43 protein-coding genes and 1 riboswitch (1 of these 44 running past the window's edge) are annotated in these 57,671 nt (G+C 71.0%); of the genes, 19 read left to right on the forward strand and 24 right to left on the reverse strand.

What is annotated here, in order from left to right:
• Window positions 1-90: 90 nt before the first annotated feature.
• The 6 genes from BCD48_RS42055 to BCD48_RS42080 all read right to left on the reverse strand — a co-directional run bounded on the left by BCD48_RS42055 (window position 91) and on the right by BCD48_RS42080 (window position 8,817).
• Complete coding sequence (locus BCD48_RS42055) at window positions 91-834, reverse strand: DUF6339 family protein (RefSeq protein WP_071053997.1); 744 nt, start codon at window positions 832-834, stop codon at window positions 91-93.
• Window positions 831-1,730, reverse strand: coding sequence for a hypothetical protein (locus tag BCD48_RS42060; RefSeq protein WP_071053998.1), 900 nt, complete (start codon window positions 1,728-1,730; stop codon window positions 831-833). The genes BCD48_RS42055 and BCD48_RS42060 overlap by 4 nt, the downstream gene beginning before the upstream one ends.
• Window positions 1,727-3,739, reverse strand: coding sequence for a hypothetical protein (locus BCD48_RS42065; protein WP_131804227.1), 2,013 nt, complete (start codon window positions 3,737-3,739; stop codon window positions 1,727-1,729). The genes BCD48_RS42060 and BCD48_RS42065 overlap by 4 nt, the downstream gene beginning before the upstream one ends.
• A gap of 78 nt (window positions 3,740-3,817) precedes the next feature.
• A complete protein-coding gene (locus BCD48_RS42070; RefSeq protein WP_083420035.1) occupies window positions 3,818-6,463 on the reverse strand; it encodes a Z1 domain-containing protein in 2,646 nt (881 codons plus the stop codon).
• Between the two features lie 348 nt (window positions 6,464-6,811).
• Window positions 6,812-7,273 (reverse strand): RCC1 domain-containing protein, encoded by a 462-nt coding sequence (locus tag BCD48_RS57095; protein ID WP_198543620.1) that lies wholly within the window; start codon window positions 7,271-7,273, stop codon window positions 6,812-6,814.
• 800 nt (window positions 7,274-8,073) lie between these two features.
• Window positions 8,074-8,817, reverse strand: a complete 744-nt coding sequence (locus BCD48_RS42080) for a dTMP kinase (protein WP_241842399.1) — start codon at window positions 8,815-8,817, stop codon at window positions 8,074-8,076.
• Window positions 8,818-9,305: 488 nt separating this feature from the next.
• Here BCD48_RS42080 and BCD48_RS42085 point away from each other — a divergent pair, with 488 nt between their 5' ends.
• Window positions 9,306-10,229, forward strand: coding sequence for a thermonuclease family protein (locus BCD48_RS42085; RefSeq protein WP_071054001.1), 924 nt, complete (start codon window positions 9,306-9,308; stop codon window positions 10,227-10,229).
• 209 nt (window positions 10,230-10,438) lie between these two features.
• Here the strand turns inward: BCD48_RS42085 and BCD48_RS55235 are convergent, their stop codons facing one another.
• The gene (locus BCD48_RS55235) at window positions 10,439-11,308 is read right to left on the reverse strand and encodes a YdcF family protein (RefSeq protein ID WP_071054002.1); all 870 of its coding nucleotides are present in this window, start codon (window positions 11,306-11,308) and stop codon (window positions 10,439-10,441) included.
• Between the two features lie 241 nt (window positions 11,309-11,549).
• Here BCD48_RS55235 and BCD48_RS42095 point away from each other — a divergent pair, with 241 nt between their 5' ends.
• The 6 genes from BCD48_RS42095 to BCD48_RS42120 all read left to right on the forward strand — a co-directional run bounded on the left by BCD48_RS42095 (window position 11,550) and on the right by BCD48_RS42120 (window position 19,646).
• Window positions 11,550-14,123, forward strand: a complete 2,574-nt coding sequence (locus BCD48_RS42095) for a DEAD/DEAH box helicase (protein ID WP_116271847.1) — start codon at window positions 11,550-11,552, stop codon at window positions 14,121-14,123.
• A 173-nt stretch (window positions 14,124-14,296) separates the two neighbouring features.
• Window positions 14,297-15,865, forward strand: coding sequence for a sensor histidine kinase (locus BCD48_RS42100; protein WP_071054003.1), 1,569 nt, complete (start codon window positions 14,297-14,299; stop codon window positions 15,863-15,865).
• Window positions 15,862-16,641: a response regulator gene (locus tag BCD48_RS42105; RefSeq protein WP_083420039.1), complete on the forward strand. Its 780-nt coding sequence runs from the start codon at window positions 15,862-15,864 to the stop codon at window positions 16,639-16,641. Before BCD48_RS42100 ends, BCD48_RS42105 begins: the two co-directional genes overlap by 4 nt.
• A 300-nt stretch (window positions 16,642-16,941) precedes the next feature.
• Window positions 16,942-18,012, forward strand: a complete 1,071-nt coding sequence (locus BCD48_RS42110; RefSeq protein ID WP_116271842.1) for an ATP-binding cassette domain-containing protein — start codon at window positions 16,942-16,944, stop codon at window positions 18,010-18,012.
• A complete protein-coding gene (locus BCD48_RS42115) occupies window positions 18,009-18,821 on the forward strand; it encodes a hypothetical protein (RefSeq protein WP_071054006.1) in 813 nt (270 codons plus the stop codon). Before BCD48_RS42110 ends, BCD48_RS42115 begins: the two co-directional genes overlap by 4 nt.
• A 105-nt stretch (window positions 18,822-18,926) precedes the next feature.
• Window positions 18,927-19,646, forward strand: a complete 720-nt coding sequence (locus BCD48_RS42120; RefSeq protein WP_071054007.1) for a hypothetical protein — start codon at window positions 18,927-18,929, stop codon at window positions 19,644-19,646.
• Between the two features lie 193 nt (window positions 19,647-19,839).
• Here BCD48_RS42120 and BCD48_RS42125 read toward each other — a convergent pair whose 3' ends face one another.
• Entirely contained in the window at window positions 19,840-20,586 is a 747-nt protein-coding gene (locus BCD48_RS42125; RefSeq protein WP_071054008.1) for a peptidoglycan-binding protein, read from the reverse strand.
• A 7-nt stretch (window positions 20,587-20,593) separates the two neighbouring features.
• Window positions 20,594-20,775, reverse strand: a riboswitch (cyclic di-AMP (ydaO/yuaA leader).
• A gap of 802 nt (window positions 20,776-21,577) precedes the next feature.
• Between BCD48_RS42125 and BCD48_RS42130 the strand changes: the two genes are divergently transcribed.
• Window positions 21,578-23,116: a substrate-binding domain-containing protein gene (locus BCD48_RS42130; protein ID WP_071054009.1), complete on the forward strand. Its 1,539-nt coding sequence runs from the start codon at window positions 21,578-21,580 to the stop codon at window positions 23,114-23,116.
• A 13-nt stretch (window positions 23,117-23,129) separates the two neighbouring features.
• Here the strand turns inward: BCD48_RS42130 and BCD48_RS42135 are convergent, their stop codons facing one another.
• The 10 genes from BCD48_RS42135 to BCD48_RS42180 all read right to left on the reverse strand — a co-directional run bounded on the left by BCD48_RS42135 (window position 23,130) and on the right by BCD48_RS42180 (window position 38,498).
• The gene (locus BCD48_RS42135; RefSeq protein WP_071054010.1) at window positions 23,130-23,987 is read right to left on the reverse strand and encodes a response regulator; all 858 of its coding nucleotides are present in this window, start codon (window positions 23,985-23,987) and stop codon (window positions 23,130-23,132) included.
• On the reverse strand, window positions 23,984-26,824 hold the full coding sequence (locus BCD48_RS42140) for a sensor histidine kinase (protein WP_083420040.1): 2,841 nt from the start codon (window positions 26,822-26,824) through the stop codon (window positions 23,984-23,986). The genes BCD48_RS42135 and BCD48_RS42140 overlap by 4 nt, the downstream gene beginning before the upstream one ends.
• 173 nt (window positions 26,825-26,997) lie before the next feature.
• Window positions 26,998-29,043 carry an amino acid permease gene (locus BCD48_RS42145; protein ID WP_241842400.1) on the reverse strand — a complete coding sequence of 682 codons (2,046 nt, stop codon included), beginning with the start codon at window positions 29,041-29,043 and terminating at the stop codon, window positions 26,998-27,000.
• A gap of 712 nt (window positions 29,044-29,755) precedes the next feature.
• Complete coding sequence (locus tag BCD48_RS42150) at window positions 29,756-30,667, reverse strand: potassium-transporting ATPase subunit C (RefSeq protein ID WP_071054011.1); 912 nt, start codon at window positions 30,665-30,667, stop codon at window positions 29,756-29,758.
• Between the two features lies 1 nt (window position 30,668).
• On the reverse strand, window positions 30,669-32,879 hold the full coding sequence (gene kdpB / locus BCD48_RS42155; protein ID WP_241842410.1) for a potassium-transporting ATPase subunit KdpB: 2,211 nt from the start codon (window positions 32,877-32,879) through the stop codon (window positions 30,669-30,671).
• 299 nt (window positions 32,880-33,178) lie between these two features.
• Entirely contained in the window at window positions 33,179-34,906 is a 1,728-nt protein-coding gene (kdpA, locus tag BCD48_RS42160) for a potassium-transporting ATPase subunit KdpA (protein ID WP_071054012.1), read from the reverse strand.
• Window positions 34,907-34,996, reverse strand: coding sequence for a K(+)-transporting ATPase subunit F (gene kdpF / locus BCD48_RS42165; protein ID WP_071054013.1), 90 nt, complete (start codon window positions 34,994-34,996; stop codon window positions 34,907-34,909).
• Between the two features lie 278 nt (window positions 34,997-35,274).
• Entirely contained in the window at window positions 35,275-35,862 is a 588-nt protein-coding gene (locus BCD48_RS42170) for a hypothetical protein (protein WP_131804228.1), read from the reverse strand.
• A gap of 333 nt (window positions 35,863-36,195) precedes the next feature.
• Window positions 36,196-36,726 (reverse strand): CorA family divalent cation transporter, encoded by a 531-nt coding sequence (locus BCD48_RS42175; protein WP_071054015.1) that lies wholly within the window; start codon window positions 36,724-36,726, stop codon window positions 36,196-36,198.
• Window positions 36,727-36,797: 71 nt separating this feature from the next.
• Window positions 36,798-38,498, reverse strand: a complete 1,701-nt coding sequence (locus BCD48_RS42180) for a sensor histidine kinase (protein WP_241842401.1) — start codon at window positions 38,496-38,498, stop codon at window positions 36,798-36,800.
• A gap of 193 nt (window positions 38,499-38,691) precedes the next feature.
• On the opposite strand from BCD48_RS42180, the gene BCD48_RS42185 reads away from it, so the two are divergent.
• The 4 genes from BCD48_RS42185 to BCD48_RS42200 all read left to right on the forward strand — a co-directional run bounded on the left by BCD48_RS42185 (window position 38,692) and on the right by BCD48_RS42200 (window position 44,260).
• Window positions 38,692-39,132 (forward strand): DUF3052 family protein, encoded by a 441-nt coding sequence (locus BCD48_RS42185; RefSeq protein ID WP_071054016.1) that lies wholly within the window; start codon window positions 38,692-38,694, stop codon window positions 39,130-39,132.
• A gap of 183 nt (window positions 39,133-39,315) precedes the next feature.
• Window positions 39,316-39,825, forward strand: a complete 510-nt coding sequence (locus BCD48_RS42190) for an SRPBCC family protein (RefSeq protein ID WP_241842402.1) — start codon at window positions 39,316-39,318, stop codon at window positions 39,823-39,825.
• Window positions 39,826-40,096: 271 nt separating this feature from the next.
• Entirely contained in the window at window positions 40,097-41,578 is a 1,482-nt protein-coding gene (locus BCD48_RS42195; protein WP_071054018.1) for an amidohydrolase family protein, read from the forward strand.
• A gap of 267 nt (window positions 41,579-41,845) precedes the next feature.
• Window positions 41,846-44,260 (forward strand): hypothetical protein, encoded by a 2,415-nt coding sequence (locus BCD48_RS42200; RefSeq protein WP_131804229.1) that lies wholly within the window; start codon window positions 41,846-41,848, stop codon window positions 44,258-44,260.
• 94 nt (window positions 44,261-44,354) lie between these two features.
• Here BCD48_RS42200 and BCD48_RS42205 read toward each other — a convergent pair whose 3' ends face one another.
• Both BCD48_RS42205 and trxA read right to left on the reverse strand, forming a co-directional pair.
• Window positions 44,355-44,792, reverse strand: a complete 438-nt coding sequence (locus BCD48_RS42205; protein ID WP_071054020.1) for an NUDIX hydrolase — start codon at window positions 44,790-44,792, stop codon at window positions 44,355-44,357.
• Window positions 44,793-44,954: 162 nt separating this feature from the next.
• On the reverse strand, window positions 44,955-45,338 hold the full coding sequence (gene trxA, locus BCD48_RS42210) for a thioredoxin (protein WP_071054022.1): 384 nt from the start codon (window positions 45,336-45,338) through the stop codon (window positions 44,955-44,957).
• A 300-nt stretch (window positions 45,339-45,638) separates the two neighbouring features.
• Between trxA and BCD48_RS42215 the strand changes: the two genes are divergently transcribed.
• From BCD48_RS42215 to BCD48_RS42225, 3 genes are all read left to right on the forward strand, one after another.
• Complete coding sequence (locus BCD48_RS42215) at window positions 45,639-47,414, forward strand: MFS transporter (protein ID WP_083420042.1); 1,776 nt, start codon at window positions 45,639-45,641, stop codon at window positions 47,412-47,414.
• Window positions 47,415-47,661: 247 nt separating this feature from the next.
• The gene (locus tag BCD48_RS42220) at window positions 47,662-48,528 is read left to right on the forward strand and encodes a helix-turn-helix domain-containing protein (protein ID WP_491677207.1); all 867 of its coding nucleotides are present in this window, start codon (window positions 47,662-47,664) and stop codon (window positions 48,526-48,528) included.
• 165 nt (window positions 48,529-48,693) lie between these two features.
• Window positions 48,694-49,494 carry a VOC family protein gene (locus BCD48_RS42225; RefSeq protein WP_071054025.1) on the forward strand — a complete coding sequence of 267 codons (801 nt, stop codon included), beginning with the start codon at window positions 48,694-48,696 and terminating at the stop codon, window positions 49,492-49,494.
• A gap of 115 nt (window positions 49,495-49,609) precedes the next feature.
• Here the strand turns inward: BCD48_RS42225 and BCD48_RS42230 are convergent, their stop codons facing one another.
• The 3 genes from BCD48_RS42230 to BCD48_RS42240 all read right to left on the reverse strand — a co-directional run bounded on the left by BCD48_RS42230 (window position 49,610) and on the right by BCD48_RS42240 (window position 52,126).
• Window positions 49,610-50,398, reverse strand: a complete 789-nt coding sequence (locus tag BCD48_RS42230; RefSeq protein ID WP_071054027.1) for a methyltransferase domain-containing protein — start codon at window positions 50,396-50,398, stop codon at window positions 49,610-49,612.
• A 150-nt stretch (window positions 50,399-50,548) separates the two neighbouring features.
• Window positions 50,549-51,163, reverse strand: a complete 615-nt coding sequence (locus tag BCD48_RS42235; RefSeq protein WP_071054028.1) for a GNAT family N-acetyltransferase — start codon at window positions 51,161-51,163, stop codon at window positions 50,549-50,551.
• 117 nt (window positions 51,164-51,280) lie between these two features.
• Window positions 51,281-52,126 carry a class I SAM-dependent methyltransferase gene (locus tag BCD48_RS42240; protein ID WP_071054030.1) on the reverse strand — a complete coding sequence of 282 codons (846 nt, stop codon included), beginning with the start codon at window positions 52,124-52,126 and terminating at the stop codon, window positions 51,281-51,283.
• Between the two features lie 235 nt (window positions 52,127-52,361).
• On the opposite strand from BCD48_RS42240, the gene BCD48_RS42245 reads away from it, so the two are divergent.
• A complete protein-coding gene (locus BCD48_RS42245; RefSeq protein ID WP_083420043.1) occupies window positions 52,362-53,147 on the forward strand; it encodes a winged helix-turn-helix transcriptional regulator in 786 nt (261 codons plus the stop codon).
• Between the two features lie 144 nt (window positions 53,148-53,291).
• Window positions 53,292-54,437, forward strand: a complete 1,146-nt coding sequence (locus tag BCD48_RS42250) for an SRPBCC family protein (RefSeq protein WP_071054032.1) — start codon at window positions 53,292-53,294, stop codon at window positions 54,435-54,437.
• Between the two features lie 204 nt (window positions 54,438-54,641).
• On the opposite strand, the gene BCD48_RS42255 is transcribed toward BCD48_RS42250, so the two are convergent.
• Entirely contained in the window at window positions 54,642-55,193 is a 552-nt protein-coding gene (locus tag BCD48_RS42255) for a VOC family protein (protein WP_071054034.1), read from the reverse strand.
• A 180-nt stretch (window positions 55,194-55,373) separates the two neighbouring features.
• On the opposite strand from BCD48_RS42255, the gene BCD48_RS42260 reads away from it, so the two are divergent.
• Window positions 55,374-56,333 (forward strand): DUF6597 domain-containing transcriptional factor, encoded by a 960-nt coding sequence (locus tag BCD48_RS42260; RefSeq protein WP_241842404.1) that lies wholly within the window; start codon window positions 55,374-55,376, stop codon window positions 56,331-56,333.
• Between the two features lie 310 nt (window positions 56,334-56,643).
• A protein-coding gene (locus BCD48_RS42265) for a ferredoxin reductase family protein (RefSeq protein WP_083420056.1) crosses the window boundary here: on the forward strand, window positions 56,644-57,671 show its 5' portion. Its footprint extends 469 nt past the window's final position; only the first 1,028 of its 1,497 coding nucleotides appear in the window; its start codon is at window positions 56,644-56,646; its stop codon lies beyond the right edge, outside the window.

Below are 57,671 nucleotides of genomic sequence, written 5' to 3' on the forward strand. Positions count from 1 at the left end.
GACCGCACCGCCAAGCCCTACCGCTGGACCTACACCGGCGAACCCCTCAAAGCCGCCTGACAACCCCAGCAAGACTTACGCGGGGCAGCACTAGATGTCCTGTCCAAGCGCGAAGGCCGTTTCCAGGAAGACCTCTTGCACTACTTCGTGGAGGTCAGCCTGGTCCATGGCGTGCAGCGTCAGGATCGTGGTCAGCCGGCGGAGCCGCTTGGTGGCTTCCCTCATCAGTGTGGTCCGCGGCAGCGAGCCCTTCTCCCTGACCAGGCCGAGGTGCGTTTCGGCGATGGCGCGGGCAACCATCGGGGAGCCACCGAGCGTCGGGCGCTCCATGATGGCCACCGCCTCATCCTCGAGCAGCTGGCCCGCGAGGTCCGTCCCGAGCACGTAGGCCCGCCACCACAGCCGCCGGAAGACATTGCGTGGCCTGCCGATGAGCCGTTCGTAGCTCCCGCTGCGTTGGGTGTTCGGGAAGCGCCAGAACGCGACGTCGGGAAGCAGGACGAGGGTGAGGAAGGACCAGACGCCCTCGTCGGCGGCGTCGGCCGGCAGGATTTCCAAGGTGCCGAGCAGGACGTCGTAGAGGCGGTGCTCGAACTCGGTGAAGCCGCCGGTCGGCGCCGAGGGCCAGCCGTACTCGGCCGACAGCGCGCAGACCTTGTCGCGGATGACCATCAGCCGGTCCTGCGAGACCCGCGACCCCCCAGTGGGGTACCAGTCGATGTTCGGATGCTCGGTGGCGGCGAGGGAACGTAGCCGATCCAGCGGCAGGTCGGTGCGCTCCACGAGCAGCACGCGAGACGCACCGGGGTCGAGCCTTGGGAAGACATGGTTCACGGCTGGTGCTCCAGCAGCCGAAGGGACGCTTGGATCTCCGTCGCGAACTCGCCCGGGGACTCTCGGAGCAGCCCGCGCATGCCTGCGACTCCCCTTTCCGGGAAACATACGCGCGCGAGACCGACGAGCAGGTCGCCCAAGGTGCCGGCGCTGTGCTCCGACTCGTCGTCGAGATCCTCGTGCTCGGCCGCGAAGGCGAGCAGGGTTCTCGCCGTGTCGTAGAAGATGATCTCGCGTAGCTCCGTGTCACCGGATGGATCGACGGCGTCGAGTATCTGGCGGATCCGCGGATGTGCGCTGTTGAGGTAGAGCCGAACGGCGCCGGTCGCGGAAGCAGCCAGGTCCGTGTCCTCGATGTACAGCGCCCAGGCACCGCCCCGGCCGTCGGCGATGCCCGCATGGGCGAAGTCGACGGCGACGACCGGGAATCGCTGCGCGTCGTTTCCGAGATCAACGACGGTGCTGTCTGCCCACAGCGTCGTGCCGGGTCGGGAGGGCGCCAGTGGGTGCTGGGAAACGCCCGGGCGGCGAAGCAGCACACGGGTATCCAGGGTGAGACGCCCGCCCAACTGCTTACCTGGCAGTTTCAGCTCCAGCTCGGTGGTGCGACTGGTGATCGGAATGCCCGGCAGAGCACCACGGAGGTTCGTCCAGGACGAGTGCCAGCTGATCGTCGCCTCGAGACGTGCGTCGGCCGGCAGCCGGCAGGCGGCGAGCACCTTGGGAAGGTCCACCTCCAGCGTTCGATGAATCGCGACGTCCTTGAAGTAGTCCCACTCGGGAAGTTGGCTCGGGTCATCGGCCGCGGGATGGCCAACCGCTGTCAGGTGCCAGCCCGCGCCGTGAATGTCGCCCGCCTCCGGCGTCAGGAAACCAAGACTCACTGGCGCCTTCATCCGACCGCCTCCGCCGCCATCTCCACGTCCAGGACGACCGTGACCGCCGTGTCGCGCGGCTGGAGGATTCGTACGGTCCAGGCGGGCGGATCGTGGGGACGGACGACGAGGCGTCCGCCGGCGACGAAGGCGTGATCGTCATCGGCCGGCCGCCAGCCCAGCACCGACGGGACCGCCGCGCCCGCCGGAGTCCCGTCGGCCGGCTCGGTCTGGTTGCCGTCGAGGACCGCCCGAGGCTCCGCGGTGACGTATACCGCCCGTGACCTCTTCTCGCTGCTCAGCCGGAAACCGAACTCGACCTCCGCCCCCGAGGAGTCCGCCGCTACGAGTCGATGGCGCTGGTTCAGGACCGCCGACACCCGGGCGGGGGAGCCGCCGCCGCGCCGGCCCGTTGGACCGCTGCCCGGTGCCCCGGTCCCGTTCCCACCGACGGGGTTCTTCCCGCTCGGTGTGCCCGCCTTGCCTGACGCTCCACCTGGCGACGAGCCTGGATCGGTGGCGCTGGCGTCACCGAGGAAGCGTCCGAGCAGCTCGGAGATGCCAACGATGCCGGCGTGCATGCCTTCCGAACCTGGAAGGGGTGGCGGTGTCGAGGTCTTCTTGGCCTCGTCCCGCAGCTTGCGCAGCGCCACGCGAACAGGGTTGGCCTTGTGCTTCGCCGTCTGCGCGTTGTCGGGTATCCAGTCGTCGTGAGTCACCGGTTCCGAGCGGGCGAAGTCGTCGTTGAGGTCAGGGTCCACTACGAAGACACCCGCCGCTCCCGCGGTGCTGTTGGGAACCCCGATCTCCAGGTACTTGACGACGAACCGCGGGTTTCTCATGAGGGCGATGCTGTTCTCGAGATCAGCCGGCGGAGCCTCGAGCAGGTTGGAGGGAGACTTCGGAGCTCGTTCGAAGCCGCGGCTCACTAGGACGCCGAGCCTCCTCGCCGGTCGCTCGGAACAGATCTCCGTCACTGTGTGCGGGCCGTGCTCGCCCTTCTCGATGTCACCCCGGTAGTAGGCCTGCGCCAGCCGGTAGGCGCTCGTGTAGTGCCGGAGCACTCCTTGGTCCCTGGGCGGGAGGGGGACTGGATCGCCGTCGCAGCTCAACCCGAAATCGATCGAGGGGCCGCCAGTAAGCACGCCCATGTCGTGCGGCCACGCGTGCCAGGAGGCCGCCGCCGCGACACGGGCGACGATGTCGCGGAGGTCTTGGCCGGCATCCAGCTTCGGAGCCAGCACCATCAGCGCTGTGCCCGTGCGGTCGCTGGGAATCCGGGTCATCCCAAGGCTCGCCGCGAGGTCCTCGGCGGCCTTGCCCACCACAGGCTCGGCGCCTGTCGTCGCGTTGGGCTCGCCCCAAAAATGACGACCCGTGAAACGCTGCCCGTCCTCCGGCCGGGCGTACGCGGACCCGAGCGCCAACGCCATGAACCGGCTCACCGGCTCGCCGTCGTCCGTCGATCTGGTGAAGAGGACGATCGTCGAGCAGGAGCTGGCCTCGTAGAGGATTCCCTTGCCGAAGCCGTAGGTGCCGGCGCCGAGGTGCCTGGTCTCGTCGCGACCGATGTTTCGCACGAAGTTCACGAAGTCGGTCGGGCCGTCAGCCGAGACGTCGGCGCGGGTGGGCCCGTGGAGCCCGTGCGTGCCCGAGTCCGTGACCATGAGGACGGACAGGTCGTCGGCGCGGAGCCGATCGCCGATTGCGGGGTCGTCATGCTGCGGCAGGTCCTTGAACACCGCCGTGCTGAGGATGCGACGCTGCTCGTCGCTTACCCGCCAGGCATCGACGTGATAGGAGATCGAGCCGCCCAGAATCCGCGCGTCCCAACTGTTCTGCAGCGTCTCGCGGAGAAAGACAGTCCACGGACCGAGGGCGGAACGTCCCAGTGCGCGCCGGGCGGCGCGTGCGTCAATGTTGCCGCGTGCGTGGAATGGCTCCGAAAAGATCTTGATAATCGTAGCTCCCGACGGCTGAGCTTTTGTACCGGTGGGGCCGGGGCTTCGGACGCTGTCTTCCGTCGCCACAGTTGCACTACGTGTCCTTGTCGTTGCTACCGGCTCGCCGTCGTGGCGAGCCGGTAGCAACGACGGGCGGGCAGCCCGTCAGGACTGCGCGTCCAGCTCGTCGATGGCGTCGAGATCGATGATCTCGGTTTCGAGCTGGCGGTTCGAGAGGTCGGCGGACTTGTAGGCGATCTCGCTCCTGACGCCGCCGGCCTTGGGGAAGAAGACTCCGAGTCCGATCACGTGCTCCACCGCGTCCAGCCTGACGCGCGGGGAGGAACCCTCCCGGCGCCGCGGCTCGGAGTCCTTGTCGATCGGGTAGACGCACAGAAGACCCACGTCGCCGAGGACATCCTCGCGGTGAACGCGGAGCTTGTCGTCGTCTGGCCTACCACCGTGGAGCTCGCCGAGCTCCCTGCTGTCGAGCTGGAGATCGGCCACTCGGTCGGTCGTCGAGATCAGAGCCTTGATGTTCGCGTGTGGGATGCTCGGCATCTGGAGGCGGCTCCGCTGGAAGAGCCCCACCGGCTGGCCGAGCCCGAGGCCGATGGTGCCGCCGGAGCCTGCGCCGGTCCGGTTCATGACGACGACGTTCCAGGTGCGCAGGAAGCCCTGCCGGTTCTCACCCGCGATGTACTCGCGAAGGAGGCCTCCCTTCATGCGGAAGGCATCCTCGTGGAACCGGTAATCGCTGAGGAATACGTCGATTATCGCCGAGGGCACGCCCCGGAACAGGAGGTGCCCGCTCGGCATCGGGACCGGGTTGGCCCCGATCTGGTGGACCAGCCGGCGCGTCGCGTCCTGGTTGTGCAGCAGCCAGTCTTGGTCGCGGTGGTTGAAGAGGATCGTCTGCTCGCGACGCCGGCTGAAGCTGATCTCCGCGTCAACCGAGTCGCGCATCTTGGCCGCCGAGGTGATCGCCATCGCGGGGTGGGTGCGGATCCTGACCGGAACCTCGAGAGGGCTCAGCCCTTCGACCTCGTACCTGCGGATGTCCCGCCGGATCTCCTCCTCGACGGTCGCCAGTGCGAAGAACCACTCCTTCAGCTCGTCGGTCATCCAGATTCGAGGCAGGTCACTGTAGCCGCGGCGGTAGCCGAACCAGCGGCCCATCTGGAGCTGGGTGTCGTAGGCGGAGGCGGCGCGCACGAAGTAGCTGCAGGTAAGTCCCTCGAGCGTGAGCCCGCGCGAGAGCGTGTTGCCGCCGATCACGACAGCCGTGACTCCGCCTGCGCTGTCGTAGCTGAGCCGGTCCTTCGACAGATAGTTGTCGACGATGACCCGCACATCACCGAGCACGGCGGGCAGGCACTTCTCGATCTCGCCCCAGACGACCGGGCCGAGGCCCTGGGAGGCGGACGGCAGCTTGGCGGACTCCTCTTCCCACTGGCCTCGGAGGCTGTCGAGCACGGCGGTACGGCTGTTCGCCACGGCCTTGCGCAACTGGTCGAGGACCTTCTCCACTGGCTCCTTGGTCGCGAAGTGCGCTCGGGTGTTCATCGAGGTATGGATCAACATCGAGTTGTGGAGCCCACCGTCGGGACGTGCACGGCGAGCGGCCGTCGCGAGCAGGAACCACTGCAGAGCCTCGACTAGCGACGGCGTGATCTCGGGTTCCCAGAAGTCGAGCTCGTCCTTGGCCCGTGGCGGCCTGATCGCGTCGGCCTCGTCACCCGGGATCTGGCGGATGATGTCCAGACCCTCGTCGAAGGCGTCCTCCTCGTCGGTGGTCAGAGGATCGCGGCCGAACAGCTTCTCCGGCCCGAAGTACCCGTCCGGACGTGGCAGGTCCACGACGAAGTCGCGAGGGTAGAGGTCATCATCCTTCGCCGGGTCGATGAGGAGGTTGGCGAACGGCGTGGCGGTGTAGGCGACGTAGGCGGTCTTCGGCTGCCTGAGGATCTGGGCGATCAGCCCGTTGATCGATGAACGGTCCTTCAGGCTCACGTTGATGCTTGCCTGGTCAGCCTCGTCATCGATCACGAGGATCGGGCAGCCCGCGACAACCTCCTCGCCGGCCTTGCGCAGCCAGCTCACGAGACGCCGTAGCCGGTGCGGGTTCTTCTTGACCACGGCGAGCAGGCGATGATCCGGGTTCGAGAGGAGATTGCGGGCGTTGCCCTTCGCGGTGAAGTCGGACCCCGGGTATGTCAGCAGGTGCCAGTGGGCCTCCAGATCCTCGACGAGCATGCTCTGCAGGCGGCCCTGGGTCTGGGCGCGGAGGTTCTCCGTGAGGCCTGACAGCACGATGACGAACCGGTAGCCCACGTCGGCGGCCTTGGCGATCACGCTCATGAAGTTGGTGGTCTTGCCGCTCTGGACGTAGCCCAGGACCAGACCGCGGACGTTGATCTCGGTCGTGCCGGGTGGCCGGAGGAGGCTCACGACTCGATCGGATGTTCGGTTGAGAGAGTTCATGGACTCATCGAGGAGGCCGCTGGAACGAAGCCGCTTCTCGAGCGCTGGCCAGAACCGGTCGTCCGGGCGTGGCCCGGGGTACCACGTACCGGTCTCCCTTTCACGGTTGAGGAGCACGCGCGCGTCGTCGAAGCTGCGGACCCGTTGCGTCCGCTTCTCGTAGAGCTCCCGCGCGTTCGCTAGGACTTCGTCGGGCGTGTACCTGCTGAGACGTCGGATGGCCCCGTCGACGGAGGCACCGCCGGCCACCATCATCGCGATCGTGTCGGCCGTCTCGTCCACGAACTCGTCACCCGAAGACAGCACGTTCGATGGTTCGGTACCCACGGTCCTGACCCCCGTCTGTTCCTGCTTCCGCCCTTGCCGTCGATTGCAGGCCACATGCTGGCATATGGGTGCGACAACACGTGGACCCGCTGTGAGCCAGTGTGATGGTGCTCCGCCGGTCATTTGCGGCGGTAACGCTCGGCAGTCCGGCATGACAGCTCCAGCCACGGAACAGCGCGATCGCCGTCTCGGTGGAGTGGGGCCGTAGTTCCGTCGGGGCGGACGCGGAGAACCATCGCTGTTCACCTGGCCGTCCGCGCGAGCGTCGGAAGGTCGCGCGTACGGCCGTTGAGCGGACGGCCGTTGACTGGATAGCGGTGGCGGAGATGGCGCCCGGCCTTCGGCGGGTCAGCCCTTGCCGGACGTGCCCTCGAGCGGCTGTGGCGGGGCGATGGCGAGCGTGAACAGGGGGCCGGCGGCGACGCCGCGGACGCCCGTCAGCGGGAGCGGGTGCGGATAGGTCGAGATGCCGCCGGACTTCCCGTAGCCCAGCTGGCCGAAGTAGTTCTCCCCCAGGTCCAGACCGTCCCGTCCTTGCGCAGCGCTGCGTTGTGCCAGAAACCGGCCGACACCTGGACGATGTCGGTGGGCAGCGTAGCCCGCCGGGCTCGGGACCCCGTTCCCGGTCGTGTAACCGTCCCCGAGCTGGCCGTCCTCATTGCAGCCCCAGGCGAGCACCCGGCCCTGGTAGGAGGCGGCGGTCGAGATGGCGAGCGCGTGCCCCCAGCCTGCCGTTAGCGCTGGCCTCGCCGGCGTCGCCGTCACGACGGTGGCGCCCATTGCCGCGGCGGTCGCCAGTGTCGTGGCCAACGCGGCTGGGCGGCAAGGCGGCCGGCGCTCGATATTAGACCGGCGACGGGGCGCTTGTTCCCCCGCGATGCCCGGAACGGAGACCGCCCCGGGGGGCATGCGATCGCATCCTCATCACTTGCCTCCTTGCGAGTCGTTCCTTGAGGAAGCCGGCTGTCTCGTCCACGCGTGCTCCGCATACCGCGGACGACGTCGTCACGCGGTCGGGCCCGCACCTGGACACGGCTGACGCAGCGGAAGTCGCCTCCGGCCCGGCTGATGCCGAGACGGAGACGACCATAGGAACCCGATCGTCCGGGAAGCTTCCACCCGGTTGTCGCGGTACGGACAGACCGCGGTGACGCCAGCGCAGGAGCTGCAGTCGGTCCTGCCGTTCACGGTCGTGGCGCAGAGACTCAGGGTCGAAAACCGGTGCCATGGAAGGCGGCGCCGTCTGCCCCCAGGTACACCCGCCGCGACACCGAAGCCGGACCGGGTACTGCAGCTCGTCTGGCGGCAGCCCAGCATCCGTAAGAATCAGCCGCACCCAAGATTCCAACGCCGACTCGGCACGCCCCTCGACCTGGAGGAGCCACGGGCAACGGCTGGCCGTGCCGCGTCGGCTGAAGAGTTCCGCACGTGTGTCGTCCGATTGAGGATTCAGCGAGCATGCAGCGGGGCTTCCAGCAACGCGACCGCTTTGGGTTGCTCCCAGGCGAGCATCAGATCGGCGGCGTCCGGGGGATGATTGTCGGCTCTGTACTCGGATCAGAACAGTGGCCGGAGCCGTTACTCGGATCTCGGTACAGAACTGGCGATCATCAGTGGGCCGCCAGGTGATCCCGAAGTGTCGTGGCAACTGGCCCGGCCGTGACGGAGGCGTCGATCACGGCGAAGGCGGCGAACTCGGGGAGGGAGCGGTAGGCGGCGTCGAAGGCGGCCAGGTAGGCGGGGTCTTCGAGGTCGCGGCCGCGGGCTTCGACGCGGCGGGCGGCGGCGTCTGGGGGGACGGCCAGGTAGAAGGTCGCGTCCGGGTGGGGGAACGCGGCATACAGGCGGCGGACCCACTGTTCGGCGCGTCCACCGGGGTGACCCGTCTCCAGACCTGTCCACTTCTGCGGATCGGTCCTCGTTTTCGGGCCGGCGCTCGGACCGCAGTGGGTGCTCGTCTCGCCGTTGCTTTCATGGGCGCGGTCGTCGCGTGTGCCGGGCTCGCTCGTGGCGCGGTCGTGCGCGTCGTCGGCCTGGTATGTGCTGTCGCCGCGGGCTCGCATGATGGCGTACTGGCAGTAGGAGTAGCGGTCCATCACGGCGACCCGGCGGGTGAGGGTCGAGATCGTGAGCGCTCGGGCGATCGCGACCCAGCGGATCGACGCCTCGACCGCAAGGTAGCCGCGCCGGCCAAGCAGTTGCCGACCGTCCTGTCGTCCGAGTCGCCGGGCCAGCGCGTCGATCAGAGGCCGACCGCCCCCGTTCTCGAAGTACCGAGCTGCGGTCCCGGACGCTGTCAGCTCCCGGGCCAGCCATTTCGCCGCCGTCGACTTCCCTGACCCGTCAACTCCCACCAACACGATCATCATCGGCCGCAGACGCATACCTGACGGTATCTGCCCGTTTGTGTCGTCTGTTCGGGCGTCTTGGTCCCGAGTAGCTTTGCGGCCAACCAGGAGTGGGCAGCGAACGGATCCAGGTGGTAGGGCGTCCGATTCTGCTCGGCGAATGGGCGGTAGCAGGTTGAACCTAAAGGAGATCATTGGCGCAAATGGGGCCATTCGGAGTCAAGGTCCCCTTCGGGTCAAGGTCTCTGTCGAGATACTGGGCATGTAGGTCTGGCATTCGTCCTTCGAGCCCGCGAGACTAGGGGCGAAGGCGCGGCAGGTTCCGTCGGTAGCGGCTCTGTCCGGGTCTTGGCCTGTCCGTGCCGCCGCGGTATGCCGCCTGTATGCCGTCTGAACGGCGGGAAGACTTCCTCGCGTCATCCTTGTGTCATTTTTCGCTGACTCCAGCCCGCGGTTTTTCAGATCCGCACCGTCCTCCTGGAAGGTTTCCGCTGATGCCAGGCCCGCGCTACACGCTGATCACCGGCGATTTCTACATCCTGTACCCCGATCTGCCCCGGAACGGGCCCGAGCCGGACGGCGACACGGTCAACTTCCTGCCGGACACGGATGCACTCGTCCGCGCGCTGCAGCGTTTCAGTAACGTCGGCCCGGACCGCCGCCATCTGGGCACCTACCCTGTCCGCTTCGAGGGCATCGACACCCTGGAGACCCACTTCGCGGGCGCGCACCAGGATCTGACCTTCGGGCGTGCCGCCCGCGACCAGATGCTTGGCGAGCTGGGGTTCGGCGAGGTGGAGTTCTGGGACACGCAGCCGAACAAGGTGCGCTCAGCCCAGAACCACCCGGTCCGCGGATATGTGCTGGCCAACGGGATTGAAAGCAACGGGCGGGTGCTCGGGCTGGTGTACGCCGGGGAGCCGGCCATCGCGGCCCAGAACGGCGACCGGGTATTCGTCAACGAGGAGCTGCTGGAGGCCAGTGTGAACGCCGGCCAGGTCCGTGCCGGCCTGGCCTATGTCGAGCCCTACTCCACCATGCCGCTGACGCTGATCAAACGGCTACGCCGGCTGGTGACCACGGCTCGCGCCGATGGCGCTGGATTCTGGTCCAAGGAGGACATGACCACGAGTAGCCGGATCCGACCGCGCGGCGTCACCGATCTGTCCACTCTGATCATTTTCCCGAAGCTGTACCGGCGGCTGGTGAACTACTTCCAGGACGGCCACACCGACCTGATGGCGTTTGACAGCTGGGTACGGGCCGACCCCGTCCGCCGAGACGACCGTGTCCTGCTCCCCACCGGCGAGATCGGCAACCTGCACGACATCTACGACGTCAACGCGGACGGCATCGTCCTGCGCCACCTGCCCGAGCAGCTCATGTTCGAGCCGGACCCCGCCGTCTGCGCCCCCTGAGGCATCGCCCGCGCGGGATGCAAGGACCGCGAGGTGGCTCTGCCGGCCGTCCACCTAGAGATACCTCTCGCGACGAAGCTTCCGGAAAAATCCGTATTGCGCTCCTCGATCGGCGTAGGCCGATCACGCTAGCGTCCCGGGTAACGTCGGGATGCCAGGCGCGCTGACGACCGGGAAAGAACGGAGTGCGCCCGGTCGTCTGGTGAATGCTACTTTGTCGCCTTGTTGGTTCGGCGCTGGACGCGTCGCTGATGCCAGGCGCGCAGCGGTGGCATGACGTGGCGGAGGAGGGGGCGGGTTACTTCGTAGGCGACAGTGCCGAGTTTTAGGTGGAGATTTTCCAGAGGACGGTAGTCGTCGGCGGGAATGAGGCGGGATGCCAGGTCGGGGCGGAGTTGGCGGAGGTAAAGGCGGGCTCGGGCAGCGTGCAGCGGGTCGGAGACAATCTTGATGGTTGTCGCCGATTCCAGGTAGGCCATCGCGAACGCGAGATTCTGCTTGGTGGTGTGCGCCCGTGTCTCCAAGGCGATCTGTTCCGCGGGGACTCCGAGCACCTCGCGCGCATAGTGGGCCATCACCTCGGCCTCCGCGGCTGCCGCGCCCCGCGTGGCGGCCCCGCTGAAGACCAGCAGAGTGTCGACCGCGCCCACGGGCACGTCCACATCGCGGCCGACCTCGTCGCCATCGCTGCTCATCGACCGGACCGCGATCTCGGTACGCCATCGCTGCAGGGGGTGTATCCGTCCTTCGCGGGCCGTCGGATACCCGAGAACGAGCAGGGTCTCCCTGATTCCCCGGGCCTCGGCCGGTGGATCGGGCGCCGTCGCGCCGGCTTGCGCCTGGCACCCCGCGCGTCGTCCGAGATGCCGGCGGGACGCGGCCCAGTGCGGGAGCTCGGCCGCGCCGATCACCAGGCCCACGAGCGCGACAGCTCCAGCGATCACCGCGAGGAGCGTCACCCACATATCGACAGCAGCCGTGGCGACGACGGCCGCGGCGGCCGCGGCGGCCGCGGTGGCCGCGGTGGCCGCGGTGGCCGCGGTGGCCGCGGTGGCAGCGGCCGTCGTGACAGCGGCCACGGTGACAGCGGTGGCGATGGACGCGGACGGCTCAAACGGGCACGCACGGCTCGATTCTCGCCCGGCCGGCGTCCGCCCTCGGGAACGCCTGGCGAACGATCGGTACCGGCGAGCGGCCCTACCGGCTGGCCGCGGACCCTCGCTGGCCGGCGGCGACTGGGGTGGCGGAGGATCGTCGGGGTAGGAGGATCATCGGGTAGCCGGCCAGCGGGCCGGAATGTCAGGCACGATCGGAAGCACCATGACGCTTGCGACGACCGATCTCGTTGATGCCCTGCCGCCGGGCGGCCTGGCCGCTGCCCGCGCGGACCCGCTCGGTGAGGACGCGATCTACGCGACCTTCGAGGAATGGGCCGGGGAACAGGGCCTGAGCCTCTACCCGCACCAGCAGGAGGCGCTGATCGAGATCGTCTCCGGCGCGCACGTCATCCTGTCCACCCCGACGGGCTCGGGGAAGAGCATGGTGGCGGCGGGGGCGCACTTCGCGGCGCTCGCGACGGGGCGGCGCTCCTTCTATACCGCGCCCATCAAGGCGCTGGTCTCCGAGAAGTTCTTCGCGCTGATCGAGATCTTCGGCGCCGAGAACGTCGGCATGATCACCGGTGACGCGGGCGTCAACGAGAAGGCGCCGATCATCTGCTGCACGGCGGAGATCCTGGCGAACCTGGCGTTGCGGGAGGGCTCGGCGGCGGACGTCGGCCAGGTCGTGATGGACGAGTTCCACTTCTACGCCGACCCGGACCGCGGCTGGGCCTGGCAGGTTCCGTTGATCGAGCTGTCGCGGGCGCAGTTCATCCTCATGTCGGCGACGCTGGGCGACGTCACCCGGTTCGACGAGGACCTGACCCGGCGCACCGATCGCCCGACCGCCGTCGTCCGTTCCGTGCACCGGCCGGTCCCGCTGTACTTCAAGTACGTCGTCACGCCGCTGCAGGAGACGATCGAGGAGCTCCTCTCCACCCACCAGGCTCCCGTCTACATCGTCCACTTCACCCAGGCGGCGGCGCTGGAGCGCGCCCAGGCGCTGACCAGCATCAACGTCGCGACGAAGGCCGAGAAGGAGCAGATCGCGGCGGCGATCGGGGGCTTCCGGTTCACCTCCGGGTTCGGCAAGACGCTGTCCCGCCTGGTTCGCCACGGGATCGGCGTGCACCACGCCGGGATGCTGCCGAAGTACCGCCGGCTGGTGGAGATCCTCGCCCAGGCCGGCCTACTGAAGGTCATCTGCGGGACGGACACCCTCGGTGTCGGCATCAACGTCCCGATCCGCTCGGTCATGTTCACGTCGCTCTCGAAATACGACGGGACGAGGAACCGGGTCCTGACCGCCCGCGAGTTCCACCAGATCGCCGGCCGGGCCGGCCGGGCCGGCTACGACACCGCCGGCTACGTCGTCGTGCAGGCGCCCGAGCATGTCATCGAGAACGAGAAGGCGCTGGCGAAGGCCGGCGACGACCCGAAGAAGCGCCGCAAGGTCGTCCGCAGGAAGCCGCCGGAGGGCCAGGCCGGCTGGGGCCAGCCGACCTACGAGCGGCTCGTCGCCGCCGAGCCGGAGCCGCTGACCTCGCATTTCCGGGTCACCCACTCGATGCTGCTGAACGTCATCTCCCGGCCCGGCGACGCGTTCACCGCGATGCGCCACCTGCTCACCGACAACGACGAGGACCGGGCCACACAGCGGAAGCACATCCGCCGGGCGATCGCGATCTACCGGGCGCTGCTCGCCGCCGGCGTCGTCGAGAAGCTCGACGAGCCGGACGCGGAGGGCCGCACGATCCGGCTCACCGTCGACCTGCAGTTCGACTTCGCGCTCAACCAGCCGCTCTCGCCGTTCGCGCTCGGCGCCCTCGAACTGCTCGACAAGGAGGCGCCCGACTATCCGCTCGACGCGCTGTCCGTCATCGAGTCGACGCTCGACAACCCGCGCCAGGTGCTGTCCTCGCAGCAGTTCAAGGCGCGTGGCGAGGCCGTCGCGGCGATGAAGGCCGAGGGCATGGAGTACGACGACCGGATGGAGGCCCTGCAGGAGGTCACCTACCCGAAGCCGCTCGACGAGCTGCTCACGGGCGCGTTGGAGATCTACCGGCGCGGCCACCCGTGGGTCGACGACTACGAGCTCTCGCCGAAGACGGTCGTGCGCGACATGTACGAGCGGGCGATGACGTTCGCCGAGTACATCCAGTTCTACGGTCTGGCCCGCTCCGAAGGCCTGCTGCTGCGTTATCTCGCCGACGCGTACAAGGCGGTGCGCCAGACGGTTCCGGACGCGGCCCGCACCGAGGAGCTCACGGACCTCATCGAATGGCTCGGCGAGCTGGTCCGCCAGGTCGACTCGAGCCTGCTCGACGAGTGGGAACGGCTGCGCAACCCCACCCAGGGCGACCTCGCCGCCGCCGCGGCGATCGAGCACGGCGACCGCCTCACCGACAAGCCTCCGGCCGTCACGAAGAACGTCCGCGCCTTCCGCGTCCTCGTCCGCAACGCGCTGTTCCGCCGGGTGGAGCTGGCGGCGCTGCGCCGTTACTACGACCTCGGCGAGCTGGACGCCGAATCCGGCTGGAACGCCGGGGCCTGGGAGGACGCGCTCGAGCCGTATTTCGAGGAGCACCGCGAGATCGGCACCGGCGCCGATGCCCGCGGCCCGAAGATGCTCATCGTCGACACGGCCACCGAGCGCGGGAAATGGCTGCTGCGCCAGATCTTCGACGACCCGGCCGGCGACCATGACTGGGGCATCAGCGCGGAGGTCGACCTCGCCGCCTCCGACGAGCTCGGTGCCGCCGCCCTCACCGTCACCGCCGTCGACCAGCTCTGATGACCTCCCGCCAAGGCGGGCCCGAATGTCGCCTGACGAATGTCGACGACCAGTGTTGGCGGCCGAGCGCCGACGGCCAGTGTCGACGGCCGGGCGTCGACGGCCGGGCGTCGACTTTGGTAGCACCCTTCGGGTGGTTCCGGACGATGTGACGACCCCGTACGCTGCCGCACATGGGCGCGGTGGGCACCGGCGGGCGCGTCGGGGTGCGCCGAGTGGAGTACCGCTGGCTGCTGCCGGCCCTGCTCACCCAGGAGATCACCGCTACGCGGGGTGACGGCCGGCCGGCACCCCGGTCCGCGCGGGACTGGGCCGTGGATGTGGTCCTTTTCGTGGCCGCTGTCTGGGGCGGGCTCGCGGTGTGGGCGCCGCTTATCGAGCAGGTGCCCAACGTGCCGCGGGGGCTGCGCGCCGCCGACCTGGCGGCGGGGCTGGTGACCTGCGGGGCGCTGTGGTGGCGGCGGCGCTGGCCGGTGCCGCTCACGCTCGCGGCCACCGTCTTCGGGACGTTCTCCGCGTCGTCGTCCATTGGCGCTCTGGTCCTGATGTTCAGCGTCGCCGTGCACCGACGGCCGTCGGTGACCGCCGCGGTGGCCGGCGTGTTCTGGCTGCCCAGCTTCGTCTATCCGCTGGTCTGGCCCGACCCGCAGCTGCCGTACGCGGGCGAGGTGCTGCTCGGGTTCGGGGTGACGGCCGGGGTGACCGGGTGGGGGATGTTCGTGCGCGCCCGGCGGCAGCTGGTGGTCTCCTGGCGGGAGCGGGCGGCGCTCGCCGAGGCCGAGCAGCACCATCGGATAGCCGACGCCCGCCGGCTGGAGCGGCTCCGGATCGCCCGCGAGATGCACGACGTGCTCGGCCACCGGCTGTCGTTGCTGAGCCTGCACGCGGGCGCGCTCGAGTTCCGGCCGAACGCGCCGCCCGAGCAGGTCGCCCAGGCCGCCGGCGTGGTCCGGGCCAGCGCCCGGCAGGCCCTCGTCGAGCTGCGCCAGGTGATCGGCCTGCTCCGGCGGGACGACGCCGAGCCCGAGCTCAGGCCCGAGCCGCTGCCGCGCCAGGGCGACGCCGGGCCCGTACTCCTGGCGCGCCAGGACGAGCGGGCGGACGACGGCGAGGGTGCTGGACGTACTGGGGATCACGCGCCGGTTCCAGCGGTTCCGGCCGCCCCTGGTCTCTCGGACCTGGCGGGCCTCGTCGACGAGTCCCGCCGCGCGGGTACCACCGTCCTGGCCTCCTACTATCTGACCGAGCCGCACACGGTGTGGCCGGTCGCTGGCCGCGGCGGATACCGGATCGTGCAGGAAGCGCTGACCAATGCCCGTAAGCACGCGCCTGGGCAGCCGGTCACGGTGCTGGTCGACGGCTCGGCCGCCAGCGGGCTGCGCATCGAGGCTCGTAACCCAACGGACCGCTCCACAGGCACCGGGACGGCTGCCCGGCCCGGGCTGGTCGGAGGGACAGGGCTGGTCGGGTTGGCTGAGCGGGCAGCACAGGCCGGCGGGACGCTCCGGCACGAGGTGACCTCGGACGGTGAGTTCCGCCTGTGTGCCTGGCTGTCCTGGTTGCCCATTGAGGACGGCGACATCGGCTGCGTCAATGCCAACGCCGGTGACGGTGGAAGTGACGTCGTCGGCGAGGGCGCTGGCAGCGGTTCTGGTGACGGTCACGGCGATGGTCACAGTGCCGGTGCCGGTGCCGGTGCCGGTGCCGGTGCCGTGCGCGGGCTTGGCGGGAGTGACGGGTGACAGGTCCTCAGCGGCCAGCCGTGCCCGGCACGACCGACAGGCTCGACCAGGCCGCGCCGGTACGGGTGCTGGTCGTCGACGACGACCCGCTGGTCCGGACGGCGCTCGCCATGGTGTTCGGCGGCGCGGACGGCGTGCTGGTCGTCGGCGAGGCGGGCGACGGTGACGAGGTGGGGGCCGCGGTCGACGCGCACGGCCCGGACGTGGTGCTCATGGACATCCGGATGCCACGGGTCGACGGCCTTGCGGCGACCGAGGCGCTGCGTGCCAGGGCCGACCCGCCCGAGGTCATCGTCCTGACCACCTTCGACACGGACGAGCATGCGCTGCGCGCGCTGCGGGCCGGAGCGAGTGGCTTCCTGCTCAAGGACACCCCGCCGGCGGAGATCGTCCGCGCTGTCCAGCGGGTCGCCGCCGGCGACCCGATCCTTTCGCCGGCGGTGCTCCGCCGCCTCATGGCGCACGCCGCCACGGCCTTCCCATCGCGCGGCGAAACGTCGCCGTCGGCTTCCGCACGGGCGACGGCCCCCGTTTCGGGGCGGGGGTCGGCGGCTGCCCAGCGCGCCCGCGCATCGCTCGACCTGCTCAGCGAGCGGGAACACGAGGTGGCGCTCGCCGTCGGGCGCGGGCTGTCCAACGCCCAGATCGCCGCCGAGCTGTACATGAGCGTCGCGACCGTCAAGTCCTACGTCTCGAAGCTGTTCACCCGCCTCGGTCTCGACAACCGCGTGCAGATCGCCCTGCTCGTCCACGACGCCGACCTCGAGGCCGGGTAGCCTCGCTCCACCCGCCAGGCCGTGGCAAGCAACGTCGGTCCTCCACGGCGCGAGTTCTGGAGATCCGTCAGACGTTGCGCGCCAAGGGTGACGCGTAGCGTCTGACGGATCTTCGACCTGCTGGCGCAGGCGACGGGGCGAACGTTCGCCGAAGCGGCACCAGACAGACGCCACCGCCCGTACCCGCCGGCCCGGCCCGACCGGGCCGTGTGGCGGCGGCCAGCGGAATCGACCGAGGTCGCCCGCGCCATAGCCCTGCGGCCGTAGGCGGTGACCGGGCGGCTGGAACAGCTTGGTGGCATGAGCTATCGAGTTGACGTTGAGCGGCTCGCGGTCCGTCATCGGGGCGGTGGCACGGCGCCACCGGCGCTGGACGACGTCTCGTTCTCCGTGGAGCCGGGCCGCGTCTGTGGGCTGTTCGGCCGTGAGGGAGCCGGGAAGTCGACCTTGCTCGCGTGCCTGGCCGCCTACCGTCGCCCGTCTGGCGGCACGGTGCGCGTCGACGGTGAGGATCCCTACGAGAACGCGCGGCTGATGAGCGGGATCTGTCTGGTCGACGGCCGGGGCGGGATCGGGGTCGACGAGTCGACGACGGTCCGCGAGGTTCTCGAGATCGTCGCCCTGCTGCGTCCCCGCTGGGACCAGGCCTTCGCGAACAGGCTGCTCGACCGGTTCGAGGTCGCCGTCGGCGCGAAGGTCGGCACCCTGGCCCGCGGCCGGCGGGCGGCGCTCGCGGTGACGATCGGCCTGGCGAGCCGGGCGCCGCTGACGATGGTCGACGAGGCGCACCTGGACCTGGAGCCCGACTACCTGTCCGCGTTCCATCAGGAGCTGCGCGCCGACCAGGCCGCACACCCACGCACGATCATCCTGGCTGGTGCCACCGTCGGCGATGGCGATGGCGATGGCGATGACGGCGGCGGCATGGACGGCCGCGGCGGTATGGATAGCCACAGCATGGACAGTCACGGCGGCGACAGCCCCGGTGGGGACGGCGGCCGCGAGGACAGCGGCGGCACGGGTAACGGCGGCGGCGGGCTGCTCGACGATGTCGTCCTCCTCGGCCGCGGGCGGGTGCTGGCGGCCGGGCGGCCCGCCGAGCTGCGCGCGCTCGGCCGTGAGCTCACCGGCGAGGCCGGCACCGTCGCCGATTTCCTGCGCGCCGTGGTCGGTGATGCCACGGCCGTTGTGGCCGATCGCCGCCTGGGCCGGCTCCGCTCGGTCGTGCTCACCGGCCCGATGCCGCCCGAAGGGCTCACCACGGCGGAACGGGCCGGGATCAGCGTCGGCCCGGTGGGGCTGCGCGCGCTCGTCACCTATCTGACCAATGACCGACCCCAGTCCGGCGACCAGCGGGAGCGCATGTCATGACCGACCCCGACCAGCACGCCGACGACCTGGCGACCGCGGTGACCACGACCACGACCACGACCCCGTCCCCGGCCCCGGCGGGGAACGGACGGCCGTCGCTGCCGAACGCCGCCGCCATCACGACGGCCGGAACCATGATCTGGGTCGGCCTGCTGTGGCTGGCGATCGCCGCCGTGTTCGGGATCGTGCTCGGGATCGTGGCCGGGGCGGGCTCGACCGACCACAGTCTCTGGCAGCACGGGTTCTCCGGCTGGCAGCGGTTCGTGCCGCTCGCCGCGGGCCTGTCGATGACGTCGACGTTCGCGCCGATGCTGGTCGGCAACGGGGTCACCCGCGCCCGGGTCGCCTCGGCGGCCACCGTGACGCTGGTCGTCGTCGCGGTGGCCGGTGGCTTGTTCATCGCTCTCGGGTATGGCTTGGAGGGGCTCGCCTTCCACACGCTCGGCTGGCGCCACGAGCTGTCCGGCGGCCGGCGGCTGTCCGGCGGCGGCGGGCTGGTCCGGGTGGGCGCCGCCTACGCGGCGCTGTTCGCCTGCTACTTCGCCTCCGGATGGCTGATCGGCGTCGCTCGGGGGGTCCTTGGCCGGGAGGCGTTCGTGCCCCTGGTCGTGCCGGCCCTGCTTCCGGCGGCCGTGGCGGAGCTGGTGCTGAGGCGCGGCGTCACAGGGCCGCCGCTGGCAGGCCGGCTGGGCCTGGACAGTCTGCCGCAGCCTCCCCTCACGCTCGGCCTGCTCGCCGCGCTCGCCGCCACTGCCCTCGCCGCCCTGCTTGCCCATGTCGCCAGCCGGCACATCACCCTGCCCATCTAGGCGAGGTTCCCGGCGCGGGCCCGTGGTCCCAATGCGCGGCCATACCGGGGACAATTCCGCGATCCGGTCGAACCGTCCGGCGGCAGCCGGGGCAGACTGGGCCGCATGGGTACAGGGGAGCCCTCCGGGGAGTACTCGGGCCAATATCAGCCGACGGGCTGGTACCAGGGCTACCCGCAGGCGGGCCAGAACCAGCCGTATCAGCAGCAGTACCAGCCGCCATACCAGCCTCCGTACGAGCAGCAGAACCAGCAGCCGTACGCGCCGCAGTACCAGCCGGCGACCGGATACCAGTGGGCTCCGCCGGAAGGGCAGGTCCCGCCGGCTGGCCAGAACCCCTGGTACCAGTCGGCCGGCCGCCAGCCGTCGCCGTCCCCCAGGCGGCCCTGGCTGCTGCCCGTGCTGGTCGTCGGTGGGCTGGTCGTTGTCGCCGGCGTTGTCCTCGGCGTGCTGAGACTGGTCGGCCATGACGGTGGCTCGGGCGAGACCACGGTGCCGAGCGCCTTCGTCGGAACCTGGTACGGCACGGTCGGCGGCGCCGAGATGTCCCTGGACCTCAAGGACGGCAAGGTCGGCGACATCGTCGGCGCGACGACGTACGCGGGCGCCTGCACCGAGACGGTGACGCTGCTCGAGGTCGGCGACGACTCGTCAGTCCGCGTTCACGAGGCGGCGCAGCCGGGCGACGAGGTCTGCACCGACGAGGACATCACCCTGATGCTCCAGGGGTCGGGTCGGTTGAGCCTGCACTATGAGTCGCATGCGGGAAGTGACCCGGATGGGACGGTCATCCTGACGCGAAACGGCGGAGGCAGGGCGACCTGACCGTCGGTCGGGGCGGACGGGAGCTGAACAGCGAAACCGCCCTGACCTCGACAGGAGGGAAAGGTCAGGGCGGTTCCTGGGCTCCCGCGCCCGGAGGGGGAAGAGGCGCGGGAGGGCGTGAGTGCCGGCGGGCTGGCCGCATTGCTCACCCACCGGCGGGATTCCGACCGTCCGACGACGGTCGGGGCCTTGACTAGCCGAACAGAGCCTTGTGGGTCTGCGGCCCGACGACGCCGTCGACCAGCAGGCCGTGGGAGGCCTGGTAGGCGCGCACGACACCGTTGGTCTGCGGGCCGAAGTAGCCGTCGACCCCGACCGTGTAGCCGAGGCTCGCGAGCTTCTGCTGCAGCTGGCGGACCGCGTCCAGGTAGGTGGCGTGGTTCGCCGCCTGTGACAGGTACCAGGCATTCGCCGGGATCGCCGGGGCCTTGGCCAGGGAGACCGGGGCGGCGAGGACCGCGCCGCTGCCGACGGCGTTCGCGGCGGCATTGCCGCGCGCCAGGTAGGCGCGGTAGGCACCCTTGGTGTAGGTGGTCCAGGCGCTGGGGCCGGAGCCCTTGCAGACCTGGGTGGCGGCCCATGCGTTGGTCGCCGGGTCGTAGAGGTCGCGGCTGCCGACCCAGCCGGCGTGCGCCCGCATGTTGATCTGCCACAGGCCGCGCGAGTCCTCGCCGACGGTGGCGTGCGCGTAGCGGTTGCCGCTGGACTCGGCGAGTGCGATCGCGACCCAGGTGGCGAGGCCGACGCGGCAGCTGTCGAGGCCCGCGGAATGCGCGTAGGCGGCGATCTGAGAATCCGAGACGATGGTGGAGGCGGCGCTGGCCGGAGAGGCGCCGGCGAAGACGGCGGCGCCGGCGGTGGCCGTCATGACACCGGCGGCGACAACAGCGGAGCCGCGGCGGCGGACAACATTCTTCTTACGATGACGACCCTTGCGCATTGTTCGAGATATCTTTCCCGCACGCCTGTGAGGTTAGCTGTCGGGTTCGGGCCGGGAAGCCCGGCCGGTCATTTTCGGGCGCGTTGAACAAGCGCCTTGAATGGCCGACTTAACCCCGAGGGCTGGCGCCACGTGGCGCCAGCCCGGAGGAACGTGGTTCCCCCATTTCTGCCCTGGCGATCTCTCGGAGGGGGCACTGGGCCGGGGGCAGAACTCGGCGTCCGGACCGGTGCTTGCAGCGAGCGGAGCAACCGTAACTAGCTACCCGCTGTAGTCACAAGCTGGTGAACTGGGCAGATGTCCGGCAGGTCTGTCACGCAGCGTGCAATACCTTGTGGCAGTGCGCTTACCGGTAGCTAATTGTGACCAGCGTCACAGTAATTGACGCGAAATTCGGGGAACAAGAGCTGGTTGCCGCGCGAATCATTGTCGCGGAGCGGCTTTTGGTGGTCACTTGTCCCGCTTGTGGCCCGCCGCGAGCGGCGCAGATCAGATGCGCCGCGTAATGCCTGGCCGGACTTCCCTCTGGTCGAGCAATCGCCTGTCGCGGCGTGTTCCGGTCGTTGGGTCGCCGTGGTTGAGGTCACAGCGGGTGACCTGGGCTCGTCGGCCGTCGAGGAGTGCGTTCGTGCGGGCCATTTCCTGAACGCGCCGGAGGCGGCTGATGGCGGCGCTTTTCCTTGGGGCGGGGTCGCCGGAGCGGGCCTGACGGCTATCTCGAAATGGCTGACGGGGCCGCGGGCGCTTTACCAGCCCGCTCGGCGAACGAGCGGAGTCGCGGATGCGGCGCGGCGAGTGTCATCTCGACGCCGGCGGTGTGGTGGGGGATGCGACGGGGCCCGGTCCGTCCCGAGGTGTGAACAGAGCATGAACTATGGGTAGGGAGGCTGCCTCCGGTAGGTACCTACTAAGTACATTTGTGCCGAAAAATCGCTTCCGCATCAAGGCCGATGCGGAGGGTACTCGGCCCGCGAGTGGGAGCGTTGCCCAGGTGTTCGAAGCCACTGCGGACAACCTCGGCACGATCTTCTCGGCCGCCGCGCTGGTGGCGTCGCTCGCCGTCTGGTTGATCGACCGCTACGTCCGTCAGCGCCGGATCGTCAGCTACCGGGTCCACCTGAACACCAAGATCGACGTGAGCCCGCGGTCGGCGGCCGACGTCGCCGACCTGGAACTGCGGCGACGCACCGACGGGCAGCCCGTCCCGGGCGCGAGCCTGACGCTCGTGCGGGTGAAGAACGCCGGGCGTCTCGACGTGGACGCGGCGGACATCATCACTCCACTCACCTTCACGTTCCCGCGGCGCTCGGCCATGGGCATCGAGGTCGTCGAGCCGAGCCCGGTGGAGCTGCGCGATGTGATCATGAACGCCCGCTGGTCGGACCGTTACCCGGGCCGTGCCCCCGGGCCGTTCACAGAGGGCGACAGGGTCGAGCTACCGCCCATCGACCTGAACGAGGACGGCCGGTTCAAGCTGCTCGTGCTGCTGTCCGGCGACGGCAACGACGTGCGCGCCAACGGCTACATCCGCGGCGGCAAGTTCGAGCGCGACACCAACCGCCGCCGCAACCGCGGCCTCGCCTTGGGCGGCCTCTCACTGCTTCTCGCCGGCCTCCTGATCGGCCTGGTGATCGTCAACTCCCGTTCGGGCCCGAGCGGAAGCACCATCCGCTGCCTACGTGGTGAGCTGCAGATCGAGGGCTCGACGGCGTTCGCCCCGGTGGTGAAGCTCATCGCCGACGAGTACCACAAGACCTGCGGGGGCGCGGACATCACGGTCGTCGCCAACGGCAGCATCAGCGGCCTGCGGGCCGTGGCGAACACGGGCGCCAACGACCCGAAGGCGGCGGCGGCCCGGCTCGCGATGTCCGACGGCCCGGCGTCCGGCGATTTCGGCTCGCTGGTCGCCCGGCCCGTCTCGGTGGTCGTCTTCTCTCTTCTCGTGAACGACTCGGCCGGGGTCCACGGCCTCACCGCCGACCAGGTCCGCGCCATCTACGACGGCCGGGTGACGAACTGGAAGGACGTCGGCGGGAACGACGTGCCGATACGCCTGATCTCCCGCGGCTCCGAGTCCGGCACCCGCGGGGCGTTCGAGCGCCGGGTGCTGGACACGCAGGAACCCCAGGTCTCGTCGAACGACTGCTTCACCAAGGACCGTGACCCGAACGCGGCCACGACCCGATGCGAGTTCAGCAGCGAGGCGAGCCTGCTCGACCAGATCTCCCGGACCCCCGGCGCGATCGGCTACGCGGAACGCGGCGCCGCCGCCACCTATCCGAAGATCGACGAGATCGCGTTGAACGGTTGGACCCCAGACATCAGCACGGTCGAACGCGGCGACTACCCGTTCTGGGAGGTCGAGTACCTCTACACCTACGGCACCCCGCCCGGCGACAGCCTGCTTTCGGCCTTCCTGGAGTACGTCAGCACCGACACGGCCAAGAACCTGCTCCGCGGCGAGGGCTTCACCCCGTGCGTCGACCGCGACAAGAACCTCATGGCCACCCTCTGCGCCACCCGCCGCTGATCCCCCGCCCGGCTCAAGGCTGGAAGCGGTAGCCCATGCCGGGTTCGGTGAGCAGGTGGCGGGGGCGGGCCGGGTCGTCCTCGAGCTTCTGGCGCAGGCGGTTGAGGTAGGTGCGCAGGTAGTGGGTCTCGGTCTCGTACCTCGCGCCCCAGACCTCGGTGAGCAGCTGGCGCTGGGTGACGAGCTTGCCCGGATGGCTGACCAGCACCCTGAGCAGACCCCATTCGGTCTTCGTCAGGTGGATCTCGTCGGCCCGCTCCTCGCCGGCGGCACCGTCGCCCACGTCACCACCGGCCCCGCCGTCGGCCGAGACGCGCCCGGCGGTGCCGTCAGGGCCGTCCGCGTCGTCGTCCGCATGGCCCGTGCCGTTCGCGCCGCCCGCGCCGCCCGTGCCGCCCGTGCCGCCCGTGCCGCCCGTGCCGTCGGCGGAAGGCCAGGCGCGGGTGACGCGGTGGGCGGCGAGGTCGACGGTGATGTGGCCGAAGCGGACGATCGGGCTCGCCCCCTGCTCGCCGCCGCGGCGGCCGACCGCGCGCAGCCGGGCGAGCAGCTCGTCGATGCCGAACGGCTTGGTGATGTAGTCGTCGGCGCCGGCGTCCAGGGCGCCGACCTTGTCGCGGCTCTCGGCGCGGCCGGACAGGACCACGATCGGCACCCGAGTCCAGCCGCGCAGGCCGTGGATGACCTCGACGCCGTCCATGTCCGGCAGGCCGAGGTCCAGGATGACGATGTCCGGGAGGGCCGACGCGGCGGCGGAGAGGGCACCCGCGCCGGTGTCGGCGACGACCACCTCGTAGCCGCGCGCCCGCAGGTTGATCCGCATCGCGCGCAGGATCTGCGGTTCGTCGTCGACGATCAGCACCCGCGTCATCGGACGCTCCCGGCGTCTCCGCCGCCCGCCGCCGCGCCGGGCCCGTCATCCCGCCCGGGCCCGTCATCCGGCCCGGGCCCGTGTTCGATCCGGGGTTCGCCGTCCGCGTCGGCGGGGAGGTCGATGACCATCGTGAGGCCGCCGCCGGGGGTGTCCTCCGGGGTGAGCGTGCCGTCCATCGCCTCGATCAGGCCCCGGGAGAGCGCGAGGCCGAGGCCGGTGCCAGTGGTGTTGTCGGTGTCGCCGAGGCGCTGGAACGGCTGGAAGATGGCGTCCCGGTCGGCTTCCGGCACGCCGGGGCCGCGGTCGACAACGCGGATCTGCACCCGCCCGCCGAGCGTGCTCGTGGTGATCAGCGGCGGAGTTCCGGCCGGCGAGAACCGGATCGCGTTCGCGACGACGTTCGCGACCACCCGTTCCAGCAGCACCGGGTCGGCCCGGATCGCGGGCACCTCAGACACGTCGCCGACGTCGCCGATCTCGTCACGACCATGATCTGCGGGCTCGGTGCCGATACGGACTCCGGTCGCGTCCGGGCCGATGCCGTCGAGCGCGAGCGCGACGACGTCCTCGGCATGGACCGCCCGCGGGAACACCGACAGCACCCCGGCCTGCAGCCGGCTCATGTCCAGCAGGTTCTCCACCAGCGCCGTCAGCCGGTCGAGCGACTCGTCCGCCGTCGCGACCAGCTCGGCGCGCTCCTCGTCCGACCAGGCCACATCCTGGGCACGCAGCCCCGTGACGGCCGCCTTCGCGGCGGCCAGCGGCGCCCGCAGGTCATGCCCGACGGCGGTGAGCAGCGCGGAGCGCACCCGGTCGGCCTCCGCGAGCGGCCTGGCGCTCGCCGCCTCCTCGGCGAGCCGGAGGCGTTCGGTGGCGGTCGCCGCCTGGGCGGCGAACGCGGCGAGCAGCCGCCGGTCGGCGGCCGGGAGCGGACGGCCGCGCAGCGCCAGGGTGAACCGGTGACCGGCCGGCACCTCGACCTCGCCCTCCGACGGCCGCGTGCACGGCCGGTGCCCCACCGACGCGACGACCCGCCAGCGCTCCCGTCCCGTCCTCGCCTTCGCCGGCTCCGCGGCCGCGCCGGCCGTCGTCGACGGCGTCGCCGGTCCGGTCCGGGCGTCCTCGTCGGGTGAGTAGGACTCGAGCAGCGCCACGGACGTCATCCCGAAGCTCTCACGCGCCCGTTCGAGGATCGCGGGCAATGGGTGCTCGCTGCGCAGCACGGTGCCGGCGAGGGTGGCCAGGGTCTCCGCCTCGGCGCTCGCCCGAGCGGCCTGGCCAGAGCGCCGGCGGGCCAGGTCGACGACCCGGCTGACCGCGACCCCGACCGCGACGAACACCACCAGCGCGAACGTGTTGTTGTGCTCGGCGACCGTCCAGTGATGCAGCGGCGGAGCGAAGTAGTAGTTCAGCAGCAGCGACGAGGCGACCGCCGCGGCCAGCGCCGGCCAGATCCCGCCGACGACCGCCACCGCCACCACGACCAGCAGGTAGAGCAGTATGTCGGACGTCAGGTTCAGGGTGGAGCGGGTCGCCGCCGCCACCGCCGTGAGCGGCACGAGCGTGGCCGCCGCCAGCGCGAACCCGGCCAGCTGGCGCCGGTACACGACCCTGTGGTCGCCACTGTGGCCGTGGCCGTGGCCGTGGCCGGGCGCGCCGGGCCGGTGAGGCCGGCGACCGCCCGCCGGCTCCTCGCCGGTGGGCCGCCCGCGGCCGCTGGCGGCGCTCGACCGTTCGTGGGTGACGAGGTGGACGTCGATCGAGCCCGAGCGGGCGGTCGTCGTGACGCCGACGCCGCGGCTGAGCACCTGGGCGAGCCGGCCGCGCCGGCTCGCGCCCAGGACGAGCTGGGTGGCGTTCTCGGCCCTGGCGAAGTCGAGCAGCGCGGCCGGGACGTCGTCGCCGAGAACCTGGTGGTAGCTGCCGCCGAGGCTTTCGACCAGGTCGCGCTGGCGGGCCAGCGCCGCCGGGTCCGCGCCGCTGACCAGGCCGTCCGGGCGGCTGACGTGGACGGCCAGCAGGTCGCCGCCGCCGGGGAAGCGCGCGGCGATGCGGGCCGCGCGCCGGATCAGGGTGTCGCCCTCGGGCCCGCCGGTGAGTGCGACGACGACCCGCTCCCTGGCCTCCCAGGTCGCGGTGATGCCATGGTCGGCGCGGTACCTGTCGAGCTGTTCCTCGACCTGGCCGGCGACCCAGAGCAGGGCGAGCTCGCGCAGCGCTGTGAGGTTCCCGACCCGGAAGTAGTTCGACAGCGCGGCGTCGACCTTGTCGGCGGCGTAGACGTTGCCGTGCGCCATCCGGCGGCGCAGTGCCTCGGGGGCCATGTCGACCAGCTCGACCTGGTCGGCGGCCCGGGCGACGGCGTCGGGGACCGTCTCCCGCTGCGGCACCCCGGTGATCTTCGTGACGACGTCGTTCAGTGACTCCAGGTGCTGGATGTTGAGCGTGGTGACGACGTCGATGCCGGCGGCGAGCAGCTCCTCGACGTCCTGCCAGCGCTTGGTGTTGCGGGCGCCGGGAACGTTGGTGTGCGCGTACTCGTCGACGAGCGCGAGTGCCGGCCGGCGGGCGACCACCGCGTCGACGTCCATCTCCGTGAACTCGCTGCCCCGGTGCCGCAGGACCCGCCGGGGGACGGTCTCGAAGCCCTCGGACATGTCGGCGGTGAGCGGGCGGCCGTGTGCCTCCACCAGGCCGATCACGGTGTCGGTCCCGCGCCCGGCCCGCCGGTGCCCCTCGGAGAGCATCGCGTAGGTCTTGCCGACCCCGGGCGCCGCGCCCAGGTAGATACGTAGCCTTCCCCGGCGCGGACCGTCGGCGGCGCCCGTCGTCATCAACTGCTCGTCTCTGCCTGGTTGTTCAGGCATGTCTGGCTGTCTCGGTGTGGTGGGCGATGGGTTGTGGGGTCGTGGGGTCGGAGGTAGTAAGTCATGGAGGTGGGTGGCGCCTCGGCGTCCGGTGGACTTCATCGCCGTTGGCAGGGGCTTGAACCGTCCATGGGCGGGTGTCAACCGACGTGGACGGCGGGGCGGCGCGAACGGTCCGGCTCGGCCTCGCGCAGCACCTCACGAGTGATCGGGGCGACCTCGCCGACGCCGAAGAACAGGAAGCGCAGCAGGTTCGTGAACGGGTTCCCCTCCGTCCACTCGAAGTAGATGTGCGGGCGCGCGCCCGTCAGGTCGCGCAGGTAAAGCATCAGCGCGGCGATGGCGTTCGGGACCGACGCGCTGGTCAGCCGCAGCACCCGGTAGCCGTGCCGGTCGACGCCCATGACCGAGAGCGCGCCCTCGAACTCGGACGCGTCCGTGATCGAGACCTCGACGTACAGCAGCGGGTCGCCGGCCGGCACGTGGGCGTCCCGGCGGACCTGAGCCTCCTTGTCGCGGTACTCGGCCTCGTCCCCGGAGTCGGGCTCGTTCGCGACCAGCCGCAGGTGCCCGCCCGGCTCGCCGTCGTGGCCGAGGCAGCAGGCCTCGGCCACGAAGCGGCGGGCGATGTCGTCCATTCGGATGTCGGTCACCCGCAGCTCGAACGCGCGCACCGAACGGGAGGCGAACGAGACGAGCAGGATCGTGATGATGAAGATCGACGCGATGATCAGACCGTCTGGCCGTTCGAAGACGTTCGCGATCGTCGTGTAGATGAAGACCGCCGTGATCATCCCGAAGGTGACCATCCGTCGGGTCGAGCGCCGCCCATCCGCGTCGCGCCGCATGCACGACAGCGTGACGGCGAGCGAGGCCGACGTGATGAGCACCAGCACGCCGGTCGCGTACGCCCCGCCCTGCTTGTCGACGCTCGCGTCGAACACCCAGGTGACGAGAAAACCGATCCCGACGAATATCAGCACCAGCGGGCGGACGGCCCGGGTCCAGCGCGGGGCCATGCCGTACCGGGGCAGGTAGCGCGGGACCAGGTTGAGCAGGCCGGCCATCGCGGACGCGCCGGCGAACCAGAGGATCGAGATGGTGCTGACGTCGTAGACGGTGCCGAACGCGCCGCCGAGCAGGTCGTGGGCCAGGTAGGCGAGCGCGCGGCCGTTGGCCGGCCCACCGGTGTCGAAGTCCTTCTCCGGGATCAGCCACACCGTCACCAGGCTGGTGCTCAGCAGGAACACGCTCATGATCACGGCGGCGGTGGTGAGCAGCCGGCGGGCGTCCCGGATGCGGCCGCGCGGGTGCGCCTCGGTGTCCTCGGGATCACCCTTGATCAGCGGCATCACGGCGACGCCGGTCTCGAAGCCGGACAGGCCCAACGCCAGCTTGGGAAACACGATCAGCGCGAACCCGACGAGCAGGAACGGGTTGGGATGTTCGTTGACGAGCAGCTGGTGCCAGTCGCTGATGACGTGCGGCTCGCCCACGACCTTGGCGAGGGACACGGCCACGACCACGGCGTTCAATGACAGGTAGATCACGACGAGGATGACCGCGATCCCCACCGCCTCGGTGAAGCCGCGCAGGAACACCGCTCCCAGCAAGGCGAGCAGCACCAGCGTGATGATCATCGACTCCCCGTGCAGGACGCTCGGGGTGTACGGGTTCTCGACGATGTGGGCGGTCGCGTCCGCCGCCGACAGGGTCATCGTGATGATGAAGTCGGTGGCGGCGAAGCCGAGCAGCGCCAGCACCAGCAGCTTGCCGGCCCACCACGGCAGGAAGCGCTCCAACATGGCGATCGAGCCCTCGCCGTGCGGGCTTTCGTGCGCCACCCGCCGGTACACCGGCAACGCCCCGAACAGGGTGAGCAGCACGAGCACCAGCGTCGCGATCGGGCTGACCGCGCCGGCGGCGAGCACCGCGATGCCCGGCTGGTAGCCGAGCGTGGAGAAGTAGTCGACGCCGGTCAGGCACATGACCCGCCACCACCGGTGCCGCCGGTGTTCCTCGGCCGGCTGGGTGTGCGGGCCCGCATGCTGCTTCGACTGGTCCGCCAGCCCCTGCAACAGCCAGTTCCGCAGGTCCTGCCGGTAGCGGGCGGCCCGGGTCGGCGGCTGGCCCGCCCGCGCCCGTCCGGGCGGCCGCCACGAGTCCCATCCCTCGGGCGGCACCATCGCGGCGGACCCAGCCTGGGCCCGCGGCTCAAGGGGTGGCTCAAGGGGTGCGGACTCGGTCTGCGTGGAGGCGTCCGATGGCCCGGCTACCTCCGAGGAAGAGCCGGAGTGCGTCGCATTCGTGCGTTCGGCCGCCTGCGCGGCCTCGGGACGTGCGCCTGCCTCTACCTGCCCGTTCGCGGGCGCGGGCGAAGGCGCGGGCGTAGGCGCGCCGTCCGGTGCCGGCCCTCCGTCCGCATGGCCGCCCGCGGTCCCCGGGGGAGGTGTGCCCACCTTGTCTGGCGCGCTTCCAGGAACCCTCGGCCGCGCCGTCACCGGTACCTCCGTCGCACGTCATCGCCCGGCGACCCCGGCCGCCGGGCGAGCTGGGCCGGCCCGTCCGGCGCTGTGGTCCTGACCGTGCCACATCGTGGGGTCGGCAGGTGCCTCCGAAGATCCTTGTTGACGGTTTCTTGACACCCCCGACACCCCCGAGCCGGATGCACGGCCTCTACGCTCACCCGACGGCCGCCTCGCCGCCGCGCGCCGCGCCGGGGGCGGCACCCGTGGGAACTGCCACGCCGGCCCGCATACCCTCGCGACGATCATCTATTCGTCCGTGCGCGCCGAGATGCCCATGATCTCGGTCCAGGCGTGCCCATATGGGACAAATTGGGCAGGCCAGGACCTGGGTCGCCATCGTGGGGGCGGCCCAGGCTCTACCCGTCCCTGGTCAGCCGGCCGCGGGGGCGGAGGGCTTGCTGACGCGGTCGAGGGCGGAGTTCAGCTCGACGACGTTGACTGTCGGCTCACCCATGAACCCCAGGGCACGGCCGGTGGTGTGCTCGTCAACCAGTTTCGCGACGACGGCCGGGTCGAGGCCGCGGTCGTGGGCGACCCGCGCGACCTGGAGGCGGGCGTAGGCCGGCGAGATGCCCGGGTCGAGGCCGCTGCCACTGGCGGTGACGGCGTCGGCCGGTACGGCGGGCGTCGCCGGGGCGTCGCCCCGGATGGGCACGATCTTGCCGGCCGCGATGTCCTTGCCCGGTTCGCGGCAGCTCACCGCGACGCCGTCGTAGGTGGCCTGGAACGGCGTGGCCGGGCAGACCTCGTTGACACTGACGACCCGGGTGACCGCGCCCTGGTAGCCCTGCTCGGCGTAGAACACGGCGAGTACCGCGCCGACGCCGGACGGCGTGCAGTACGGCCGCGAGCCGTCGACCCCGTCCGCCTCGCCGACCGCCTTGCTGCGCGCGCAGACCTGGGTGAGCAGGCTCTGGCGGCTCTCGTCGTCCGCGGTCGCCGGGTCGTCCGGGGTGTCGACGATGTCCTCGGGGCCGAGGTTCGACGCGCTGGTCGACGTCGGGTCGTAGCCGTCGCCGGCGGCGGACGGCCGCGGCTGGAAGTAGCCGGGCAGCGGGTTGCCGTCGGCGTCGGTGGTCAGCTGGCCGATGAGCCGCGAGCCGACGACGGTGCCGTCCGCCGCCTTGATGAGCGAGCCTTCGGCCCTGCCGTGCAGCCCGGGAATCTGGGCCACGGCGAGGAGCGCGAACGGGTAGGCGAGTCCACAGATGACGGTGAGTACGAGCAGGGCGCGCAGCGCGGCGAGGTGCTGGCGGGCCCAGCTCGGAAGCCGGATGACCATGTCAAATCCCCGGGATGAACTGGATGATCAGGTCGACGATCTTGATGCCGAGGAAGGGGGCGGCGAGGCCGCCGACTCCGTAGACGAGCAGGTTGCGGCGCAGCATCGACGACGCGCTGGCTGGCCGGTAGCGCACGCCGCGCAGGGCGAGTGGGACCAGCGCGATGATGATCAGCGCGTTGAAGATGACGGCGGACAGGATCGCGGACTCCGGGCTCGCCAGCCGCATGACGTTGAGCTTGTCGAGGCCCGGGTAGATCGCGGCGAACATCGCGGGGATGATCGCGAAGTACTTGGCGACGTCGTTGGCGATCGAGAAGGTGGTCAGGGCGCCGCGGGTGATGAGTAGCTGCTTGCCGATCTCGACGATCTCGATGAGCTTCGTCGGGTTCGAGTCGAGGTCGACCATGTTCCCGGCCTCCTTGGCGGCGGAGGTGCCGGTGTTCATGGCGACGCCGACGTCGGCCTGGGCGAGCGCCGGGGCGTCGTTCGTGCCGTCGCCGGTCATCGCGACCAGCTTGCCGCCCGCCTGCTCCCGCTTGATCAGGGCCATCTTGTCCTCGGGCGTGGCCTCGGCGAGAAAGTCGTCGACGCCGGCCTCGTTTGCGATGGCCCTCGCGGTCAGCGGGTTGTCACCCGTGATCATCACGGTCCGGATGCCCATGGCCCGCAGCTCGTCGAACCGCTCGCGCATTCCCTGCTTGACGATGTCCTTCAGCTGGATGATGCCGAGGACGCGGGTCCGCGGCTCGCCGGCGACGCCTGGCGCCGGTGCGACCCGTTCGGCGACCACCAGCGGCGTGCCCCCGGTCGCCGAGATCTCGTCGACGGCCTCCCGGACACCACCCGGGACCGTGCCGCCCTCCTCGTGCACCCAGTGCAGCACGGCCGCGGCGGCGCCCTTGCGGATCGATCGGCGCACGTACACCCCGTCCGCCCCGTCACCGGTGACGGGACCATCACCGCTGCCGTGACCGCCGTGGTCACCGGCACCGGCACCGTCACTGGCGCCGTCGCCGGTGCTGTCGGTCAGATCGACGCCGGACATCCGGGTCTGCGCGGTGAAGGGGACGAACCGGGCGTGTCCGAGCTCGCCGGGGCTGCGCTCGCGCAGTCCGTGCCGTTCCTTGGCCAGGACGACGATGGAGCGGCCTTCGGGCGTCTCGTCGGCCAGTGACGACAACTGCGCCGCATCCGCCAGCAGGTCGGGCGTGATCCCTCCGAACGGGAGGAACTCCGACGCCTGCCGGTTTCCGAGGGTGATCGTGCCGGTCTTGTCCAACAGGAGGGTGTTGACGTCGCCGGCGGCCTCGACGGCCCGGCCGGACATGGCCAGCACGTTGCGCTGTACCAGCCGGTCCATGCCGGCGATGCCGATCGCTGAGAGCAGCGCGCCGATTGTCGTCGGGATCAGGCAGACCACCAGCGCGACCAGCACGATCCCGGTGACGCCGTGGGCGTCCAGCGCGCCCGTGTCGCCGACGCCCGGATGCTGGGCGCGGGAGAAGATCGCCAGCGGCTGCAGCGTGGCCACCGCCAGTAGGAACACGATGGTCAGGCTCGCCAGCAGGATGTTCAGCGCGATCTCGTTCGGCGTCTTCTGCCGGCTGGCGCCCTCGACGAGCCGAATCATCCGGTCGATGAAGCTCTGGCCTGGCTTCTGGGTGATCCGCACGACGATCTGGTCGGAGAGGACCTTCGTGCCGCCGGTGACCGACGACCGGTCGCCGCCGGACTCGCGGATGACGGGCGCCGACTCGCCGGTGATCGCCGACTCGTCCACGCTCGCGACGCCGGCGACGACGTCCCCGTCGCCGGGGATGACCTCGCCGGCCTCGACGACGACGTGGTCGCCGAGCAGCAGATCGGGCGCGGGCACCCGCTCGGCCTGGCCCGGGTCTACCGGGGCGCCCACGCGCCAGCCGGCCAGCCGGTGGGCCACCGTGTCGGTCCGGGTGCGGCGCAGGGTGTCGGCCTGCGCCCGGCCGCGGCCCTCGGCGACGGCCTCGGCGAGGTTCGCGAACAGCACGGTCAGCCAGAGCCAGGCGACGGTGAGCCAGGCGAACACCGTCGAGTCGGCGATCGCCAGCACCGTCGAGAACACGGCGCCGACCTCGACGACGAACATCACCGGGTTGCGCCACAGCGTCCGCGGGTCCAGCTTGCTGGCCGCCTCCGGCAGCGAGCGGATCAGCTGCGCCGGGTCAAACATCCCGCCGGCCCGTCGTGCCGGCCTGTGCGGGCCGTCCACCCCGTGCGAGCCGTCCACCCCGTGCGGGCCGGTCGCGCCGCGTACGCCGCCACCGCCGCTGGCGGGCGTGTCACCTGTCTTCATGGCCTTTTCCATCGCGGTCGTCTGAGGAGTCGACGTGGTCCCATCGGGCTTGGACCCGGCACCGCCCGGGGTTCCTGCCGGATCCGGGGTTCCTGCCGGATCGACGGAGCTTGCGGACGGGGTCCCTGCCGGATCGGCGAAGCCGATCTGGGAGGTCGTGATCTGGGAGGTCCGGCTCACTGGTGGATTCCTTCGGCGAGCGGGCCGAGCGCGAGCGCCGGGAAGTAGGTGAGCGCGACGAGGATCAGCGCGACACCGGCGAGCATCCCGACGAACTGCGGACGGTGCGTGGGCAGCGTCCCCGCCGAGACCGGCACCGGGCGCTGCGCGGCCAGCGAGCCGGCCAGCCCCAGTACCAGCACGATCGGCAGGAACCGGCCGAACAGCATCGCGAGGCCGAGCGCCGTGTTGTACCAGGTGGTGTTCACCGAGATGCCGGCGAACGCCGAGCCGTTGTTGTTGCCGGCGGAGGTGAAGGCGTACAGCACCTCGGAGAGGCCATGCGGCCCGGAGTTGAGCATCGACGCGCGCTCGCCGGGCAGCGCCATCGCCACCGCGGTGCCGATCAGCACGACCGTGGGCGTCGCCAGCAGGTAGAGAGCGGCGAACTTGATTTCTCGCGCACCGATCTTCTTCTGGAGATACTCCGGTGTTCGGCCGATCATCAGCCCCGCGATGAACACCGCGACCACGGCGAGCATGAGCATTCCGTAGAGGCCGGAGCCGACGCCGCCGGGCGCGACCTCCCCGAGCGCCATGTTCAGGATGAGTGTCGCGCCGGAAATGCTGGTGTACGAGTCGTGGAAGGAGTCGACCGCGCCCGTCGACGTCAGGGTCGTCGCCGAGGCGAACGTCGCCGACTGCGGCACCCCGAATCTGCTCTCCAGACCCTCGGTGGACGCGCCGACGGCCTGCGGGACGGTGCCGTGGTGGGCCATCTGGAATCCCGCGTTGATCGCGAGGCTGCCGATGGCCAGCACCGCCATGACCGCGACGATCGCCAGGCCCTGGCGGACGTTGCCGACCATCTTCCCGAACATCCGGGGCAGGCTGAACGGGATTACCAGAATCAGGAAGATCTCGATCCAGTTCGTCCACGAGGTCGGGTTCTCGAAGGGGTGGGCCGAGTTCGCGTTGTAGAACCCGCCGCCGTTCGTGCCGAGCTCCTTGATGGCCTCCTGGCTCGCGACCGGCCCGCCTGTGATCGTCTGCTGGCCGCCGACGACGGTGGCGAACGTCCGGTTGCCGTGCAGGTTCTGGATCGCGCCGCCGGCGACCAGCACGATCGCGAAGACGAAGCTGACCGGCAGCAGTACCCGCAGCGTGCCGCGGGTCAGGTCCACCCAGAAGTTCCCGAGCGTCGCAATGTCGCTGTCCGAGGCCTCCAGAGGCGCGGAGGAAGGAGACTCTCGCACCTCCTTCGGCCTTGGGCGGGACCGGGCGAACCCCCGCACCAGCGCCACCGCGACCGCCATGCCGACCGCGGCCGACACGAAGTTCTGTACCGCGAGCCCCGCCATCTGGACGAGGTGCCCGACGGCCGACTCACCCGAGTACGACTGCCAGTTCGTGTTCGTGACGAAGCTGACCGCGGTGTTGAACGCCTGGCCCTGCTCCATCGCCGGCATGCCGAGGCTGAGCAGCAGGTGGTTCTGCAGCCGCAGGAACCCGTAGAGGAACAGGACGCCGACGGCCGAGAACGCCAGCACGGAGCGCAGGTACACCGGCCACCGCTGCTCGGAGCGGGGACTGACGCCGACGAGGCGGTAGACGACGCGTTCCGCCCGAGTGTCACGCGGGCTCGTGTACACGTGGGCGAGGTAGTCCCCGAACGGGCGGTAGACGAGGCAGAGTGCCGCCACCAACGTGGCGACGAAGAGGACCCCGGCCCAGCCGGCGCTCATTTAGAACCTTTCCGGGAAGAGCAGCGCGGCCACCAGGTAGCCGGCGACGGCCACGACGAGGATGAGGCCGGCGAGATTCGCGGCGCTCATAGTTTCTCCACCCCGCGGGCAATGACCGCGAGCACGACGAAAGACGCGATCACCACCGCGACGAAGACCAGGTCGGACATGGCTTACAGCCCACTTTCTGGGTCTACCTTCCGTAGAGGACAGACCCACTGGAACGGTGTGGCCAGGGCGAGATCCACCCTTGCCGGAATGAATCGTCCCGGTCTCGGAACCGCTGTCACATCATGGGGCGGGCCCGGAGGAGCGTGATCCCTGTTGACGCCCTGTTGACGGCCTCCACCGGGGTTTCTACACCGCTTTTACGACCCGGCCTGACCATGTGTCCCGGGCCACTGCCGGTGTTCGGCGGGGACCGTGGCCGAAAAACATCCATTGTCAGATAACGTGGAAGAAGATCGAGGTAGCTCGATGGAACGGTGACGGGTGGCGTAAAGGAGGGTGGCGAGGCCATCGGCGGCGGAGGCCAGCCGGGCGCGGCGGCGAGCGGGCCAGGTCACCACTCGGCGCGTCATCGTGGGCGTGACGGCCGCGCCGGCCAGGAGCGCCAGGGCGATGAGCCCGGAACGGCCGGGCGCGGCCAGCTGGCCGTCGTCGCGGACGACCATCCCGAGATAGAAGGGCCAGGCAAGCACGCCCGCCAGTGCCGCCCCCGAGATGGTCGCGCGCCAGGCCACCAACGCCACGAAGCAGCAGAGCACCGCCAACCCGACGTGACGGGCCGCCGGAACCCAGACGAACACGGCGGCGAGCACGAGAACGCCGATGAAGGTGATCGCGAGCACCGCGGCTGTCGGCACGGCCTCGGCCGAGATCACTTCGACGTCGGCCGCGCCGTGCCCGGCCGACGCCGCCTCGGGAGCCGGACAAGAAGCTGCTCGTGACCGCATGACCGCCTCCGATGCCCGGGCGCCGCCGGCCGCGCACGGCGCGGCGCTGTCGTCACCTGGCCGGTCGGCCGCGCGGGGGGATCCGGGCTGTGCCAGTCTGCGATCCGCCCAGCCAGGCTCCGTCCACCATTTCTCCGCCCGCACCCCGTTCGCCCGGCCGTGCACGAGACGTTGACGCGTCTTCGCCCGATCTCAACGCCCCGTATACGCGGCTACCCGGCCGGCCTGGGCTACCAGGCCGGCGGGCCGGCCTGGTAGCCCAGGCCGGCCCGCCGCGGGCCCGCCGCCGGCCTTGGCGAACGCCTGGCGCGGCTGACCGGATCGCTGACCGGGTCACAGCGGAGGCGGGCCAGGGTCCTCGTCGCGCCGTCCACGGACGTTCGAGGTGTCCACTCGCCGGTCGTGCCGGTCGAGGGTGCCCCACCAGCCGCGGCGGCGGGCCCAGCGCAGCAGGGTGGCGGACATCGCCACGATCGCGACCAGGACGATGGCCAGCTGCGGATACCGGGTGTGGTCGTTGATGATGATGTTCATCCCGTAGACCGACGAGACGGCGGTGACCGGAAGCGTGATCGCGGCGATGACGGCGAGGCGCTCGGCCGCGATCGTCATCTTCGTCTCGATCCGGGTGCGGTAGAACTCGATCACGCCCTGCAGGTACTCGCGCTGGACGTCGGCCAGGTTCCGAACCTGCTCGAACTCGTCGATGGCCTCCGCGAGCAGCGGTCGCGCGACCGGCGGCAGCGCCCAGGACCTTCCGCGAGCCGGGCGTAGATCTCCCTGTTCAGCGCGCTGATCGTCCGGGCCGCCAGCAGGCCGTGCCGTGCTCCGGTCACCCGGACGGACGATAGGCCCCCGCGGCACCTTTTCCGGCCGCGCGAGTCAACGGACCGTGAATACTCGCCGCTCGCGTCCCGGACGCCTGACGGTGACCATCAGGCGTCTCCGCGCTGAGCGGCGTCCCGCTCGGCGTCTCGTTGCACGTGGCGCGCCTCCTGGGCCGCGCGTCGCGCATCCTGGCGTTCGTGCTGGCGTTCGTGCCTGGCTTCGTGGGCCGCCCGCCTGGCCTCCTTCCCGGACGAGCTGGGACCTGCGCCCACGTCCTGCCAGGGAAGGCGAGCGGTCGCGACGGTCGGGCCGCCGGGTGGGCTGGTCAGCGTGAACCTGCCGTCCATCGCGCCGACGCGCTCGGCGAGGCCCGCGAGCCCACCGCCGGGAGCGATCGTGGCGCCGCCGCGGCCGTCGTCGGTGACGGTGAGCTGGAGCCGGTCGCCGGCACGTATCAACCGTATGGACGCGGCCCGGGCGCCACTGTGCTTGCTGATGTTGGTGAGCAGCTCGGACGCGGTGAAGTAGACAAGGCCCTCGACGGCCGCCGACGGGCGGTGGGTCGGCAGGTCGACACTCACCGTCACCGGCACGGTGCACCGCCCGGCCACGTTCGTGAGCGCCGCGCCGAGACCGCGCTCGGTGAGGATCGCGGGGTGGATGCCGCGGGCAAGGTCGCGCAGCTCGCGCAGGGCGACCTTGACCTCGCCATGCGCCTGCTCGATCATCTGGGCCGCCACTTCGGGATCCTGGGCCATCCGTTCCTTGGTGAGGCCGAGATCCATGGCGAGGGCGACGAGCCGGGCCTGGGCGCCGTCATGCAGGTCTCGCTCGATTCGGCGGCGGTCGTCAGCGGCCGCGCCAACCATCGTCTCCCTGCGCGCCTCCAGCTCCCGGATCCGCCGCTCCGTCGCGCTGGACGGTGACAGCAAGGCCGAGATCATCGCCCGGTCGACCGCGGCGAAGCCGTACACGACGTACGGAACCACCGGCCAGAAGGCGACCAGCAGGGTGAGCGTCACGGTAAAACTGAGGATCCCCCAGGGCAGCCGGATGAGCAGATACAAGGCGCTGCGCCAGCCGACCGGGTCGGCCAGCCGAGTCCAGAGCCAGCCGAAGAACCCACTTTCGCGTACGGGCATCTTCGACGGCGACGCGATCTGGAGGCCGAGCAGCGCCCGCGCCCGTGCCCGGTCGACCCGCCCCCATGCCCGGCAGACCGCCAGGGCGATGGCCAGGAGCGGCAATCCGATGATCGTGATCGCCAACCCGCTGCCGACGCTGAGCAGCACCACCATGCAGACGAACCCGGCGATCCCGAGCGGCAGGTTCAGCAGCTCGAACGTGACCTGCTTCCACGCGCGTGCCCCGAGCCCCATGAGCGGAATCCGCTCGCCCGCCGGAGCGGGCGCGGGTGCCTCGGCGGTCCGAGCGGGCGCCGCGGCGGCCGGGTGGGCGGCAGCGGGCGCGTGCGGCGCGTCCGTGGGCCGCGCGTCCGTGAGGGCGGTGCCGCGCACCGGCGTCTTCGGCATGGCCACCGCCGCCGGACTCTCCGCGTCGAGCCGAGGAAGGCTGTCGTCAGCGCCAACGTCGGCACCCGAGTCGTCGAGGCCGTCACCCGAGTCGTCAAGGTCGTCATCGACATCGTCGGGGTCGTCATCGATGGGTTCGAGTTCGGTGCTGGCCGCTTCGGGGGTTGCCTGGCCGCGAGGCTCGGAACCGGCGGGTATGACATCACTGTGCTCTGAGGCGCCCGGCTCCAGCCCACCAGGCGTCGGGGTCTCGTCTTGCGCACGATCGACTTCCACGCCTACCAGCCTGCCTTGCCGCCCCGGATCCGCACCATGGGCCCAGACCGCCCGCCACGGTCGGGACAACCCCACCCCGGGTGGGGGTGACCGGGCCAGTCCACCTCGCCAGGGCGCCAGAACCGGCCAACTCCGTCGCGTCACGTCGACGGCCGGCGGGAAGCCCGTACCAGGCCTGGATCAGACTGGCTGCGTGAGTGGTCCTCAGGCCGGTTACTCGGGTACGCCGCTTGTCCGCAAGGTCGGGGTGAAGGCTGGACACCGGGTCGTGCTGTGCGCCGCGCCGGATGGCTGGGCGATCCCGGACCTGCCAGCCGGGGTGACGACGTCAGACCTGGCCCAGCCGCCTCCGGCTGAGCCGCCCACGGCGGCCGGGCAGGCCGACCTCGTCGTCGCTTTCTGCCGGGCGCCCACAGACCTGACCGCCGCTGTCTCGGGGTTCGCTCGGGCGATCCACCCGGCGGGCGCGCTGTGGATCGCCTGGCCTCGCCGCGCGGCCGGGCACCACAGCGACGTCACGGAGAACCTCATCCGCGAGGTCGCACTCCCGCGTGGCCTGGTGGACGTCAAGGTCGCGGCCCTCGACACCGACTGGTCCGGCCTGAAGCTCGTCTGGCGCAAGGAACTGCGCTGACCGGCCAGAGCGACGGACCAGGTGGATGGTCGCGCGAATGGGCCGGCGACGCGGGTCCGGCTTCGGCGGTCGGCTTCGGTGGACGGCATCGGTTTGCGGGTGTTAGGACCTTTTCGCGGTGCCGCGCGTTCTCGCGGGGCCGGGCCCTCATCGCGGGGCGCGGAGATGGGAAGGGTGCCGAACGTGACGGAGACCGACGTGGCCGAGACCGAGCAGGAACGTTTCGAGGTGGCGCGCCAGATCGAGGCGCCAGCCTCGAAGATCTTCGAGGTGCTGCGCGACCCGAAGGGCCATGTGGCCATCGACAGCTCCGGGATGCTGCAGTCCAGCAACGGTGCGCCGGTGGACGAGGTCGGGGACACGTTCGTCGTGCACATGGACCGCGAGTCGCTGAACGACATCCCGCTCGGCAAGTACGACGTCACGGTCATCATCACCGAGTACGAGCAGGACGCGCTCATCGAGTGGACGATCTCCGGTGTGATCCAGCCGCCGATCGGCCACCTCTACGGCTACCGGCTGGAGCCCAAGGAGACGGGCACCCTGGTGACCTCGTACTACGACTGGAGCAGGATCCACGAGGCCTATCGCGGCAAGGGGATCTTCCCGATCATCCCCGAGGCCGGCCTTCGAGCCACCCTCGGCATCCTCGCCCGCACCGTCGAGCAGGGGCAGCAGGGGCAGCAGGGGTAGAGAGGCAACCCGTCCGGGAAAAGCGTCGGACCGCTCGGCCGGAGCCGGGCGTCCCCTGGACAGATGACCAGTGACGATGCCCAGATCCGTGCCGTCGGCGACTTCCGTGGCGTCGGCGCGGTGTTCCGTGGCCGGCCGTAACAACTGGCCGGGCGCTGTAACACCGGCTGGGTAGCGTCCCGTCCCGTCGGAGCGGGATGGGCGCGGTCCGCTGGTCGGTGGTCGGTGGTCGGGCCGGTCCTGCCGGGTCGCGAGAGCCCGAGGAGGCGGCATGAAGGCGGACGGCGTCGCGGGGGCGGCTGCGTTGACGGTCGTCAACGCGTTGCTGGTGACCATGGCGGACGGGCAGGAGCCGTTCCGCGGGTGGTTCACCGTCGACGACAGCGGCACGATCACCGCGATCGGGCCGGGCGACCCGTCGGCCGGGGCGCCGTCGGACGGCCCGAGCGGCGACGCCGACGCGGCGGCCGGCTCCGCCGCCAACGAGGCGGCTGGCTCCGCCGGCGGCGGGACCGTGCTTGACGCGGGCGGCGCGATCGTCGCGCCCGGGTTCATCTCGGCGCACAGCCACCTGTTCATGTCGGGGCTGCGCGGCCTCGGCGTCGGCGAGACGCTGTACGGCTGGCTGGCGGAGAACATGGCCGTGCTGGCCGGCGCCGGCGTCGAGGACCTGTACTGGTTCACGCTGCACGGCTGCCTGGACTTCGCCGAGAACGGCATCACATCCGCGTTCAACTTCACCCAGAGCCGGGTGCTCTGGGAGTACGACCAGCACGCGAACAAGGCGCTGCCCGGCCGGATCCAGCCGGTCGACTTCGTCACCCGCCAGGTCGACGCGGGCGCCGACGCCGGGATCCGGGTGATGTCCGCGGTCCGCCTCGACGACGAGGCGTTCGACGAGGCGCAGGTGCTCGACACCTTCGCCCAGATCGCCGGCTACGCCGACGCCAAGGTCCCCGCCCCGCTCAACCTCGGCACGGCGGTGTTCGGCGCGGTGCAGTGGGCCAGCTCGCCGCGCAGCGCCGCGCTGGAGGCCGAGCTGATGCGCCGCCACACCGTCATCAACCAGGCCCACTTCGTCGAGACGGCGGAGGCGATCGAGCAGCAGCGGGCCAAGTTCGCCTGGTACGACGAGGCCGGGGCGCTGGGGCCGCGTTTCCTGTTCGGCCATTTCGTCCACCCGACGGACGAAATGGTCGACAAGGCGGCGGCGACGGGCGCCGGGATGGTCTGGCAACCGACCTCGAACGGCCGGCTCGGCTCCGGAATCGCCGACATCCCCCGGCTGCGCGCCGCCGGGATCCGGATCGGTGTCGGTCTTGACGACCAGTCCTGCACCGACATCTCCGACCCGTTCCAGAACATGCGGATCGGTATCTACACCCTGCGTGCCCTGCATTCCGACGCCAAGGTGCTCATGCCGCGCGAGATGCTGCGGATGCACACCCTCGGCTCGGCCGAGGTGCTCGGCGTCGCCGACCGGGTCGGCAGCCTGGAGGTCGGCAAGCAGGCGGACTTTCTCGTCGTCGACCCGCGCCAGCCGGATACCGGCCCGATCTGGGACGTCTACGCGACCTATGTGTTCGCCTGCGGCCTGCGCAACCTCAAGCAGGTCTATGTCGGTGGACGGTCCGTCTACGACGCGTCGCAACCGCCGTCCGAGCTCGCGACGACGGCGAGCGCCGAGCTGCACGCCCGCGTCGGGCACGCCGCCCGCGAAGCCGGCGTCACCGTCGGCCCGCTGACCTACTGATCTACTGACGGTTTCCGCCTTCTCCGCGATCGGCGCCGGTATCCGCCGGTCGACTACTTCCCGTAGTCGCCTGTGGCTGACGGGTCGCGTCCGCGGGTATTGAGGGAGTGGCGCCGGCATTACGGCCGGTGGTCATGTCCGTCGGTTGTCGGCGTCGCGCGATATCCCGGCCTTCGGGTGCCGTGTCGAACCGCCGTCCGCGGATGAGAGGGCGCTCTTAACAGAAGACATAGGTTAGTCGGTCTATAGGCGCGTTAATGTGCCGATATGGCCGCTTTGGTTGTGCCGGAGGCTGACGGGGGCGTCTCTGTGCCGTCGGATGATCGGGGCGAGGCCCGGCCCGCAACGGTATGGCTGTCCGAGGCGATCGTTGGCGGCCTGGTGCTGGTCGTGTCGCTGGTCGCCTGGGTCTCGCTGGCGCTGGCCGACCTTGGCGCGCACAGCCTGGCGGCGGTCGCGGCCACCACGGCCTGCCTGGCGGTGGCGGTGGCCGGTGCGGTCCTCGGCCTGCGGGCGCTGAGCGCCGCGCGCCGCCGCCCTCCCCGGGAGCCGGCCGCCGACGAGCCCGGGGAGGCCGAGGAACGCGGGGAGACTGTCGCCTCCGGTGAGGTTCCTGGCAGCAGCCGGCGGCGGGTGCGGATCCGTGTCGATCCCGCGGGGCTCGTGATGATCGCCGGGATCGCCGCGCTCGCGGGCTTTTTCTTCTTCCCTGGGTTCGCCTATGGCGCCGCGGACAAGGACCCCGGCGGTTACGTGGCGCACGGCATGGAAATCGCCCGGACAGGGGGATATTCCCTGCGCGATCCGGCGTCCGACCCATCCCGGGTGCCAGACGTGGAAATGGCCTCTCCCGGGGCGCGATTCCCGGGAGTGTGGATATCCCATGACGACGTGGTCGTGCCACAGTTCTACGCGCTGTGGCCAGCGCTGCTGGCGACGGCCGCGGATATCGGCGGCGAGCACGCCCTCACCCAGGTCGCGCCGCTGTGTGGCCTGCTCGCGGTGTGCACGCTGACGCTCGTCGTGCGACGCGCGGTCACCGGTGCGCTCGGCGGCGCGGCGCCACCGGGCGCAGCCCGCGCCGGGAGCGCCGCCGGGGGCGCCGACCGCGCGGCAGCCGACCGCGCGGCAGCGACCACAGGAGCCGCCGCCGCGGAACAGATGACCAGCCGGTGCGGGCGAGCGGAACGAACATGGGCCTGGTTCCGGCTGGTCGGCCGGACGTCCAGCCGGTACGCGGGCGCGGCCGGGCTGTTCGCCGGCGCCGCTACCGGCGCGCTGCTCGCGACGAACATGCTGCAGGTCTGGCAGGCCAAGTACCCATCGTCGGAGATTAGCGCCCAGATGCTCTTCGTCGGGGCGCTGTTCGGGGTTGTGCTGGCCTTGGCGACCGGTTCCTGGCCTCCCGCGGCCATGGCCGGTGTTCTCGCCGGTATCGGCTTCCTCGACCGCGCCGACGGGATGCTGACGTTGCTGCTCGCGGCGGCGGCCGGGGCCGTGCTCGTCGCGGTCCGCCGGTTCGACCGGCGCGCGGTGGCCTTCGCCGCCGGGTTGGGCGCCGTACTGCCGCACGCGCTCTGGCAGGCCTACTCGCCGGACGCGAACCGTGACTACACCCTCATCAACGGCATTCCCGATCTGCCCGTCATCGCGGGCATCGTCGGGACGCTGTTCGCGGCCGGCCTGCTGGCGCGCCCGGTCGTCGGACGGATGATCACCAGCCGTGCCGCCCGCCAACGCCACACCGTCAGCCAGGCGGAGCGGAACCGACGGATCCAGCTGGTCACGGGCCTGGGCGTGCTGCTGGTCGTGGCGGGGTTGTTCGCGCTCGGTGTGCTGCGCGGACGGCTGTTCGGCGCGGACTACAAGGACTTCGAGGGCCTCGGCCGCCAGCGGACCTATGACGAGCAGTCTCTCGACCGGCTGGCCTGGTTCGTGTCCCGGCCGGCGTTCCTGCTGGCGTTCGCGGGCCTGGCCGTGGTCGCGCTGCGTCGCTGGAACGCCATGCTGTGGGCCGTCGTCCTGTCGACCCTGCCGCTGCTGGCCGTCTACGCCTGGCATACCCACAACTCGGTACGGCTGATGTGGTGGGCGCGCCGCTATGTGCCGGTGGCGCTCCCGGGGCTGCTCGCCCTGGCCGGGATCGCGCTCGGGGTGGCGCTGGCGGCGCTCACCGTCCGCCGGCTGCCGCCGCGGCTCGTGGTCGGCCTGCCCGCGGCCACGGCGCTCGGTGGCCTGCTCGCCTTCGCCCTGCCGCAGTCGCTTCCGCTGCGGCACCACCACGAGATGGGCGGCAGCTTCGCCGTGACCGCCGAGCTCGCCGCGCTGGCGGACGGCCGCGAGGGCGTCTACCTCTGGCCGCGCGAGCCCTGCTGCCTCACGGAGAGCGACCTCTTCCCGGCGGCGTTGTGGCTTGGCCGGGGCCAGCTGTCAGCGTTGCTGCCCGGTGACGAGTCGGACTGGCCCGACTATGTCGCGGACTTCTTCCGCGGCTTCCCGGATTCGCCCGTGTTCGTCATCGGCTCCGGTGCCGACAGACCGCGCATCCCGGGCGTCGGTCTCGTCGCCGCGCGGCGCATCGTCACCTCGTTGCCGTTCTGGGAGGAACGCGAGACCTCGCGCCCCGACCACGCCACCTCCATCCCGGTCGACTTCACCGTCTGGCGGGTACTGCGCCCCTGACGGGAGCGGCGTTTCTGCCCAGGACCTCGGACGTCAAGACGTCGGGCACCGGACCTCGGCCACCAACCAGGGCGGGGGCGCCCGGCCGCGATTCTCAGCGGCCGAGCAGGCCGAGCAGGCCCGGTGGCAGCAGTGGCACGGGCGGCGCCGGCTGGGAGAAATGGGAAAGGGGCCGCCAGCTCACCTCGTCATCGGCGTCCAGGACCTTGCCCAGGTCGTCGCGTTCATAGAACGAACGGTCGACGAGATCCGCGCCGAAGACGAAGGCGATCTCGTGGTGCGGCCGGCCCTCCCACCTGAAGATGTTCTCCAGCACGCCGAGCAGTTCGACGTTCGTGAGCTCGGCGTCCAGCTCCTCACGCAGCTCGCGGTGCACGGCCTCCGCGGCCGTCTCCCCGAACTCGACCCCACCGCCCAGCGGGCGAAAGATCCGGTCGCCGGTGGCGCGGTCCTTCCCCTCGTACACCAGCAGATCGTCCCCGCGCCGCACCGCGGCCAGTGCGATAGGCCGAATTCTCGGAGTTTTCGCCACGTCCCCGGACGCTAGCCGACGATCACACCGCCGAGGCGGGATTCGGGTCGGAGTAGCCGATAGCACGTTCCCGCCCGGCGGCCCGAGGGCCCGAGGGCCGGCCCGAGACCGGGCCGGCCCTCGGGCCATCCGCGACGCGGTCGATGCCGATGCCTCGTCGTCTCAGCCGGCGACCGTGTCGCCGGCCTGCTCGGCGGCGACCTCGGCACGGACCTTGTCCATGTCGACATCCTTCGCCTGCTTGATGAGGTCCTCGAGCGTCGCCGCCGGAAGGGCGCCGGGCTGGGAGTAGAGCACGACCTGGTCGCGCACGATCATCAGCGTGGGGATCGACGAGATGCCGAAATGGGCCGCGAGCTCCGGCTGCGCCTCGGTGTCGACCTTGCCGAACACCGCGTCCGGGTACTTCTCGGACGCCCGCTCGTACACCGGGCCGAACGTCCGGCAGGGCCCGCACCAGGACGCCCAGAAATCGACCAGAACGAGATCGGACTCACCGCCGACCACCTCGTCGAAGTTCTCCTTGGTCAATTCCACTGTCGCCATCGCCGGCCTTCCTCCGTCGGTTTGCCTCGCCCCACTCAAGCACGGGCGGCTCGCCGGCATTCCCAACCGGGGCCGCGCCGCCCCCCGGTGACACCAGTCTGCCGGCGGCCCCGCGTGGGCATGCCCGCGCGTGTGGCGGCGCCGCGGGGCCGAGGGGTTCCGCGGAACCCCGGCCGGGCGCGCGGCGGCGAGCCGCGTCCCGGCCACCTCGTGGTGCTCGCTTACGTCACGCGTAATCGACCGGAATCGGCGCGGCGATGACGGTAGGTGCCACTGACCATTCGAGGTTCGGAGGCACCGTTGACAGCGACCAGGGATGAGCTCGCCCTGACGCCAGCCTCGCCGCCCATCGGGGTTCGGCCGGGGAACCCGCACGAGCGACAGCAGGGGGCGCGACCGCCGTCCGTCCCGGCCGCGCGACCGGGCCACGCGGCAGGGCTGGCGGAACCGCGGCACGGCCGTGAGCCAGGGCTCGCCCGGCTGCTGGAGCTGCCTGTGCTGCTCGCCGGGATCTTTATGATCATTCTGGACTTCTTCATCGTGAACGTGGCGATTCCGTCGATGCAGGCGGACCTTGGCGCGAGCCAGACCGCCATCCAGTGGGTGGTCGCGGGCTTCGGGCTGGCGCTGGGCTGCGGCCAGATCATCGGTGGGCGGCTCGGTGACTCCTATGGGCGCCGTCGGCTGTTCACGCTCGGGATGGCGCTGTTCACCGTCGCGTCGGCGGTCTGCGGACTCGCGGACAGCAGCGAGACGCTGATCGTCGGCCGGGTCGCCCAGGGCCTGGCGGCGGCGCTGATGAGCCCGCAGATCCTCTCGATCATCAGCGTGAGCCGGGTTGGCGCGCGGCGGGCGCGGGCGGTCGCCGCCTACGGGACGACCATGGGCATGGCGGCGGCGTGCGGCCAGCTCATCGGCGGCGCGCTGACGCAGGCGGACGTCGCGGGCCTGGGCTGGCGGGCCTGCTTCCTGATCAATGTTCCGATCGGTGTCGCCGTCGTCGTACTCGCTCCCAGGGCGGTCCGCGAGTCCCGCCTGGACGGGCCGGCCCGCGTCGCCGGACGGAAGGCCGTGGCCGGTGGTGACGGTGATGACGATGGCGGCGGTGATGGTGATGGACGCGGAGGCGCGGGCCTGGATCTCGTCGGAGCGACGCTGGCGACGGTGGCGCTGGTCGCGGCCGTGCTCCCGCTGGTGCAGGGGCGGGACGCCGGCTGGCCCCTGTGGACCTGGCTGTGCTTCGCCGGCGCCGCCGTACTGCTCGCCGCCTTCGGAGTTCATCAGCGGTGGATGGCGCGGCACGGGCGGATGCCACTCGTCGACCCGGCCCTGTTCCGCGAGCGCGCTTTCACGGTGGGCCTCCTCGCGGGCCTGGTGTTCTTCACCGGCATCGCGTCTCTCTTCCTCGTCCTCGCCCTCTACCTGCAAAACGGGCTGGGACTCGACGCGCTGCGCGCCGGCCTGGTGTTCACCCAGCTCGCCGTCGGCTACCTCGTGACGTCGTTCGCCGGCGGCCCGCTGGTCCGCCGGTTCGGCCGGGCGGCGCTCGCCGCTGGCGCGCTGGAGATGGCGGCCGGTCTGGGGCTGCTGGCGCTGGTCGCCCATCATGTCGGGACCGGAGGCCCGATCGGCCTGCTCACGCCTCCGTTGCTGATCATCGGCGCGGGGATGGGCATGGTGATGGCACCGCTGATCGGGGTCATCCTGGCCGGCGTCGCGCCACGGCACGCCGGTACCGCTTCCGGGATGCTCGCGACGGCGCAGCAGGTGGGCAACGCGCTCGGCGTCGCGATCGTCGGGGTTATCTTCTTTGGCGCACTCAGCCGCCCAGGCGGCCCCGCCGGAGCCGACAGCTCCGAGGCGTACCCGCACGCCCTGGTCCTGTCGATCGGCTACCTCGCCGCGGCTTCGGTCACGAGCGCCGCCCTGCTCATGCTCCTGCCAGCCGCCCGCCGAAGCGACGCCGAAACGGGCGCTCCCCGCCGGCCAATCCCGGACCAGGGTGCCGCCACCCCGCGTCCGTCCGCCCCGGACACCCCTTCCTCGGTGCCTGCTGGCTGGCGCGGGACCCCCTGATGGGCGGCGACGGCGCCGTCGCCGACGGCTGGTGCTGGTGCCGTCACCGGGCGACGGCACCAGCACCGATGACGATGATCGGCTGTGGATCCATGACGTCGGACGTAGTGGCGCCGCGGCGGGCATGCCCGTACCGTCCGGATCCATGAACTCGTCGCATCGCGGCGTCCACGCGCGAACGGCGACCTCAGCTGGCGCCAGCTCGACCGGTACCGGCTCGGCCGCGACGATGCCGCCGGCGCGGACCGTGACGAGAAATGTCCGGGCCGGGGTCGGTGCCACCGCGGGCGGCTCCGCTGACGAACCGGTCGGGATGCTGGTGCGGCGGTGGCGGGAGATGCGCCGGCTCAGCCAGTTGGAGCTGGCGCTGGGGGCCGACATCTCCACTCGGCACCTCAGCTTCATCGAGACCGGGCGGTCACGGCCGAGCGCCGAGATGGTGCTGCGGCTGGCCGAGCACCTCGACGTCCCGCTGCGGCGGCGCAACGAGCTGCTGCTTGCCGCCGGCCACGCGCCCGCCTACCGCGAGACGCCGCTCGGCGCGGCGCCGCTCGCCCCGGTGCTGGCCGCCGCCCGGCAGCTGCTGCGCGGCCACGAGCCTTACCCCGCGCTGCTCGTCGACCGATGCTGGGACCTGGTCGAGTCGAACGCCAGCCTGGGTGTCTTCACCAGCAAGGCCCACCCGCGGCTGCTGGAGCCGCCGGTGAACGTGCTGCGCCTGAGCCTGCACCCGGACGGGCTGGCGCCGCACATCGCGAACCTGGGGGAGTGGCGGGCGCATATCCTTGGCCGGCTGCGCCGGCAGGTGCGCGCGAGCGCCGACCCGGAGCTTCTCGCGCTGCTCGACGAGCTCACGACGTACCCGTGCGACCAGGCGGAACCTCTCGTGGAGCTGCCCGGGCCCGGCGACGTCATCGTCCCGCTGCGGTTCCAGCACGAGGGAACGACGCTGACCTTCCTCAGCACGACATCGGTCTTCGGCACCCCCGTCGACGTCACCGTCGCCGAGCTTGCTCTGGAGTCGTTCTTCCCAGCCGACCCGTCGACCGCCGCCACGCTGCACGCGCTGCACCACGACTCCGACCCAGACGGTCGGGCTCCGACGCTGCGCTGAGGGCGCCGGCCAGCGGGGCGAGGCCGACGGGCGAACGCGGTCCGCGTGCGGTCGGCGTGCCGGGCCGGACCGCGGCGGAAGGATTTCCGCCGCACCGATGAGTTCGCGAGGGGTGGTGGGTCTACCTGAACGTCCGTTGATTTCACAAGCAAGAGGGAGCCCTCGATGCCTCCGCTCGACACCACCGTTGTTGGCGCCCCCGTCTGGGTTGACCTGATGACGACCGACCCGGCCGCTGCCCGGACGTTCTATGGCGAGCTGTTCGGCTGGACGGCGCAGGAGCCGAGCGAGGAGTTCGGCGGCTACTTCAACTTCCTGCGGGCGGACCAGCCCATCGCCGGCGGCATGCAGTCCCAGCCGGACCAGGGTGTGCCCGACGTCTGGTCGGTCTACCTGCGCACCGACGACGCCGAGAAGACCGTCGCCGCCGTGGCCGAGAAGGGCGGTCAGGTGATCGCCCCGGCGATGGTCGTCGGCGATCTCGGCGTGATGGCGGTCGTCGGCGACCCGACCGGCGCGATGATCGGCATCTGGCAGCCCGGGCAGCACACCGGCTTCGCCGTGACCGCCGAGCCCGGCGCACCCGCCCACTTCGAACTGTTCACCCGCGACCACCAGGCGGCCGTCGGCTTCTACCGCGACGTCTTCGGCTGGAACACCAAGACGGTGGGTGACACCGACGAGTTCCGCTACACGATCCTGGTGAACGCCGCCGGCGAGCCGCTCGCCGGAATCATGGACGCCTCCACCTTCTTGCCGGCCGGGGAGCCGGCGCACTGGTCGGTGTACTTCGCGACCGAGGACGTCGACGCGACCCTCGCGACGGCCGCCGAGCTCGGCGGCAAGACCGTCAACCCGCCCATGGACACCCCGTACGGCCGCCTCGCCACCGCCGTCGACGTCACCGGCGCGGTCTTCAAACTGGTCGGCCCGAACAACGACCCGAACGTCGCGCCGACGGGCTGACGGAATGGCGCTCCGGTCCGGGTCCGGGTCCGGGTTCTGGTCGAGGCCCGGGTCCCGGTCCGGCAAAGGCCACCTGGCCCGGACCAGAACCATTCGGCGCCGGCCGGCGCCTCGATCAGTCGGCGCGGCCCTCGGGAACGCCAGCGGTGGCCTCGAAGATGAGCACCGGTGAGTGGGCCACGACGGGTCGCGGCCGGTCCTGGCCGGGGAGCTGACGTAGCTGTTTGATCGTCGGTTCGACCACGGAGGCCCAGATGTCGTCCGGCAGGTCCCACAGCCGGGACCAGAGCCGGGCCTCGATCTCCGCGGCGGCCTGCTCGGGCGTCGCGGCGCCCTCTTCCTGCGCGATCGGGAATCTCTCGACCAGGCGCAGCCCGTGTCGCTCGGCCGCCTCGATGACCGCCTCGGGCTGGGATCGGGCGGCCCGCAACCGGTAACTGTGCAACCTGGCGCTCATCGCGTCCATGAGGTGGTCGACGTCGGAGACCGTGTCGTGACTGCCCCCGCCTACGACCGCGAGGCGCCCGCCGGACCGCAGCACTCTGGCCACGTCGCCCAGTACGGCGGATGTGTCGGCGACCAGGTGCAGCACGTGGATGGCGGCGCAGGCGTCGACGCTGGCGTCCTGGAGCGGGATGGCGCTCGCGTCCGCGCGGATGACCCGTCCCGGAACCCGTTCCGTCGCGTAGGCGAGCATCTGCTCCGACAGGTCGATGCCGATGACCTCCCGGCCGAGGGAGGCGAAAGCGGCGGCGATCAGCCCTGTCCCGACGCCGATCTCCAGCAGTCTGCCGTCCGGCAGGTGCGGTCCGACCTGCGTGGCGATCGAGCGGCCTCGTGCCTCACCGCCGCGGGTCTCGTCGTAACGGTCAGCGATCCGGTCAAAATTGACGGACTCCGGCACAATCTCACCCTATGTCCGCCGGCCCGCGTTGATCTTTCGTTTCGCTGGTGCTCCGCAGGCCTTTCCGGCTCAGCGCCGACGCCGTCCGGTGGCCAGCCGTGGCGCGCGGCGAGGCCCAGCGATCCGGCCGCCGGCGCGGCCGGTCGCGGCTCAGTCCGTCGCGGCCTCGGGTGAGGGTGGGCCGGACGGATCCCATTCGAGTGGTTCCGCCGGGGCGGGGGGCGGGTCGCCGGCCGGGGAGAGGGCGTACCAGCCGACGTCGTGCCAGCGGCCGAACTTGTGGCCGGTGTTCGGGTGGACGCCGACGAGCTCGAAGCCGACCGCGCTGTGCAGGCCGACGCTGGCCGGGTTCGGATGGGTGACCCCGGCGAACAGCGTCACATAGCCGAGCGCGCGGACCTGGGGAATGAGCTGGGCGTATAGCCGGCGGCCCAGCCCGCGGCCGCGCTGCCCTGCCTTCAGATAGACGGAGACGTCGGCCGACCAGCGGTAGGCCGCGCGCGCCGCGTGCTTGCAGGCGTAGGCGTATCCGGCAGGCTCGCCGTCGACCTCGGCGATCAGCCACGGCATCCGCGGACGTGCGTCCATCCGTCCCAGCATCTCGTCCACGCTGGGAACGACCTCCTCGAACGAGATCGCCGTCTCCAGGATCCAGGGTGCGTAGATCTCCCGAATGATGGCGGCGTCGGCCCGACCCACCGCCGGCCTGATCACGATCTGGGATTCCGTGGCCGGCGGCGCGTCGGCCCGCTGTATGAGTTCCATGCCGCCATTTTTCTCGGCGGCGAACGTGGTCGGCGACCCATGGTGGCAATGTCATGTTGACGTAACGTGTCCGAGACCTGACGCCGAGCGCAGATTGCTGCCACCGCGGGGAGACGCCTACCGCAGGGAGATGATCGTCTCGAGGTAGGTGGACGGGAGCGCCACGCTGCCGCCGTCCTGGTGACGATCCCAACGGCGCGCCAGGTCGGCCAGGTCGGTTCCGAGGTCCCCACGGCCGTCGTCGTCGAGCGCCTCGAACGCCTTGAGGGTCGGTCCGTACCAGCGGCGGAAGAAGCCGACGAACTCCTCGGGCGAGGCGAACCGGAACACGCAGGTCCGTTCCACGGACCGGATCTCGGCCGCGGCGTCGCCGAACAGCTCGGCCAGGTGCGTATCGGTGCCCCACAGCATCGGGGACGGGACCCCCTTCGGCCCGGGGACGTGCTTCGTGATCGTCCGGAACATCTCGCCGATGAAGCCGGACGGCGTCCAGGACACCAGGCCGATCACGCCGCCCGGCCGGGCGGCGCGGACCAGCTCGGCGGCGGCCCTGCGGTGGTCCGGCGCGAACATCGACCCGAAGACCGACAGCACCGCGTCGAACGAGCCGTCGGGGACGGGCAGGTCCTCCGCGTCGCCGACGCGGAACTCGACGTCGAGCCCCTCGACGGCGGCGCGCTCCCGGGCGGTCTCCAACAGGCCGGGAACGTAGTCGACGCCGACGGCCTGGGTACCCGACCGGGCGGCCGCGATCGCCGCGTTGCCGGATCCGCAGGCCACGTCCAGTACCCGCCAGCCGGCGCGTAGATCGGCCGCCTCCGCCAGCAGCTCACTCTGCAGCACGATGCGTGCGCCCACGACGGCGAAATCGCCGCTGGACCACGTCTTCTGCTGCTTCGCCTTGACCGCGGCCAGGTCCGGCCCGGTCGCGGTCGCGGTGGGGGTGGCGGGGGTGAGCGTCATTGCTCTTCTCCTTCGAGGTTGCCCGGGTCGGTCGTTGTCCCGGGGCGGACTGTCGCGGGCGCCGCCGCCTTCGGTGGGCCGGTCGACGCCTGCTCGTTGTCCCTGGAAGGAGGTTCGGTCGGGCGCCGGGCCGGCGACCAGTCGCGTTCCTGTACTGGTGGGTGTCCGCTGGTTGTCAGCTTCGGTACAGGATCTGGACTACCCCGTAGCTGTGTGGCCATGGTCTCATGATCGAATGGCAATCCATTCGGACTACTGTCCGATCGCGCTGTGTGTCGAGGTACTCGGCGACCGCTGGACGCCGCTGATCATTCGTGAGCTCATGATCGGAGCGAGCGGCTTCAACGAGATTCACCGCGGTGTGTCCAGGATGAGCCGGACGCTGCTCGCGCAACGGCTCCGGCAGCTGGAGCGTCAGGGTCTCGTCATCCGGGAGTCGGCTGAGCGGGGACGTCCCGGTCGCTATGACCTGACGGCAGCGGGTTGGTCGATTACGCCCATCATCTGGGCGATGGGCCAGTGGGCCGCCGAATGGATCTTCAATGACCCGGAGGATGAGGACTGCGACGGACTGTCGCTGATCTGGCGCATGCACCAGCATGCGGTCATCGACCGGCTGCCTCGGCGACGGACGTTCGCCCACATCGTCCTCACCGGTCCCGGCGCGGCCGAGGGCTGGCTGGAGATGGAACGTCCCGTGATCACCGTCTGCAAGGACGGCCCGGGGCAGGACGCCGAGCTTTCGATCACCGCCAGCACCCGTGAGATGCACCGGTGGCTTCTCGGCCGTGCCTCGTTCCGTTCGTTGCTGGACGCCGGCCAAGCCGAGGTGCACGGTCCGGTGGAGCTGGCGCGCGACTTCCCGACCTGGTTCGACAACGGGTTCTTCGCCGCGGGCCTGCGGCGCGCGGAGCAGCGCAGCGCCGGTATGCCCGTCCCCACCTTCACCGACGTCTTCGCGGCGCACGCCGCGGCCCTCGCCGCCATTCCTGGCGCTCGCGACGAGGCGATGGCGGTGTAACCCGACGCACCCCGCACCACCCGGCCAACGAAGTGTCCACGAGCCGCTACCCGGGAGTGCCGTGCCACGGGGCCCTCCGCCGGTCTTCGACGCCGTCTGATAAACGATGTCTGCGGAGGGCGGGATGGCGCGGATGGGAGACGAGTGGCACAGCAGTGGCTGTCTCTGGTCGCGATCGTGGCCACCGTGCCCTTGGTGGTGCTGGTCAGCAATGTGATCCATGAGATCGGGCACGCCCTGGCGGCGCTCTCCGTCGGTTACCGAGTCCGCGGCTTCGTCCTTGGCGGGACCGGCGCCGACTTCACGAGGTCCGGCAGGTTCCTGCAGTTCGGCCGCAAGTTCGGCAAGGCCACCGCGCTCGTCTCTCCCAGGCACGGCTGGGTATCGGGGTGGCGCGGGATCGTCGCCTATGGCGGTGGCATCGCGATGAACTTCGTGGCCATCGCGCTGGCGCTGCCCGACGGGCTGGGCTTCGCCCGTTGCGGCCTCACCGCGCAGTCGTGCGCGGCCAGGATCGGGAACGGGCCGCTGCCGGCGAGCGGAATGCTCGCCGAGCGGGACCTGGTCGCGTATGTCGGCGCCATCTCGATCTTGTTCTGTGGCATCAACATCTTCCAGGCGACGACGAACCTCTGGCCGCGTGTCCTCGCCTCGGGCACGGTCACCGACGCGAAACACATTCTGAACCTGGTCCATGCGCGGCACCTGGTGGAATGGATCCAGGTCGCCGAGTCGTCCGTCGTCGTCGACCGGCCGCGGGCGCAGGTGTGGGAGTTCCTCGACAACCCCGAGAACATGCCCCGCTACGACCCCGCCGTCATACGGGCCTACCGGAAACCGGGCACGCCGGCCGGCATCGGGCGGATCATCGTCACCGAGCGCCGCCCCGATGTTCCCGGCGCGGAGGGTCCCGCCCAGGAGACGGAGATCATCGCGTTCGAGCCGCCGCGCCGGGTGATCGTGCGCAGTGGCGGCCACCATTCCCTGCGCGCCGAGACGCTGCTGCGGGCCTTCGGCCCGGGCGCGACCCGGCTCACCCGGACCGTCTGGCTCGGGGCCAAACCGACGCTTACGCCGGAGCAGCGCAAACGCATGATCGACGCGCTGAGCGGAATCGCCGCCGAGCTGAACCGGGACAACGAGGCGATCAGGCGCCTGCTCGAACCCGAACATCGCGATGGCCGGGTGGGCGAACAGACCCGGATGACGCAGGCGATCCGTGTCAGGCGCAACACGCGCGCCCTCGCCCGCAGACAGCCTGAAACGCCGGCCCTGAAACGCCGGCCCTGAAACGCCGGCCCTGAAGCGCCGGCCCGGAAGCGCCGTTCGCGTTTCCGGGCCAGGCGTCTTGGGATCAGGTCCCGGCGGTGGGGCCTCGGGCGTCAGGCCCAAGGGCGCGCGACAGTGGCGGAGCCGCGCGTGCCCGGAGGCTCGCCGATCTGGGCATCAGGCCCTTCCGCCTTATCGGGGGCTGTGCCCCGCGGCCAGGTGTTCTCAGTTCTCCGGGCCGGTCCCGTCGGCGTCAGCGGATTCGGCGAGCCAGGCGTCGACGCGGCGCTGGGCCTCGGCCGGGTCGACGTCCTCGACCCGGGTCATGACGGCCCAGCGGTGGCCCCACGGGTCGAGGAACGCGGCGAAGCGGTCGCCGGTGACGAAGGTCGACGGCTCGCCATACCCCTTCGCGCCGAGCTGGACGGCCCGCGCATAGGCCGCGTCGACGTCCGGCAGGTAGGCGACGGTGGAGCGGCTGACGTCGTCGCCGCCGGACGCCGCGACCAGGTGGTGGTCGGGGGCGGGGTCGGAGAGCTGCATCCGGCCGTTGGCGACCTCGAGCTCGCAGTGAGCGACCTTGCCGTCGGGGGTGTCGTTGCGGCCGACGACCCGGGCGCCGAGCACCGCCTCGTAGAACGCGATCGCCTGCTCGGCGCCGTTGACGACGAAGAACGGCGTCAGCGTTGTGTATCCGGCGGGCACCGGGCTTACGGCCGGCGTCGGCCCGGTGGTGGTGGCAGTGGTGTCGCCGCGGTGGCTGGTGTCTGTGGTCATGGCCGCGATCGTGCCTACGCTGGCGGGGTGCGGCCTTGGACGAACGCGACACCGCCAGCGGCATCGGAAGATCCGGGAGCGCGGCCACCCGGGACGCCGTCGTCGTGGCCGGGTGCGGGCGCGGCGCCCCGGTCACTGCCGCCCGAGCTGCCGCGGCCGCCGACGGCGTCGCTCGCCGGCGTGCTGCGTCCCGATGAGGGGCTGCGGCACTTCACGTTGGGCCGTCTGGCGGCGCATCCGGATCTCGGGCTCTGGGTCGAGCGGTACTGGACAGTTCGCTGGGACCTGCCGCCCGGTACGTCGTATCTCTCGTCGGTGCTGAGCCACCCGGCGGTGCACCTGTCGGTGGAGTCCGGCGCCGGCCCACGGCACGGGTACGCGATGCCAGGGACACTCGTACACGGCGTGGTGACCCGGCGCTTCGACATCCTGCTCCACGGTGAGGGCCGGGTTTTCGGGGTGAAGTTCCGCCCGGGTGGCTTCGCCGCGTTCCTGGGTGCCGACGTCGCCGCCTACACCGACCGCGCCGTTCCGCTGGCGGACGCACTCACCACCCGGGCCGGACCCGCCGACGCGGCCGACGCGGCCGACGCCGACGACGGGGTCGCCGACGCCGACGCCGCGCGGGAGCGCCCGGGTGAGAACGCGGGTGACTTCGCCGGCCGGCCGGCGGCGCTGGCCAAGGACGCCCATGACCTGCAGGCGGCGATCCTCGCCGCGACGGAGGACGAGGAACGAGTCGCCCTGATGGACGAGTTCCTCCTGGCCAGGAGGCCCGCCCCCGACCCGCGATATGAGCAGGTGCTGGCGATCGCCGCCGACATGCTGGCCGACCGCGCGCTCACCGCCGTCCAGGCCGTCGCCGAGCGGCACGACATCGAGCTCCGCACGCTGCAGCGCCTCTTCCGCCACTACGTCGGCGTCGGCCCGAAGTGGGTGCTGCGCCGCTTCCGCCTGCACGACGCCCAGGCCGCCCTCGACGCCGCGGCGGCGGCCGGTGACCCGGCCGGCATCAATCTCGCGGAGCTTGCCGCCAGCCTCGGCTGGTTCGACCAGGCCCACTTCAACCGCGACTTCCGGGAGGCCGTCGGCGTTCCACCCGGCGTCTACGCCGCGTCCGCCGTCACCGCGGGCCGCTGAACCGCCCGGGTGCATTCGAGCGCCGTACGGCAGGGTTACAGTCGCGACGTTCCACGGCTCGTGCCTGGCCGGCAGACTTGCGGCCAGTCGTCCACTCGGGACGTGCACGGCTGACAAGAATCTTAATGGCTGAAAATTGCCTAAAAGGCCTCGGCGCGGGCTTTGAATCCCGGGGCGCTCCCAGGAATCTCCCAGGGAATTCCCAGGTTGGGTGGACACGCTTGGCGCCATGAACTCCACGCGGGCCCCAGACGACGGGACTACGGCGACCGAACTCGGTCCCCCCGACTCGACCGGCGCGAGGCGGACGATGTCCGGTCAGCGGCACGAGTCCGTGCCGACGGTGGAGACGTCGCCCGGCCGGGAGTACCGGTTCGGCTCCGCCGGTGCCGCGGGCCGCCACCGGACGGCGGCCGAGGCCGCGAGCCGGGGCAGTGATCGGGCAGTCGTCCGGTCGTCGCGCTGGGGTGCGCGGCGGTCGGCGGGGTGGCGGGGGCGGCTCGCGGTGCGGGCTGGGCTGGTGGCCTGGGGCGTCCTGGTCGTGGCGCTGTGGTGGTTGGGCACCTCAGGGACCGGTGTGCGCGGGGGCGCGGCCGTGATGACGGCGTTCGGCCGGGTCTGCGGGCTGCTCGCGGCCTATCTGATGTTGGTCGAGCTGCTGCTGATGGCGCGGGTTCCGGCATTTGAACGGGCTGTCGGCCTGGACCGGCTGGCGGCCTGGCACCGAGGGCTGGGTACCAACGTCGTGTTGCTGATGGTTCTGCATGTCCTGCTGACCGTCTGGGGCTACGCGCTTGCTGACCATAACCAGCCGGTGTCCGAGTTGTTCACGGTGATCACGACCTATCCGGAGATGTGGAAGGCGACGATCGGTGTGTTGCTGTTCGTCGCGGTCGGGGTGGCCAGCGCCCGTGCGCTGCGCCCGCGGATCTCCTACGAGGCCTGGTACCTCCTGCACCTGACGAGCTATGTAGCTGTACTTCTGGTCTTCGGGCACCAGACGGCGACCGGTGCCGAGTTCGTTGGCCATCCGGTCAACCAGCGCATCTGGCAGGCGATGTACGTGGCCGTCGCCGCCTGCCTCGTCATCTGGCGGCTGGTCCTGCCACTCGCCGCGATTGTCCGGCATCGGCTGCGGGTGGAGCGCGTCGTCGAAGAAGCACCCGGGGTCGTTTCGGTGTGGCTCCGCGGCCGGCAGTTGGACCGGCTCGGTGCGCGATCCGGGCAGTTCTTGCTGTGGCGGTTCCTCGCGCCTGGGCATTGGATCAGCGCTCATCCCTATTCGCTGTCCGCCCCGCCCCAGCCGAACCAGCTACGTATCACGATCAAGGCCGCCGG

This window comes from Pseudofrankia coriaricola (assembly GCF_001854805.1).
GTDB lineage: Bacteria > Actinomycetota > Actinomycetes > Frankiales > Frankiaceae > Pseudofrankia.

What these genes read in the sequence shown, in the direction of transcription:
- BCD48_RS42060 (WP_071053998.1), bottom strand. Translation starts at nt 1,730, where the DNA reads ATGAAGGCGCCAGTGAGTCTTGGTTTCCTGACGCCGGAGGCGGGCGAC.
- BCD48_RS42085 (WP_071054001.1), top strand. Translation starts at nt 9,306, where the DNA reads ATGCCAGGCCCGCGCTACACGCTGATCACCGGCGATTTCTACATCCTG.
- BCD48_RS42095 (WP_116271847.1), top strand. Translation starts at nt 11,550, where the DNA reads ATGACGCTTGCGACGACCGATCTCGTTGATGCCCTGCCGCCGGGCGGC.
- BCD48_RS42100 (WP_071054003.1), top strand. Translation starts at nt 14,297, where the DNA reads ATGGGCGCGGTGGGCACCGGCGGGCGCGTCGGGGTGCGCCGAGTGGAG.
- BCD48_RS42110 (WP_116271842.1), top strand. Translation starts at nt 16,942, where the DNA reads ATGAGCTATCGAGTTGACGTTGAGCGGCTCGCGGTCCGTCATCGGGGC.
- BCD48_RS42115 (WP_071054006.1), top strand. Translation starts at nt 18,009, where the DNA reads ATGACCGACCCCGACCAGCACGCCGACGACCTGGCGACCGCGGTGACC.
- BCD48_RS42120 (WP_071054007.1), top strand. Translation starts at nt 18,927, where the DNA reads ATGGGTACAGGGGAGCCCTCCGGGGAGTACTCGGGCCAATATCAGCCG.
- BCD48_RS42125 (WP_071054008.1), bottom strand. Translation starts at nt 20,586, where the DNA reads ATGCGCAAGGGTCGTCATCGTAAGAAGAATGTTGTCCGCCGCCGCGGC.
- BCD48_RS42135 (WP_071054010.1), bottom strand. Translation starts at nt 23,987, where the DNA reads ATGACGCGGGTGCTGATCGTCGACGACGAACCGCAGATCCTGCGCGCG.
- BCD48_RS42140 (WP_083420040.1), bottom strand. Translation starts at nt 26,824, where the DNA reads ATGACGACGGGCGCCGCCGACGGTCCGCGCCGGGGAAGGCTACGTATC.
- BCD48_RS42145 (WP_241842400.1), bottom strand. Translation starts at nt 29,043, where the DNA reads ATGGTGCCGCCCGAGGGATGGGACTCGTGGCGGCCGCCCGGACGGGCG.
- BCD48_RS42150 (WP_071054011.1), bottom strand. Translation starts at nt 30,667, where the DNA reads ATGGTCATCCGGCTTCCGAGCTGGGCCCGCCAGCACCTCGCCGCGCTG.
- kdpB (WP_241842410.1), bottom strand. Translation starts at nt 32,879, where the DNA reads ATGTTTGACCCGGCGCAGCTGATCCGCTCGCTGCCGGAGGCGGCCAGC.
- kdpA (WP_071054012.1), bottom strand. Translation starts at nt 34,906, where the DNA reads ATGAGCGCCGGCTGGGCCGGGGTCCTCTTCGTCGCCACGTTGGTGGCG.
- kdpF (WP_071054013.1), bottom strand. Translation starts at nt 34,996, where the DNA reads ATGAGCGCCGCGAATCTCGCCGGCCTCATCCTCGTCGTGGCCGTCGCC.
- BCD48_RS42170 (WP_131804228.1), bottom strand. Translation starts at nt 35,862, where the DNA reads ATGCGGTCACGAGCAGCTTCTTGTCCGGCTCCCGAGGCGGCGTCGGCC.
- BCD48_RS42195 (WP_071054018.1), top strand. Translation starts at nt 40,097, where the DNA reads ATGAAGGCGGACGGCGTCGCGGGGGCGGCTGCGTTGACGGTCGTCAAC.
- BCD48_RS42200 (WP_131804229.1), top strand. Translation starts at nt 41,846, where the DNA reads ATGGCCGCTTTGGTTGTGCCGGAGGCTGACGGGGGCGTCTCTGTGCCG.
- trxA (WP_071054022.1), bottom strand. Translation starts at nt 45,338, where the DNA reads ATGGCGACAGTGGAATTGACCAAGGAGAACTTCGACGAGGTGGTCGGC.
- BCD48_RS42225 (WP_071054025.1), top strand. Translation starts at nt 48,694, where the DNA reads ATGCCTCCGCTCGACACCACCGTTGTTGGCGCCCCCGTCTGGGTTGAC.
- BCD48_RS42235 (WP_071054028.1), bottom strand. Translation starts at nt 51,163, where the DNA reads ATGGAACTCATACAGCGGGCCGACGCGCCGCCGGCCACGGAATCCCAG.
- BCD48_RS42240 (WP_071054030.1), bottom strand. Translation starts at nt 52,126, where the DNA reads ATGACGCTCACCCCCGCCACCCCCACCGCGACCGCGACCGGGCCGGAC.
- BCD48_RS42245 (WP_083420043.1), top strand. Translation starts at nt 52,362, where the DNA reads ATGGCAATCCATTCGGACTACTGTCCGATCGCGCTGTGTGTCGAGGTA.
- BCD48_RS42255 (WP_071054034.1), bottom strand. Translation starts at nt 55,193, where the DNA reads ATGACCACAGACACCAGCCACCGCGGCGACACCACTGCCACCACCACC.